The sequence below is a fragment of the Pandoraea eparura genome (assembly GCF_902459725.1).
GTDB lineage: Bacteria > Pseudomonadota > Gammaproteobacteria > Burkholderiales > Burkholderiaceae > Pandoraea > Pandoraea eparura.
In genome coordinates this window covers 57,672-115,342 of the sequence record NZ_CABPSH010000011.1, presented here as the reverse complement: position 1 = coordinate 115,342, position 57,671 = coordinate 57,672, and the positions used below count along the sequence as shown (strand labels likewise).

41 protein-coding genes, 2 pseudogenes and 1 riboswitch (1 of these 44 only partly in view) are annotated in these 57,671 nt (G+C 65.1%); of the genes and pseudogenes, 26 read left to right on the top strand and 17 right to left on the bottom strand.

Features of this window, described 5'->3' with window-relative positions:
* Nucleotides 1-234: 234 nt before the first annotated feature.
* Nucleotides 235-2,475, top strand: a complete 2,241-nt coding sequence (locus PEP31012_RS19200) for an NADP-dependent isocitrate dehydrogenase (protein ID WP_150590895.1) — start codon at nt 235-237, stop codon at nt 2,473-2,475.
* A 166-nt stretch (nt 2,476-2,641) separates the two neighbouring features.
* On the opposite strand, the gene PEP31012_RS19195 is transcribed toward PEP31012_RS19200, so the two are convergent.
* Nucleotides 2,642-3,292 carry a TetR/AcrR family transcriptional regulator gene (locus PEP31012_RS19195; protein WP_246171383.1) on the bottom strand — a complete coding sequence of 217 codons (651 nt, stop codon included), beginning with the start codon at nt 3,290-3,292 and terminating at the stop codon, nt 2,642-2,644.
* Between the two features lie 157 nt (nt 3,293-3,449).
* Here PEP31012_RS19195 and PEP31012_RS19190 point away from each other — a divergent pair, with 157 nt between their 5' ends.
* The 3 genes from PEP31012_RS19190 to PEP31012_RS19180 all read left to right on the top strand — a co-directional run bounded on the left by PEP31012_RS19190 (nt 3,450) and on the right by PEP31012_RS19180 (nt 7,786).
* On the top strand, nt 3,450-4,289 hold the full coding sequence (locus PEP31012_RS19190) for a metal-dependent hydrolase (protein ID WP_150590894.1): 840 nt from the start codon (nt 3,450-3,452) through the stop codon (nt 4,287-4,289).
* 1,073 nt (nt 4,290-5,362) lie between these two features.
* The gene (locus PEP31012_RS19185; protein WP_150590893.1) at nt 5,363-6,403 is read left to right on the top strand and encodes a porin; all 1,041 of its coding nucleotides are present in this window, start codon (nt 5,363-5,365) and stop codon (nt 6,401-6,403) included.
* Nucleotides 6,404-6,493: 90 nt separating this feature from the next.
* The gene (locus PEP31012_RS19180; protein ID WP_150590892.1) at nt 6,494-7,786 is read left to right on the top strand and encodes an NCS2 family permease; all 1,293 of its coding nucleotides are present in this window, start codon (nt 6,494-6,496) and stop codon (nt 7,784-7,786) included.
* A gap of 72 nt (nt 7,787-7,858) precedes the next feature.
* Here the strand turns inward: PEP31012_RS19180 and PEP31012_RS19175 are convergent, their stop codons facing one another.
* Nucleotides 7,859-8,584: a GNAT family N-acetyltransferase gene (locus PEP31012_RS19175; RefSeq protein ID WP_150590891.1), complete on the bottom strand. Its 726-nt coding sequence runs from the start codon at nt 8,582-8,584 to the stop codon at nt 7,859-7,861.
* A 284-nt stretch (nt 8,585-8,868) separates the two neighbouring features.
* Here PEP31012_RS19175 and pdxR point away from each other — a divergent pair, with 284 nt between their 5' ends.
* Nucleotides 8,869-10,488 carry a MocR-like pyridoxine biosynthesis transcription factor PdxR gene (pdxR, locus tag PEP31012_RS19170; RefSeq protein ID WP_246171382.1) on the top strand — a complete coding sequence of 540 codons (1,620 nt, stop codon included), beginning with the start codon at nt 8,869-8,871 and terminating at the stop codon, nt 10,486-10,488.
* Nucleotides 10,489-10,506: 18 nt separating this feature from the next.
* On the opposite strand, the gene PEP31012_RS19165 is transcribed toward pdxR, so the two are convergent.
* Nucleotides 10,507-11,733, bottom strand: coding sequence for an MFS transporter (locus PEP31012_RS19165; protein WP_150590890.1), 1,227 nt, complete (start codon nt 11,731-11,733; stop codon nt 10,507-10,509).
* 295 nt (nt 11,734-12,028) lie between these two features.
* Nucleotides 12,029-17,002, bottom strand: a complete 4,974-nt coding sequence (locus PEP31012_RS19160) for an NAD-glutamate dehydrogenase (protein ID WP_150590889.1) — start codon at nt 17,000-17,002, stop codon at nt 12,029-12,031.
* A gap of 276 nt (nt 17,003-17,278) precedes the next feature.
* Between PEP31012_RS19160 and dbpA the strand changes: the two genes are divergently transcribed.
* On the top strand, nt 17,279-18,691 hold the full coding sequence (dbpA, locus tag PEP31012_RS19155; RefSeq protein ID WP_150590888.1) for an ATP-dependent RNA helicase DbpA: 1,413 nt from the start codon (nt 17,279-17,281) through the stop codon (nt 18,689-18,691).
* 75 nt (nt 18,692-18,766) lie between these two features.
* Nucleotides 18,767-19,378 (top strand): hypothetical protein, encoded by a 612-nt coding sequence (locus tag PEP31012_RS19150; protein WP_150590887.1) that lies wholly within the window; start codon nt 18,767-18,769, stop codon nt 19,376-19,378.
* A gap of 15 nt (nt 19,379-19,393) precedes the next feature.
* Here the strand turns inward: PEP31012_RS19150 and PEP31012_RS19145 are convergent, their stop codons facing one another.
* A complete protein-coding gene (locus tag PEP31012_RS19145; protein WP_150590886.1) occupies nt 19,394-20,353 on the bottom strand; it encodes a LysR family transcriptional regulator in 960 nt (319 codons plus the stop codon).
* A 206-nt stretch (nt 20,354-20,559) separates the two neighbouring features.
* On the opposite strand from PEP31012_RS19145, the gene PEP31012_RS19140 reads away from it, so the two are divergent.
* From PEP31012_RS19140 to PEP31012_RS19110, 6 genes are all read left to right on the top strand, one after another.
* Entirely contained in the window at nt 20,560-21,831 is a 1,272-nt protein-coding gene (locus tag PEP31012_RS19140; protein WP_150590885.1) for a D-amino acid dehydrogenase, read from the top strand.
* A 208-nt stretch (nt 21,832-22,039) separates the two neighbouring features.
* Complete coding sequence (locus tag PEP31012_RS19135) at nt 22,040-22,942, top strand: transporter substrate-binding domain-containing protein (RefSeq protein WP_150590884.1); 903 nt, start codon at nt 22,040-22,042, stop codon at nt 22,940-22,942.
* A 96-nt stretch (nt 22,943-23,038) separates the two neighbouring features.
* A complete protein-coding gene (gene cuyB, locus PEP31012_RS19130) occupies nt 23,039-23,767 on the top strand; it encodes a cysteate racemase (RefSeq protein WP_174978311.1) in 729 nt (242 codons plus the stop codon).
* 377 nt (nt 23,768-24,144) lie between these two features.
* Nucleotides 24,145-25,884, top strand: coding sequence for a putative bifunctional diguanylate cyclase/phosphodiesterase (locus PEP31012_RS19125; protein ID WP_174978310.1), 1,740 nt, complete (start codon nt 24,145-24,147; stop codon nt 25,882-25,884).
* Nucleotides 25,885-25,902: 18 nt separating this feature from the next.
* Nucleotides 25,903-27,420 (top strand): HDOD domain-containing protein, encoded by a 1,518-nt coding sequence (locus PEP31012_RS19120; protein WP_150590881.1) that lies wholly within the window; start codon nt 25,903-25,905, stop codon nt 27,418-27,420.
* 597 nt (nt 27,421-28,017) lie between these two features.
* Entirely contained in the window at nt 28,018-29,388 is a 1,371-nt protein-coding gene (locus PEP31012_RS19110; protein ID WP_150590880.1) for a nucleobase:cation symporter-2 family protein, read from the top strand.
* A 59-nt stretch (nt 29,389-29,447) separates the two neighbouring features.
* Here PEP31012_RS19110 and PEP31012_RS19105 read toward each other — a convergent pair whose 3' ends face one another.
* From PEP31012_RS19105 to imuA, 5 genes and pseudogenes are all read right to left on the bottom strand, one after another.
* On the bottom strand, nt 29,448-29,759 hold the full coding sequence (locus PEP31012_RS19105) for a HigA family addiction module antitoxin (RefSeq protein ID WP_150590879.1): 312 nt from the start codon (nt 29,757-29,759) through the stop codon (nt 29,448-29,450).
* Between the two features lie 64 nt (nt 29,760-29,823).
* Nucleotides 29,824-30,101 (bottom strand): annotated as a pseudogene (locus PEP31012_RS19100) (type II toxin-antitoxin system RelE/ParE family toxin).
* A 129-nt stretch (nt 30,102-30,230) separates the two neighbouring features.
* Nucleotides 30,231-33,521 carry an error-prone DNA polymerase gene (locus tag PEP31012_RS19095; RefSeq protein WP_150590878.1) on the bottom strand — a complete coding sequence of 1,097 codons (3,291 nt, stop codon included), beginning with the start codon at nt 33,519-33,521 and terminating at the stop codon, nt 30,231-30,233.
* Nucleotides 33,522-33,541: 20 nt separating this feature from the next.
* On the bottom strand, nt 33,542-35,080 hold the full coding sequence (locus PEP31012_RS19090; protein ID WP_174978309.1) for a Y-family DNA polymerase: 1,539 nt from the start codon (nt 35,078-35,080) through the stop codon (nt 33,542-33,544).
* Entirely contained in the window at nt 35,010-35,903 is an 894-nt protein-coding gene (gene imuA, locus PEP31012_RS19085; RefSeq protein WP_174978308.1) for a translesion DNA synthesis-associated protein ImuA, read from the bottom strand. Before imuA ends, PEP31012_RS19090 begins: the two co-directional genes overlap by 71 nt.
* Before the next feature lie 148 nt (nt 35,904-36,051).
* On the opposite strand from imuA, the gene PEP31012_RS19080 reads away from it, so the two are divergent.
* A complete protein-coding gene (locus tag PEP31012_RS19080; protein WP_150590875.1) occupies nt 36,052-37,362 on the top strand; it encodes an Nramp family divalent metal transporter in 1,311 nt (436 codons plus the stop codon).
* A 58-nt stretch (nt 37,363-37,420) separates the two neighbouring features.
* On the opposite strand, the gene PEP31012_RS19075 is transcribed toward PEP31012_RS19080, so the two are convergent.
* Complete coding sequence (locus tag PEP31012_RS19075; protein ID WP_150590874.1) at nt 37,421-37,897, bottom strand: nuclear transport factor 2 family protein; 477 nt, start codon at nt 37,895-37,897, stop codon at nt 37,421-37,423.
* A gap of 295 nt (nt 37,898-38,192) precedes the next feature.
* On the opposite strand from PEP31012_RS19075, the gene PEP31012_RS19070 reads away from it, so the two are divergent.
* The 4 genes from PEP31012_RS19070 to PEP31012_RS19055 all read left to right on the top strand — a co-directional run bounded on the left by PEP31012_RS19070 (nt 38,193) and on the right by PEP31012_RS19055 (nt 40,695).
* Nucleotides 38,193-38,834: a CsgG/HfaB family protein gene (locus PEP31012_RS19070; protein ID WP_150590930.1), complete on the top strand. Its 642-nt coding sequence runs from the start codon at nt 38,193-38,195 to the stop codon at nt 38,832-38,834.
* 140 nt (nt 38,835-38,974) lie between these two features.
* On the top strand, nt 38,975-39,346 hold the full coding sequence (locus tag PEP31012_RS19065) for a DUF4810 domain-containing protein (protein WP_150590873.1): 372 nt from the start codon (nt 38,975-38,977) through the stop codon (nt 39,344-39,346).
* Nucleotides 39,343-40,008: a DUF799 domain-containing protein gene (locus PEP31012_RS19060; RefSeq protein ID WP_150590872.1), complete on the top strand. Its 666-nt coding sequence runs from the start codon at nt 39,343-39,345 to the stop codon at nt 40,006-40,008. Before PEP31012_RS19065 ends, PEP31012_RS19060 begins: the two co-directional genes overlap by 4 nt.
* Before the next feature lie 222 nt (nt 40,009-40,230).
* Nucleotides 40,231-40,695: a DUF995 domain-containing protein gene (locus tag PEP31012_RS19055; protein WP_150590871.1), complete on the top strand. Its 465-nt coding sequence runs from the start codon at nt 40,231-40,233 to the stop codon at nt 40,693-40,695.
* 230 nt (nt 40,696-40,925) lie between these two features.
* Here PEP31012_RS19055 and PEP31012_RS19050 read toward each other — a convergent pair whose 3' ends face one another.
* The 4 genes and pseudogenes from PEP31012_RS19050 to PEP31012_RS19035 all read right to left on the bottom strand — a co-directional run bounded on the left by PEP31012_RS19050 (nt 40,926) and on the right by PEP31012_RS19035 (nt 45,697).
* Complete coding sequence (locus PEP31012_RS19050) at nt 40,926-41,066, bottom strand: DUF3563 family protein (RefSeq protein ID WP_017234185.1); 141 nt, start codon at nt 41,064-41,066, stop codon at nt 40,926-40,928.
* 562 nt (nt 41,067-41,628) lie between these two features.
* Nucleotides 41,629-42,036: pseudogene (gene cueR, locus PEP31012_RS19045) on the bottom strand (Cu(I)-responsive transcriptional regulator); the annotation flags it as partial.
* Between the two features lie 7 nt (nt 42,037-42,043).
* The gene (locus PEP31012_RS19040) at nt 42,044-42,850 is read right to left on the bottom strand and encodes an endonuclease/exonuclease/phosphatase family protein (RefSeq protein ID WP_150590869.1); all 807 of its coding nucleotides are present in this window, start codon (nt 42,848-42,850) and stop codon (nt 42,044-42,046) included.
* Between the two features lie 174 nt (nt 42,851-43,024).
* Complete coding sequence (locus PEP31012_RS19035; protein ID WP_150590868.1) at nt 43,025-45,697, bottom strand: heavy metal translocating P-type ATPase; 2,673 nt, start codon at nt 45,695-45,697, stop codon at nt 43,025-43,027.
* Nucleotides 45,698-45,967: 270 nt separating this feature from the next.
* Here PEP31012_RS19035 and PEP31012_RS19030 point away from each other — a divergent pair, with 270 nt between their 5' ends.
* Nucleotides 45,968-46,168, top strand: a complete 201-nt coding sequence (locus tag PEP31012_RS19030; RefSeq protein ID WP_150590867.1) for a heavy-metal-associated domain-containing protein — start codon at nt 45,968-45,970, stop codon at nt 46,166-46,168.
* Nucleotides 46,169-46,396: 228 nt separating this feature from the next.
* Nucleotides 46,397-46,576, top strand: a riboswitch (FMN riboswitch).
* A 97-nt stretch (nt 46,577-46,673) separates the two neighbouring features.
* Nucleotides 46,674-47,426 (top strand): 3,4-dihydroxy-2-butanone-4-phosphate synthase, encoded by a 753-nt coding sequence (gene ribB / locus PEP31012_RS19025; protein ID WP_150590866.1) that lies wholly within the window; start codon nt 46,674-46,676, stop codon nt 47,424-47,426.
* Nucleotides 47,427-47,711: 285 nt separating this feature from the next.
* Here ribB and PEP31012_RS19020 read toward each other — a convergent pair whose 3' ends face one another.
* The gene (locus PEP31012_RS19020; RefSeq protein WP_150590865.1) at nt 47,712-49,493 is read right to left on the bottom strand and encodes a cation:proton antiporter; all 1,782 of its coding nucleotides are present in this window, start codon (nt 49,491-49,493) and stop codon (nt 47,712-47,714) included.
* A 501-nt stretch (nt 49,494-49,994) separates the two neighbouring features.
* On the opposite strand from PEP31012_RS19020, the gene PEP31012_RS19015 reads away from it, so the two are divergent.
* From PEP31012_RS19015 to PEP31012_RS19000, 4 genes are all read left to right on the top strand, one after another.
* Nucleotides 49,995-50,681, top strand: a complete 687-nt coding sequence (locus PEP31012_RS19015; RefSeq protein WP_150590864.1) for a DUF2848 domain-containing protein — start codon at nt 49,995-49,997, stop codon at nt 50,679-50,681.
* Between the two features lie 181 nt (nt 50,682-50,862).
* Entirely contained in the window at nt 50,863-51,528 is a 666-nt protein-coding gene (locus PEP31012_RS19010; RefSeq protein WP_150590929.1) for a GntR family transcriptional regulator, read from the top strand.
* A 2-nt stretch (nt 51,529-51,530) separates the two neighbouring features.
* Nucleotides 51,531-52,916 carry an amidase gene (locus PEP31012_RS19005; RefSeq protein ID WP_150590863.1) on the top strand — a complete coding sequence of 462 codons (1,386 nt, stop codon included), beginning with the start codon at nt 51,531-51,533 and terminating at the stop codon, nt 52,914-52,916.
* Between the two features lie 234 nt (nt 52,917-53,150).
* Nucleotides 53,151-53,663, top strand: coding sequence for a disulfide bond formation protein B (locus tag PEP31012_RS19000; protein WP_150590862.1), 513 nt, complete (start codon nt 53,151-53,153; stop codon nt 53,661-53,663).
* Nucleotides 53,664-53,779: 116 nt separating this feature from the next.
* Here PEP31012_RS19000 and PEP31012_RS18995 read toward each other — a convergent pair whose 3' ends face one another.
* Nucleotides 53,780-54,745, bottom strand: a complete 966-nt coding sequence (locus tag PEP31012_RS18995; RefSeq protein ID WP_150590861.1) for a LysR substrate-binding domain-containing protein — start codon at nt 54,743-54,745, stop codon at nt 53,780-53,782.
* Nucleotides 54,746-54,934: 189 nt separating this feature from the next.
* Between PEP31012_RS18995 and xdhA the strand changes: the two genes are divergently transcribed.
* Together xdhA and xdhB are read left to right on the top strand one after the other, a co-directional pair.
* Complete coding sequence (gene xdhA / locus PEP31012_RS18990; protein WP_150590860.1) at nt 54,935-56,407, top strand: xanthine dehydrogenase small subunit; 1,473 nt, start codon at nt 54,935-54,937, stop codon at nt 56,405-56,407.
* A 12-nt stretch (nt 56,408-56,419) separates the two neighbouring features.
* A protein-coding gene (xdhB, locus tag PEP31012_RS18985) for a xanthine dehydrogenase molybdopterin binding subunit (RefSeq protein ID WP_150590859.1) crosses the window boundary here: on the top strand, nt 56,420-57,671 show its 5' portion. It continues 1,097 nt past the right edge of the window; the window shows 1,252 of its 2,349 coding nt (coding positions 1-1,252); the start codon lies at nt 56,420-56,422; its stop codon lies beyond the right edge, outside the window.

The following is a 57,671-nucleotide window of genomic DNA, read 5'->3' as shown; positions in this document are numbered from 1 at the left end:
CATTGTCGCGCGGCTTTCAGGTAGCGGCGCCCCACCCTGCGGGCATTTCCACGAATTCATGGGACCTTCAGTGCCAGTCTTATATAAGACTCGAGCATTCACATTACGAAAAGGCATTTCAGTTTTGCCCCCGACCCGTGTCACAATCGGAAAAATTCGTCATGGCTAGCGGACTGTTACCCCAGTCGGCGGCGTTCCCCCACCTTTCCCTGATTCTTGAATCCGAGACCAGCGATGAGTACGCAGCAACCCAGCATCATTTACACCCTGACCGACGAAGCCCCGCTTCTGGCCACCAGCGCGTTCCTCCCGATCATCCGCACGTTCGCCGCACCGGCAGGCGTGTCGATCGAGACCAGCGACATCTCGGTCGCGGGCCGAATCCTTGGCGAATTCCCCGAATTCCTGACGGAAGACCAGCGCGTGCCGGATAACCTCGCCGAGCTGGGCCGTCTGACGCAAGATCCGGATACGAACATCATCAAGCTGCCGAACATCAGCGCATCGGTGTTCCAGCTCCAGAGCGCGATCAAGGAACTGCAATCGAAGGGCTACAAGGTGCCGGACTATCCGGAAGACCCGAAGACCGACGAAGAGAAGGCCATCCAGAAGCGCTACTCGAAGTGCCTCGGCTCGGCCGTGAACCCGGTGCTGCGTGAAGGCAACTCGGATCGTCGCGCCCCGCTCGCCGTCAAGAACTACGCCAAGAAGCACCCGCACAGCATGGGCGAGTGGAGCATGGCATCGCGCACGCACGTGGCGCACATGAAGCATGGCGACTTCTACCACGGCGAAAAGTCGATGACGCTCGACCGCGCCCGTGACGTCAAGATGGAACTCGTCACCAAGAGCGGCAAGACGATCGTGCTCAAGCCGAAGGTCTCGCTGCTCGACGGCGAAATCATCGACAGCATGTTCATGAGCAAGAAGGCGCTGTGCGACTTCTACGAAGAGCAGATGGAAGACGCGCGCAAGACCGGCGTGATGTTCTCGCTGCACGTGAAGGCCACCATGATGAAGGTCTCGCACCCGATCGTGTTCGGCCACGCCGTGAAGATCTTCTACAAGGACGCCTTCGAGAAGCACGGCAAGCTGTTCGACGAACTGGGCGTGAACGTCAACAACGGTCTCGTGAACCTGTACGAGAAGATCGAGTCGCTGCCGAGCTCGCAGCGCGAAGAGATCATTCGCGATCTGCACGCGTGCCACGAGCACCGTCCGGAACTGGCGATGGTCGACTCGGCCAAGGGCATCTCGAACCTGCACGCGCCGAACGACGTGATCGTCGACGCCTCGATGCCGGCCATGATCCGCATCGGCGGCAAGATGTGGGGCGCCGATGGCCGTCCGAAGGACACCAAGGCCGTGATTCCGGAGAGCACCTTCGCGCGCATCTATCAGGAAATCATCAACTTCTGCAAAACCAACGGCAACTTCGACCCGACCACCATGGGGACGGTGCCGAATGTCGGCCTGATGGCGCAGAAGGCTGAAGAATACGGTTCGCACGACAAGACGTTCGAAATCGCCGAAGACGGCGTGGCGAACATCGTCGACATCGCGACGGGCGAAGTGCTGCTCTCGCAGAACGTGGAAGCCGGCGACATCTGGCGTATGTGCCAGGTCAAGGATGCGCCGATCCGCGACTGGGTGAAGCTCGCCGTGAACCGCGTGCGCAACTCGGGCATGCCGGCCGTGTTCTGGCTCGACCCGTACCGTCCGCACGAAGCCGAACTGATCAAGAAGGTCGAAACGTACCTGAAAGATTACGACACCAGCGGCCTCGACATCCAGATCATGTCGCAAGTGCGCGCCATGCGTTACACGCTCGAGCGCGTGATCCGCGGTCTGGACACCATCTCGGTGACCGGCAACATTCTGCGCGACTACCTGACCGACCTGTTCCCGATCATGGAACTGGGCACCAGCGCCAAGATGCTGTCGATCGTGCCGCTCATGGCCGGTGGCGGCATGTACGAGACGGGTGCCGGCGGCTCGGCACCGAAGCACGTCAAGCAACTGGTGGAAGAGAACCACCTGCGTTGGGATTCGTTGGGTGAATTCCTGGCGCTGGCCGTTTCGCTGGAAGACCTGGGCATCAAGACGGGCAACGAGCGCGCCAAGATTCTCGCCAAGACGCTTGATGCAGCGACGGGCAAGCTGCTCGACAACAACAAGGGTCCGTCGCCGAAGACCGGCCAGTTGGACAATCGCGGCAGCCAGTTCTATCTGGCGATGTACTGGGCGCAGGAATTGGCCGGGCAGACGGACGACGCCGATCTGGCCAAGCACTTCGCGCCGCTCGCCAAGCAACTGACCGAGAACGAGAAGGCCATCGTGGGCGAACTCTCCGACGTGCAGGGCAAGCCGACGGACATCGGCGGCTACTACAAGCCGGACTTCGCGAAGCTCGAGCAGGTCATGCGTCCGAGCAAGACCTTCAACGCTGCGCTGGAAAGCATCGCGAAGGCCTAATGACGCCATAACGGCGACTTAGGTTGAACGACACGGGCGGTCTGCGAGGATCGCCCGGTAGCACCCACAAAAAAGCCGGCAGAAGCCGGCTTTTTTGTTGTCTGCTTCATCTTCAAATCCGGGCACTTCCGGGCAGCGCCGCCCGGAGTTCGACGCCCGTGGGGCCTTAGCCGTCCGCGCGCAACAGCCCCCAGCACAACCGGTAAAGCTCGTCCTCGAACTCGGGAGTGCCAAGCAAGGGGGAATCTTCGAGCGCGGCTGAGCGCAGGGTGCCCATGACGGCGCGCGTGAGCACGAAGACGGTGGCGGCGGTGGGCGGGCGCATTTCGGGCGCGTCGCGTCGCGACATGGCGACGGCGATATGTTCCGCTGCCTCACGCATGGCTTGCATGATGTTCTCGTGGTGATCGAGCTGCCACGCCATCTTGATGAGCGAACGCTTCACGCGTCCGCCTGCGCCGAAGGCTTCGATGAGCACGCGCAGTCGCTCGCGAATCACCCGTTCCGGGTCGGCGCCCTCTTCCGCCGCACGGGCGATGCGCTCGTTGAGTTCGTCCATCACCCGGCGCCGCTCGCGCGCAATCATCGCCAGCAGAATCGCTTCCTTGGTCGGGAAGTATTGGTACAGGGTACCGATGGAGAACCCGGCCTTGCGGGCGATGCGATTGGTCGTGAGCGCGGCTTCGCCTTCTTCGTCGAGAACCTGAGCGGTGGCTTCGAAAATGGTCTCGACGGTGTGTTGTGCGCGTGCCTGCATCGGCCGCTTTCGCATGGCGGACGGGGCATTCTGGGTCGCGGGCGGCTTGGGGGTGGCCATATCGAAAAACCTGAGCGGGAAGCGAGTTGCGGCAAGATGCCGGAAAAATGAATAATGCTCACATTCGCGGTGAAGTTCAAGCGATGGTGACGAAACGCTTCCTGTGCGCCACCTCGGCACTGCGACTCCCTCAACATCGCCTGAGCGGCAAGACACCATGAGCCATGACCTTTCTGCCCTGACCGTACGCAAGCTGACTGTCGATCTGGCCGGTGGCTTCGCGCGTCACTGGCACAGCGGCGATGCGTACCGCACCATGTATTACAACGCGCTGTCGATGAGCTTTCCGGTCGGCGAGCAATCGTTCATTGATTCGGTGCGCGACACGATGGATCGTCTGCCTGCGGATCCAAGGTATGACACGCTGCGTGCCGACATTGCCCAGTTCATTGGACAGGAGGCGACGCATCGGCATCTGCATGGTCAGTACAACGCGCAATTGACGAAGCAGGGGCTGGTGAATCACTGGGAGAACTGGGCGACAACGCGCATTCAGTGGGCACGTCGCCGCAAACTCTCTCCGATGTACATGCTGGCCGTGACGGCCGCGTACGAGCACTGCACCGCGGTATTCGGCGACGGCGCCCTTCGTTATGACCGCTGGCTCGCGAAGGCCGAACCGAAGATGCGCCTGATGTGGCGCTGGCACGCGGCCGAAGAAACGGAGCACAAGGCGGTGGCGTTCGATCTCTATCGCGCGCTCGGCGGCAGTGAGCGCCAACGCGTTCTCACGTATCTCTACGTGCTTTTCATGTTCGCACTGGAGAGTCACGCGCAGACGATCAATAACCTGTGGCACGACGGCACACTCTTCAAGCCCCGTACGTGGTGGGGATTCGCCACGATGTTCTTCGGGCGCGACGGCGTCGTCTGGTGCAGCACCGGGCCGATGCTTAAGTACCTCGCGCCGTCGTTTCATCCGAACCGTCATGGCGATCCTGCGCTCGCCGAAAAGTGGCTTGCGATGCATCAAGACAACTGGCGGGCGGTTCGCTGACTTGCGCTAGAGTCTCGTTTTTCCTGCTGCTCGGCGCCTACCCCTCTCAACCGCCTGCGGTCGGCCGCCGGGCCGGCACCCGTTTTCGTCGCTCCACGAAATTCGCTTTGGAAAACGGGTACCGGCCCGACGTCTCGAAACGCGTCAACGCATCGTCGCACCCTCCCCCACTCCCCGCCTCACCGCACTCCCCCGCCTCATCGTCACGATGACACCGTCTTCTCCTGCGCACAGGCTCTCGCCGACCGTCCCCACGTGCTTCGCATCTGCTGGTGACGATCGTCGAGAGCCTCGTCATCCCCCAAGCGCTTCCCCACGCCCGGTATCGCGACGTCATCGTGAAATTTGTCAGGCAATGGTCGGTTGCATTCCAAAACACTTCGTTATGCCCGTCATCGTGAGGTCACCGACGTGAGGTGTTTATCGCCTTGATTGGGCCCATTCCGAAACACTCGGTCACGCCCGGAATTGCGACGTCGCCGCGAAATGTTTCAGGCCCCGGTTGACCCCATTGTGTTGCAGCGTTGTCGGTAGCCATGGCCTTTGTGGACCGGGCGGTGAGAGGTACTGATGAGATGTCGAGGGTCTCGCCGCCCGTCACCAGCAGATGCGAAGCACGTGGGGATGGGCGGCGAGGCCCTGTGCGCATGAATAGGCGGTGTCATCGTGACGCTGCGGTTGGCCATTGTGGCGGGGTGGGTGCTTGGGGCGGGTGCGACGATGGGTTGGCGTGTTTCGAGACGTCGGGCCGGTACCCGTTTTCCAAAGCGAATTTCGTGGAGCGACGAAAACGGGTGCCGGCCCGGCGGCCGACCGCAGGAGGATGCGAGGGGTAGGCCCAAGATCCGCGTACGCGCCAAAAATGTGCCCCTAATAACGGAATACCGAGTATCAACGCCGAGTGATATGCCACAAGCAGCATCTTGATAATAATGATCACGCCTCAAAGCAGCACCGATACCCGCGCAACGCGAAGTCAGTGTGTCAATGACTCAGGCGTGCCCCCTTGCACCGTTCGGTGGAAAGTGAAGTTCAGAGGCACGCATAAATCAAAACGAGACGGAGACACAGTCATGAGCAAGGCAGCAGGTTGGCTGCGGGGCGCGCTCGCCCTCGCGGTTTGCGGTGCCGCGGGCGTCGCCCACGCGCAATCGAATGTATCGCTTTACGGTCAGGTTGACGCCTGGGTCGGCGCCGCCAAAACACCCGGTGGAGCGCGCGCCTGGACGCAAGGCGGCGGCGGGATGTCCACGTCGTACTGGGGCATGAAAGGCACGGAAGATCTCGGCAACGGCCTCAAGGCGATCTTCACGCTGGAGGACTTCTTCCTACCACAAAGCGGACGCTACGGACGCTTCACCGGCGACAGCTTTTTCTCCCGCAATGCCTACGTCGGCCTGCAGTCGAATACGCTCGGTACGGTCACGATGGGCCGCCTCACCACGTCGTATTTCGTCTCGACGATTCTGTTCAACCCGTTCGTCGATTCCTATACGTTCAGCCCGATGGTCTATCACACGTTCCTCGGCCTCGCGGGCCAGGGCATCGTCGGTGATTCGGGATGGAACAACGCCGTGATGTACGCCACGCCAGATTACAAGGGACTCGGGGCAAGCGTCTCCTATGCCTTCGGCAACAAGGCCGGGGAAACGGGACAGAACAAGTGGAGCGCCGCCGCAATGTATTTCCACGGCCCGCTCGCCGCCTCGCTCGCCTATCAGCAGGTGAAGTTCGATGCGACGCCCGACGATCAGGCCGGCATCACCGGCTTTCGCAATCAGCAAGCCCTCCAGGCCGGTTTGACCTACGATTTTCACGTGGTCAAGCTCTATGGCCAATATCAGTACATCAAGAACACGATTACCGGCGGCAATCTGACGTCGAACGGCGCGCAATTCGGACTTTCGGTGCCGCTCGGCGCAGGCAGTGCGATCGCGTCGTACGCCTATACGAAGAATTCGGGACAGAATGACATTAGCCGAAATACCTGGGCCGTCGGTTACGACTACAACTTCTCGAAACGTACCGATCTTTACGTGGCCTACCTGAACGACAAGGTGTCCGGGCTGGAAGCCGGAAATACTTTTGGGGTGGGCATGCGCACCAAGTTCTGACAAACTCCGCAGCACGGGCTCGCGCACAGTAAAATGCGCGCGCCCCGCCGCACACGGACAACGGCATAACAAAGGCACAAGGAGAGCACGTTGCTGACTAAATTCTTCAAACTCCAGGAGCATGGCTCCAATGTACGAACGGAAATGGTGGCAGGTCTCACGACCTTCCTGACCATGTCGTACATCATCTTCGTCAACCCCAATATTCTCGGCACGACGGGCATGGACAAGAGCGCCGTGTTCGTGGCGACCTGTCTCGCAGCCGCCATCGGCTCGGTGGTGATGGCCTTCATCGCCAACTATCCAATCGGCATGGCCCCCGGCATGGGGCTGAACGCCTTCTTCGCCTTCACAGTCGTCGGCGCAATGGGCTACACATGGCAGCAAGCCCTGGGGGCCGTCTTCATCTCAGGCTGCCTGTTCATCATCCTGACGGTGACCGGCATACGCTCCTGGCTGATTGCCGGGGTACCAAAATCGTTGCGATGCGCGATTGCCGCCGGTATCGGTCTGTTCCTCGCCATCATCGCGCTCGGTAACGCCGGCGTGGTCGTCGCCAACCCGGCAACGAAAATCGGTCTGGGCGATCTCCACGCCCCGCAAGCCCTGCTCGCGATTTTCGGCTTCTTCCTGATTGCCGTGCTCGACGCCCTGCGCGTTCGCGGCGCTATCCTGATCGGCATTCTGGTCGTGACGATTCTCTCGATGGTACTGGGCCTGAATCAGTTCCAGGGCGTTTTCGCCATGCCGCCAAGCCTCGCCCCGACGTTCCTCAAGCTCGACATCCCGGGCGCACTGCACGCTGGCTTCGTTCACGTCATTCTGGCCTTCGTGCTGGTGGAAGTGTTCGACGCAACGGGCACGCTGATGGGCGTGGCCAAGCGCGCCGGACTGCTCGAAGGCACGCATTACAAGGGCCTCGGCCGCGCGCTCTTCGCCGATTCGATCGCGATTTTCTTCGGCTCGCTGCTGGGGACGAGCAGCACGACGGCCTACGTGGAAAGCGCCTCGGGCGTGCAGGCGGGCGGACGCACCGGCCTCACCGCGCTCACGATTGCCGCGCTGTTCATCCTCGCCCTCTTCATCGCGCCGCTGGCCGGCTCGGTCCCCGCCTACGCGGCCGCACCGGCACTGCTCTATGTGGCCGGGTTGATGCTGCGCGAACTGCTCGACGTGGAATGGGATGACATCACGGAAGCCACCCCGGCCGCCCTGACCGCCCTCGCCATGCCGTTCACGTACTCGATCGCCACCGGCCTCGCCTTCGGCTTCATCTCGTATGCCGTGCTCAAACTGTTCACGGGCCGCGCGAAGGATGTCCACCCCGCCGCCTGGGTGATCGCCGTCCTCTTCGTGCTGAAGTACGTGTTCTTCCCGAGCTGATCGAGACGATGTCCCGATAGCACAACGGCCCGCCGGAGTATCCCCGGCGGGCCGTTTGCTTCTACCCGAGGCTCACGCCCTCGCCGCCGAAATCAATTCGGCAAGCCCCGTGCGATGGCGGCCCTGTGCGTCGAAGTTCTCCGGCGAAAGCCATTGCTCGAACCCCCGGCTGATGGCCGGCCATTCGCCATTCGTGATCGAGAACCACGCCGTGTCGCGGCTACGACCCCGGTAGACGATCGCCTGACGGAATATGCCCTCGAACGTGAACCCGTAACGCGCCGCCGCCCGCCGCGACGGGGCATTGAGCGCATCGCATTTCCACTCGTATCGGCGATACCCCAACTCGTCGAACGCGCGACGCATCAGCAAGTATTGCGCCTCCGTGCCAGCACGCGTGCGCTTGAGCAACGGCGAGTACGCCACGTGCCCGACTTCAATCACCCCATTCGCCGCGTCGATGCGCATGAGCGCCAACGTCCCCACCGCCCGCCCGGTCTCCCGATCGACAATTGCGTAATGCAACGGGTCGCTGGACGCCGCCATCCTGGTCGCGTACGTGTAGTAGCTGTCGAAATCCGGAAACGGGCCGGCGCTCATGTATGTCCAGTCGCGACCGTCCGCAGCACTGGCGTATGCCTCGTAGAGGTCCTTCGCATGACGCTCCACGTCGATCGGCTCGATCCGGCAGTAGCGCCCCTCGATCGGCGCACGAGGCGGCTGCGCTCTCGGCTTCCAGTCCGGCAGCGCTGCACCGATGGGCTGGTCGTATTCGTTGAAATTCGGGGCGTCAGTCATCTCGCTCGTCTCCGGAAGTTGGCGCAACACGCAAGTCATGACGTCTAAAGTATCGCTTCAGTGGTACGATGAGAAGCACCACACTTTGAGAATCTCATGGTGCCACGGACTCACTCAACCGATCGGCAAGTCAGACCGGCGCCACGTCCCGCGACTCAGCCAGTGACCCAACTCGCAGCGGGACGGAGCGCCGGTCAGGCCACACAAGCCGTCGGTCATCCATGAACACCGCTTCCCCTCCTTTCCCCCCCCTTTCCCCTTTCCCCTTCTCCACGTCTGCCGCCATGCCAGTTTCCCCGAAATCCCGTTCCGGCACGCTCGATCCTGCGCCGCAGAACGTCGCCGCCCTGTTCGACAGCCCGCTGGCGACCGGACTGGGGCGCGCAGGTACCTCGCTTCAGAAACAACTCCTCTCTCGCCTCAAACACGCCATTCTCGAAGGCCGTCTGCCGGCCGGCACCCGACTGCCCGCCTCTCGCACGCTCGCGGAAGATCTCGCCATTTCGCGCAACACGGTCTCGATCGTCTACGACCAACTGGCGGCCGAAGGCTTTATCGTGCCCCACCGGCTCGGCACGCGCGTCGCCCAACTCTCCCTCGATCCACACGTCGCCGCCAAAGCCGCAAGGACCGCCAGCGCTGCGACGTCGAGGGCCAAAGACCCGGTGGCAACGCCCCCCAACGCACCGGACGATCCCCCAACACCCCTCGCGTCACGCCGCATCCAACGCTTGCCGGCAACACGCCACGCCGCCCGCGCCGACGAGACGCCCCTGCCATTTACGCCCGGGGTTCCGGCACTCACCCGCTTTCCCACCAGTACCTGGCGGCGCACGCTCGAACGTGTGATGCGAGAAGCCCAACCTCGCCACTATCACTACGGCGATCCCCTTGGTGAGCCCGCGCTGCGAGACGCCATCGCCGCCCACTTGCGCATTTCGCGCGGGGTGCGTTGCGATGCCGCGCAAGTCGTCATCACGGAAGGCGCGCACGAGGCACTGATTCTCTGCGTGCGCCTTCTCACCGACCCCGGCGATACGGTGTGGATGGAAGACCCCGGCTATCGCGGCGCGAAGGCCGCTTTCCATTCAAGCGATGTTCGCCTCCAGGCACTGCGTGTCGACGACGAGGGGGTCGTGATTCCGGATGGCGAGTGGGATCGCTCGCCGCCGCGACTGGTGTATGTCACGCCGTCGCATCAATATCCGCTCGGCAGTGTGCTGTCAGCCTCGCGCCGCCTCGACCTGATCGCGCAGGCGCGGCGCCATGGCGCCTGGATTCTGGAAGACGATTACGACAGCGAGTTTCGCCATCAAGGCGAGCCGATCGCCGCAATGCAGGGGATGGTGCCAGATGCGCCGGTGGTCTACGTGGGGACGTTCAGCAAGACGATGTTTCCCGCACTGCGTCTGGGCTTCCTGATTCTGCCGACGACGCTGGCCACGCAAGCCCGCGACGCGCTCGACGAACTGCTGCGCGGCGGTCATCGCTTCGAACAACTGGCACTGGCGGAATTCATCCGCAGCGGCCAGTTTGCGCGGCATCTCGGTCGCATGCGACGACTGTATCGGGAACGCCAGACGGCGTTGCGCAACGCGCTATCGGCCCATTTCGACCCGGCATACGCGGTGATCGGCGAGCGCTGCGGCCTGCACCTGACAGTGCGGCTAGACCCTGCATTCCCGGACAAGGCGATCGTGGCCGCGGCACAGCGCGAAGGCATCGGCCCGCGCGCCCTGTCGAGCTTTGCACTCGATCCACAACCCAGGGATAACGGTCTGGTCATCGGCTACGGCGATACGGACGCGGCGCGCATCCCCGGCCTGATCAAGCGGCTCGCCGCGATTGTCGCGGCGCAGAAGGTGGAGAAAGCTGAAAAGGGAATTTCGCTGGCGACGGATTGAACCCGTCGCCGCGCGGGATTACACCGTCTGCACGACTTTCTTGCCCGCGTCGCGCGCCTGCTCGGCACGCGCCATCCACAGCGTGAGCAGGACGGCCGCCACCGCCGCCACCGACGCACACAGGTAGACCTCGGCATAGCCATAGGCACCGACGATCAGGCCCGCCACCGGTCCGGTCACACCGAGCGCCACGTCGAGGAACACGGAGTACGCCCCCAGCGCCGCGCCACGGTTTTGTGCCGGCACCAGATTGACGGCCGCCACGCCCAAGGACGGGAACACGAGCGAGAACCCGGCCCCCGAGAGCGCCGCACCGACCAACGCCGTGAAGCCCGTCGGCGCAATCCCGAGCACGATCAGGCCGAGCGCCTCGAGCATGAAGGACGTCATGGCCACGCGGTAGCCGCCAAAGCGGGCGATGCTGCTGCCGAAGAGCAGTCGTACGCCCATGAAGCACACGCCGAACGCGGTCAGCGCCAGCGCCGCGTTGTCCCAGTGATGGCTCGCGTAGTAAAGGGTGATGAACGTGGAGATGGCACCAAAACCGATAGAGCCGAGCGCGAGTCCCATGCCGAACGGCAACACGCGGCCAAGCACGGCGCGGAACGCGAGACGCTCGCCGTGAATGACCGGCGTCGCACGCTTCATGCGCGCGAGCAGCAGGCCCACGACGCCCGCCAGCGCGATCGCCCCACCCAGCACTTCAATGCCATACGCGTTGTCGAGTGCCACGCCGAGCGGCGCGCCCAACGCCAGTGCACCGTAGGTCGCCACGCCGTTCCACGAGATGACGCGCGCCGTATGCGACGGCCCCACCTGGCCAATGCCCCACATGATCGCGCCCGTCGACACCCAGCTCTCACCGAAGCCGAGCACGAGACGCCCAAGAATCAGCGTGAGAAGCGCCAGCCACGGCACGCCGGAAAACACGCCGCCCAAGGCCACCAGCAACCCGGACGCGCCACAGGCCACCAGCCCGCACAACACGGTACGTTTCGGCCCCCAGGCGTCGGCGGTGCGCCCGGCGTACGGGCGCGAGAGCAGCGTCGCAAGGTACTGCACGCTGATCGCCAGCCCGGCAATGACCGAGCTGTACGCGAGATCGACATGCACGAACGACGGCAACACCGCGAGCGGCAATCCGATCGTCAGATAGCAGAGGAACGTGAAGAACACGGTGGAGACGATCTGCAACGTCGTGGCGAACTGCGGGTTCGCGGGGCGGGTGTCGTTGGCGTTGGGCATTGCGCAGGAGTTCAGGAATCGACGAAACCCCAGGACACGCCGCCCCGCGCGACGGGCAAGCATACGCGCGGGACAATGCAATCCTAGGGTTTTCCCGGATCATACGCGGTTTCCCGTCTTTTGTGTAAACGCTTAAAAATAATCTCAAGACGGTTTTCCACGATGGCCCATCGCGCGTCACGCCTGCCTCGCCCGCGCCCTCACGGACCTCACGGACCTCACGGACCTCACGGACCTCACGGACCTCACGGACCTCACTGACCTCACGGCCAGTGGGACGTAAGTCCCGCACCACTCAGCGGCCCACTTCGGCCAGCGCTTTCAGGCTCACGGACAACATGGCGAGGTCGGCGTTGCCTGCCGCCATCTGGTCGGCCAGCACGCGGTGGTAGCGCACCAGCGCCTCCGCATGCAACGCCTCCCAATGGGCGACACGGCTGCTCGCCGGACTTTGGTCGGCGTCGTCGCCAGTATTACCCGCCGCCTCGCCATCCGTCAGCACGCTTGCCGTCAGACGCCGCCGCAGCACCGACAATTCTTCCAGCAACGTGGCACGCGCCAGTCGCTGCCAGTGCGTCAGCATCGGCAGGCCGAGCACCCCGGCCTGCAGCCAGCCGTAGCCCAGTGGCGCGTCGAGGGCAAAGTACACCTGCGCCGCCAGCGACGGCTCGCACCCGCTGGTGCTCGCGACCTCGGCAATGTCGAGCAACGCCACCCGCGCGCCGACGCCCGCCGCGGTCTGGGCAAGCGACGGCGGCACGCCCGCGTCGATCATGGTCTGGCATCTCGCCCGCGCGTCGTCGGCCGCCGCGCCGCTGACCAATGTGTCCACCGTCGGCAGGATGGGCGCGAGCACGCCGCGCAGTCGCTCGACGGTCTCCGGTATGTTAGTCAGGCGGCGCCGCAGGAACCACAAGGTGGCCTGCTCATGCCATTGCGCCAGCGCGGCAAAGAGCGACGCCTGCGTCTCGTGCGAGACGCGCGCGTCAAGCGCATCGATCTCGCCCCACAGCGTGTCGAGGTCGTACGCGCCACGCGCCGCCAGACTCGCCCGCACGACATCGGCCGGCTCGGCCCCGGTTTCCTCGCTGAGCCGATGCACGAACGTCACCCCCGCCCGGTTGACGAGCGCATTGGCCTGCATCGTCGCGAGGATCTCGCGCTTGAGCGGATGACGCCCCATCGCGGCCCCGCATCGACTCGCCAGCGGCGTCGGGAAATACGACGGCAGTTCGTCGGCAACGACGTCGGCGTCGGGCAGATCGCTCGCCAGCAACAGGTCGTAGAGCCACATCTTGCTGTAAGCCATGAGCACCGCACGCTCGGGCGACGTCAGCCCCGTGCCGGCGGCGCGCCGTGCATCGAGCGTTTCGTCGTCAGGCAGGAACTCGATGGCGCGCGAAAGCCGCTGCGCCCGCTCCAGGTACCGCATGAAGCGCGCCTCGTCGTCGAGCGACGCCACCGCCCGCAGCCGCCCCAGCGAGAGCGCCTGCGTTTGCAGATAGTTGTCGCGCAGCACGAGCGTGCCGACTTCCTCGGTCATTTCCGCAAGCAACATGTTGCGCTGCTTGAGTGTCATTTCGCCATCCGTCACCACCAGGCCCAACAGAATCTTGATGTTGACCTCGTGATCGGAACAATCGACACCCGCCGAATTGTCGATGGCGTCGGTGTTGATGCGCCCGCCATGCTGCGCATACTCGATGCGCCCGAGCTGCGTCAGTCCGAGATTGCCGCCCTCGGCCACGACCTTGCAGCGCAGTTCCGCGCCGTTCACGCGCAAGACGTCGTTGGCCCGGTCGCCGACCTGCGCATGCGTCTCGGTACTCGCTTTCACATAGGTGCCGATGCCACCGTTGTAAAGCAGGTCGACCGGCGCTTTCAACAAGGCGCGCAACAGATCGCTCGGCGCCATTTCCGTGGCGTCGGTGCCGATCAGCTCCCTCACCTGCGCCGAGAGCGCGATAGCCTTGGCCGTGCGCGGGAACACGCCGCCGCCCGGCGAAATCAGCCGCGTGTCGTAGTCGGCCCAGCTCGAACGCGGCAGTTGGAACATGCGCTCTCGCTCGGCAAACGACGTGGCCGCATCGGGCGTCGGGTCGAGGAAGATGTGCCGATGGTCGAACGCCGCCACGAGCCGGATGTGTTTTGAGAGCAACATGCCGTTGCCGAAAACATCGCCCGACATATCGCCGATGCCCACCACCGTGAAGTCCTGCGTCTGTGTATCGACGCCCATCTCGCTGAAGTGACGCTTGACGGACTCCCACGCGCCGCGCGCGGTGATGGCCATCTTCTTGTGGTCGTAACCGACCGAGCCGCCGGACGCAAAGGCATCGCCAAGCCAGAACCCGTACTCCGCCGAAATGCCATTGGCGTAATCGGAAAAGGTCGCCGTGCCCTTGTCGGCCGCGACGACGAGATAGGGATCATCGCCGTCGATCCGCACGGTCTGCGACGGCGGCACCAGTTGCCCGTCGACGTAGTTGTCGGTCAGGTCGAGCAGCCCGCGCAGGAACGTCTGGTAGCACGCCACGCCCTCGGCCAGATAGGCATCCCGGTCGCCCGGCGATGGCGGCTGCTTCACCACAAAGCCGCCCTTCGAGCCGACCGGTACGATGACGGTGTTCTTGACCATCTGCGCCTTGACGAGACCAAGCACCTCGGTGCGGAAGTCCTCGCGGCGATCCGACCAGCGCAAGCCGCCTCGCGCCACGCGTCCCCCGCGCAGGTGTACCCCCTCCACGCGTGGCGAGTACACCCAGATCTCGAACATCGGCTTCGGCTCGGGCAAGCCCGGCACCTTCGACGGATCGAACTTGAACGAAAGGTAGGGCTTTTGCGTCACGCCGTCCTTGGCGGTCTGGAAGTAGTTGGTGCGCAAGGTCGCTTCGAGTACGCCAAGAAACTGACGCAGGATACGATCCTCGTCGAGATTGGGAACGTCTTCGAGCGCCGCGTGAATTTGCGCCCGCAGCCGGTCCGCCTGCGACGCGCGCGCCTCCGCGCCCAACGCCGGGTCGAAGCGAGCGAGGAATAACCGCACGAGCATGCCCGATATCGACGCATTGCCGGTCAGCGCATTCTCGATGTACGCGTTGCTGAAGGTCGACCCCACCTGGCGGATGTACTTCGCGTACGCGCGCAGAATGCGAACTTCGCGCCACGTCAGGCCAGCGCTCAGGACCAACCGGTTGAGGTCGTCGTTCTCGACGTCGCCCGCCCAGATACGCGCGAACGCCTCCTCGAAGCGCACGCGGGCGTGTTCGAGGTCGACCTCCGCGCCATCGAGGCTCGTCATGCCGACGTCGTGCATCCAGACGACACCGGTGTCGGCCGGCTCGATCCGGTAAGGACGCTCGTCGTTCACGCGCACCCCGAGGTGCTCGAGCATCGGCAGACTGCGCGAGAGCGCAATGGGCTCCCCCGCCTGATAGATCTTGAAGCGCAGCGTGCCGGGGGCGGCCTCCAGCGGCCGGTAGAGCTGCATGGCCAACGGCGTGGCGCCGCAAGACTGGGCGGGCACCGCCTGTCCGGCACTGAGCAGCGGCTCGATCAACTCGACGTCGCGCACGGCCATGCGGGCCGCATAGTCTTCCCGATACCCCGCAGGGAACGCCTGCGCGTACCGCCGCAGCAAGCGAGTGCCGCGTTCTTCGCCAAACTGCTCGCGCAACGCATCGGACAGATCGTCCTGCCAGCGTCGGGTCGCCTCGACGATGCGCGCTTCGAGTTCGTTCACATCGACATCCGGCACGTTGCCCGGCTCGGTGCGCACGGTGATGTGAATGCGCGCGAGCATTGACTCGGAGAGCTGCGGCGTAAATTCGACGCTGGTCCCGTGATAGGCCGTTTGCAACAGGTTTTGCACGCGCACGCGCAGATCGGTGTTGAACTTCTCGCGCGGCACGAACACGAGGCACGACACGAAGCGATCGAAGCGGTCGCGCCGCACGAACAGCCGCGTGCGCTGGCGTTCCTGCAATCGCAGGATACCTAGCGCAATGTTGGCCAGGGGATCGACGTCGATCTGGAACAGCTCGTCGCGCGGGTATTGTTCGAGGATCGTGGCGAGCGTCTTGGCCAGATGCCCGTTCGGCAGGAAGCCGGTGCGGCCGATCACTTCGCCAACCTTGCGTCGCACGAGCGGAATCTCTTCGGCCGGCACCATGTAGACGTTCGACGTGTAAAGCCCGAGGAAGCGCCGCTCGCCGCACACGCGCCCCTGAGCATCGAAGCACTTGACGCCCACGTAATCGAGATAGCCGGGACGATGCACGCTCGCCCGCGAATTGGCCTTTGTCAGAAAGATCGGCGTACTCGTTTGGGCTACGCCGATGGCGCCGGGCGACAGCCTCGTCTCGTCGGGGGTGCTGGCGTCGCGACGGGCCTCGCGCAACACGCCAAGACCGGTACCCACCACGCCTTGCAGGTAGTGCTCGCCGTCGCGCACGACCAGCGCGTAGTCGCGATAGCCGAGGAACGTGAAGTGACGGGCCAGCATCCAGTCGAGAAACGCCTGCGCCTCCTCGATTTCCGCACGCTCCGGTGGGGTCACGCTCGTTTGCTCGGCACGCTGCCGAAGCGACTCGATGGCCGCATGGCCGGCCGCCTGCATTGCGCGCCAGTCCTCGACCGCCGCGCGCACGTCGCCAAGCACGCGCTGCAGACCGTCGGCCAGCGCCTGGAGACGATCCGGCTCGGAAAATCGGTCGACTTCGATGTGGATATACGATTCGAAACGACTGCCCTCGGCGGTAGCCTCGTCGCCGTTGGCGGTGGTGGTGGTGGTGGTGGCAATACGCTCTCCTGCGGACACCGCCTGGCCAAGACCGCCGCCCGGCGCCACGGCCACGCGCTTGCCGGCGGCGTCGCGCTGGATACGGTAGACCGGGTGAAACGCAGAATGCAGCGCGAGCCCCTGCCGGTTGATCTCCATCGTCACCGAATCGACGAGAAACGGCATGTCGTCGTTGACGATTTCGATGACCGTATGGCTGCAATGCCAGCCGTGCTGATCGAGCGTGGGGTTGTAGATGCGGATGCGCGGCTCGCCGCTGACGAACTTCTGGCCGAGTTGCCAGTGCGCCATCGCCGCGCCATACAGGTCGGCAACGCTGCGCGAGACGACGTCCTCGGCATCGGCCAGACCATAGTAATGCCGCACGAAGGGCTCGAACAGCGCGGCCACGTCGGGCGCGCGCTCACCGGCCATCGCGATGACTTCCGCCATATGTTGACGGACTTTCTCTTCCGGATTCACAGGCATGGGCAACCTCTGCGGGAATGGACGAGACATCGACAAGCTAAGCCATGCTACGCCCGGCGGCCCCGGACTGGCAACGGCGTGATCCCTAAGCCGACGAGCGCGCCGGCGACAGCGACAACAGCAACGGCAACGGCAGCGCCGGCGTAAGCGACAGCGACACGGCAGCGACGACGGCAGCGGTGGTGGCGGTAGCGGCAGCAGCGCCGTCGGCACCGCTCGGGGCGGCGCCGCTCCCGGCTGGTCCTGGTTGGCCCGACCGGCCCGGTATAATTGCGCATGAACTCAAAAGCCACCGATTCGCGCACCGACAGCGCCCCCTTTTCGAGCCTGCCGCTCTCGCCTGCCATGCAGGAGAACCTCGCACGGCTCGGTTACGTCTCGATGACGCCCATCCAGCAGGCGTCGCTCCCCGATATGCTCGCCGGGCACGACCTCATTGCCCAGGCCAAGACCGGCAGCGGCAAGACTGCCGCGTTCTCGCTCGGCCTGCTCCAGCGGGTCGACGCCCGCGATTTCGCGGTGCAGGCCGCCGTGCTCTGCCCCACGCGCGAACTCGCAGAGCAAGTGGCGCAGGAGGTGCGACGCGTCGCGCGCGCCGAGGACAACATCAAGATCCTCACGCTGTGCGGCGGTGCACCACTGCGTCCGCAGGCGGAAAGCCTTGCCCACGGTGCGCACGTGGTCGTCGGCACACCGGGCCGCATCATGGATCACCTGGAGCGCGGCACGCTTTCGCTGGCCGGGGTCAAGACGCTGGTGCTCGACGAAGCCGACCGCATGCTCGACATGGGCTTTTTCGACGACATCGCCACGGTCGCGCGCCAAACGCCCGCCTCACGCCAGACGCTGCTCTTCTCCGCCACGTACCCGGAAGGCATCGCCAAGCTCGCACAACGCCTGCTGCGCTCGCCGCGCGAAATTCGTCTGGCGGAGAAGCATGACGCCAGCAAGATTCGCCAGCGCTTCTATGAAGTGCGCGACGACGAACGCCTGCACGCCGTGGGACAGTTGCTCGATCATTTCCGGCCGGTCAGCACCATCGCGTTCTGCAATACCCGCGCCCAATGCCGCGACCTGACCGACGTGCTGCGCGCCGAAGGCTTTCACGCGCTGATGCTGCACGGTGAGCTCGAACAACGCGAGCGCGATCAGGTGCTGATTCAGTTCGCCAACCGCAGTTGCTCGGTACTGGTCGCGACCGACGTGGCCGCCCGCGGGTTGGACATCGCGCAACTCGAAGCCGTGATCAACGTCGATGTGACGCCCGACCCGGAGGTCTACGTGCACCGCATTGGCCGCACGGGCCGGGCCGACGAAGACGGCTGGGCCTTCAGCCTGGCAAGCATGGACGAGATGGGCCGCGTGGGTAACCTCGAAGCCGCCCTGGGCCATGAAGTGCCGTGGCACAAGCTCGCGGAACTCACGCCGTCGGGCGGCGCACACCTGATGCCGCCGATGGTCACGATCCAGATGTTCGGCGGGAAGAAGGACAAGATCCGTCCGGGCGACGTGCTCGGCGCCCTCACCGGCGAAGCCGGCTTTGCCGCGACCCAGATCGGCAAGATCAATGTGCTGGATAACTTCACGTATATTGCAGTGGAGCGCGACATCGCCCCCGTGGCGTTGCGCAAATTGACCGACGGCCGCGTCAAGGGCCGCAAGGTCAAGGTAAGATTCCTGCAGGATTAACGGCGGTTCAATCCCCGACATCCACCGCACTTATCGGATCGTCCCCGGCGCGCCACGCGCGGCAAGGAGGCTGCAATGAGGTCACTGCGTACCCTGTGGTTCTCTCCTGTCGCGCGCCGTGCGCGACGCTCGGCCCTCGCCGTCCTGGTCACTGGCTGGCTGGCGGCGTGCAGCACCCAGGGCGTGCCACCCAACCCAGTTCTCACCGAAGACACGCTCGACGAGTATGCGATCGTCATCGTCGGCCTCGACACGCCGCTGCAAAGCACCTGGGGTCCGTGGAATTACTCGGACTTCTCGCAGACAGTGAACGGCATCGTCGGCGGCAAGGTCACGCGAACCCTCAACAGCAATCCGCCGACGCACGGCTTCGTGGCCATGCGCGTCTCGCCGCTCATGCGCAACGAGCGCTTCGGTCCGATGGAATTCACACCGGCCGACAAGAGTTATCGCTTTCGTTATTGCAAGGGCCGCAAGGTGCCGACGGTGCAGGTTCAGCGTGGCGATGTGGTCTACGCGGGCACCCTCATGCTCGACAGCCACGACGGCAAGCTCTGGCTGCGCACCGTGTTCGACATGGCGGGCGCGCGGCGCTTCGTGCAGGCGAACTATCCGTCGCTGGCCGGCAAGCTCCAGGCGCAACCGTTTACCTATTTCGAAGTGAAAAGCGAACCCGGCTGCCGCTGAGCCCAACCGGCACGCTTACTGTTCGTCGACGTCCTCGCCCGGCGCCAGCACGATCTCCCGGCCTTCGCACAGCGACGCGGCCCGCGTGCTGAGTTCGTCGGCCACATCCGCCAGATGCCGACGCAGCGTATCGGCAAGCACCGACTCGGGTTCATGCGACGGCCGCAACATCTCGACCGGGAATTCGATGGCCGGCGCGACGCGATACAGCCGCTGCGCCTGCACACGGGCACTGGCCGCCGTGAATTGATCGAGCAGCGCGTAGCCCAGACCGTGCTCGACGAGCGCCGCCGCGAGCGAATACGTTTGCACCATCACTTCGGCGTCCTGCAACAACGCCGTCTGCTCCAGACGCTCGTTGATCAGGGCACCGAGCGGCGTGTCGTCGTGCAGCTTGATGAGATCGCGCCCGGCGAGCGAGTCGGCGCTGGCCGGGCCGCGGCGCGAGAGCTTCGGCCACGCCGCGGGCACCGCCAGCACAATGTTCCCCTGCGCCACCGGGCGGCTCACGATACCGGCCGCCATCGGCGGGGCCGACACGATGCCCACGTCGACCGACGACGTGAGGATTGCCGTGATCATCTCGGTGGTGTGGTGCGTGATGAGTTCGAAGACCACATCGGGATGCGCGCGACGCATGCGCTCGATGGCCGCTGGCAGCAAACTCTGCGCGAGACTCGGCGTCGCGGCGATGCGCAGATGGCCCACGCCATGCTGACGCAGATTGCGCGACGTGGTGCGCAGCCGTTCCAGATCGCTGAAGATGCGCTCGACATCGGGGTAGAGGCGACGCGCTTCGGCCGTCGGCACGAGCCGGCCCTTGACGCGATCAAAAAGCTTGAAGCCGAGTTGCTGTTCGGCGTGCTGCAACACGCGCGAGACGACCGGTTGCGAGACGTTGAGCAATTGCGCGGCGCCGCTGGCCGAGCCCGTCAGTACCACCGCGCGAAACGTCTCGATATGCCGCAATTTCATGCCTGACTTGGTCCCCGTATCGCCGAACTCGGATCGGCGGCAGTGCCGACCCTATAGCCAAAAGACATATGCTGCCTCAAATCCGCATAGGTTACCGAATTTTCTCGCCCTACACTGCGTAGCAAAGGTTGTGTAGAAGAACTGCCGCGAGGTCCTCGCCCTCCCGCCGACTATTTTTCTGGCCTTGCATTCCCAGGTGTTTTTCGTTGTCATTCATCGCTATGCATATTGGAGTCATCGGGGCGGGCATCGTCGGCCTCACCAGCGCGTATCAGTTGCTTCGTGCGGGCCACGCGGTTACGGTCATCGACGCCGGACACGGGCCGGGTCTGGCGACCAGTTTCGCCAACGGTGGCCAACTGAGCTACGGGTACGTGTCGCCGCTGGCGGCCCCCGGCGTCCTCTCGCAACTGCCTTCGCTGCTGTTTTCGCGCACGGGGCCACTGAGGATCAAGCCGTCGTTCGATCCGGACTTCTGGCGCTGGTCGATCGAATTCGTCAAGCATTGCAATGCGCAGGCGAACGCCAGCTCCACGTTGCGTTTGCTCTCGCTCGGCCTGCACAGCCGTGCGGTGATGCAGGAATTTCTGGCGCGGGAATCGGTGTCGTTCGATTACCGCCTGAGTGGCAAGCTCGTGGTGTACCGCGACGCGCACAAGCTTGCCGCCGCCGAGCGCTCGCTCGAGCTGGCCAATGACCTCGGCTACCCGCAGCGACGTGTGGACGCCGCGACATGCGCCACGCTGGAGCCTGCCCTGGCGAAGATCGCCGGCGAGCTGGCCGGCGGGATTCACACACCGGGCGAAGGCACGGGGGACTGCCAGTCGTTGTGCCGGGAACTGGCGCGGCTCGTCGGCGCACACGCCGACGGCAAGCTGCTGTATGAGCGCGAAGTGACCGGCTTCGACGTGCGCGGCGGCACAGTGCACTCGGTTCGCACACGCATGGGCGACGTGGCGGTCGATGCCTGCGTCGTTGCCAACGGCCTGGCCGCCATGCCGTTGCTGCGCAAGGTCGGCGAGTCGGTGTCGCTGTATCCGCTCAAGGGCTACAGCCTGACGTATCGCGACGCCCCGGCCGACGCGCGCCCGCAGGTGTCGGTGACGGATGCCGACAACAAGGTCGTCTACGCCAGCCTCGGCGAGCATCTGCGCGTGGCGGGCATGGCCGATCTGGTGGGTTACGACTACCGCATCGCGGCCCGGCGCATCCAGGCACTGCGCACGCTCTCGGCGGGGCTGTTCCCCGCGTTGGGCGGCGCGCATGCGCCACTGGAATGGACCGGCATGCGGCCGGCCACGCCGCACGGCCGCCCGATTCTCCAGCGTGCGAACACGCTGGGCAATCTGTGGCTGAACGTTGGCCATGGCGGGTTGGGCTTCACCCTGTCGATGGGCGCGGCGCGCGTGATCGCCGACGCCATCGACGGCAAGCGTCCCGCCGTCGATCTGGCAGGGTTTGCCCGGCTGGCCGCATGAGTCGCGGTGATTGAACATAGCCGGCCCCCCCGGGCCGATGGTCGTCATGGCGCCCCATGACGCGGCGCGACGCCGGGTGTTACGGCGCGTCACTTGCGCGGGGACCGACGCGATGACGTGACGGGTTGTGGTTGTATCAGTGTTTTTGGCAGTTGACATACCAACGGCGCGGACCACCGTGCCATTCACTTCCGATAGGACAGAGACCATGAAGAAGCTGTTTGCTCCCCTGCTGCTCGTCAGCGCTGCCGCCGCCCTGTTCGCGCACACCGCGAGTGCACAGGAACTGACCGGCACGCTCAAGAAGATCAAAGACACCGGCGTGATCGCTCTCGGGGTGCGCGAGTCGTCGATTCCGTTCTCGTACACGGACAACTCGGGCAAGACGATCGGCTACTCGCAGGACATCGCGCTCAAGATCGTCGACGCCGTCAAGAAAGACCTGAACCTGCCGAACCTGAAGGTCACGGAGACGCCGATCACGTCGCAGAACCGTATCGCGCTGATGCAGAACGGCACGATCGATCTGGAATGCGGCTCGACCACGCACACGTTCGAGCGCGCGAAGCAAGTGGGCTTCTCGCACAACATCTTCCTGTACTCGATCAAGATGATTGCCAAGACGGGCTCGGGCATCACCGACCTGAACAGCTTGAAGGGCAAGACGATCGCGACGACCGCCGGCACGACCGCCGACCGGATTCTCTCGGGCAAGAAGGCCGAGATCGGTTTCAACCTGATTCAGACGAAGGAGCACTCGGACGGCTTCCTGACCGTCAAGCAAGGCCGCGCCGTCGCCTTCGTGATGGATGAGCCGCTGCTCTACGGCCAGCGCGCCGCCCTGTCGAGCGACGAAGCCAAGGGCTACGAAGTCGTCGGCCCGAACCTCCAGTTCGAAAACTATGCGTGCATGCTGCGCCGCGATGATCCGGCGTTCACGAAGGTCGTGGACACGGTCATCGGCAACATGGAGAAGTCCGGCGAGATGGAGAAGCTGTACAACAAGTGGTTCACGCAACCGGTTCCGCCGAAGAACCAGAACATGAACTACCCGATGACGGCAGAAATGCGCACCATGTTCAAGGATCCGATCACCAAGGCTTACGACTGATCCTGTCGGACGCCGCGGTGCGCAGGGGCCACGGCCCCTGCGCACCGCGCGATCCCGACGCTTGCTGTTCCCGTGTTACCGCTGATGGCCATCACCATGAATTCGCACGCCACGCTAGGCATCCTTGGCGGTATGGGCCCCGCCGCCGGCATCGACCTCTGCCGCAAGATCGTCGATCAACATCCGGCCCACCGCGATCAGGATCACATCCCGTTCATTCTCTACTCGGTTCCCCAGATTCCCGACCGCACCGAGGCGCTACTGCGCGATGGCGCATCGCCGCTCGACGGCATGCTCGACGGCGTTCACGCCCTGGAACAGTCCGGCGTCGGCTGCATCGCCATTGCCTGCAACACGGCCCACGCCTGGCTTGATGCACTGCGTCATCGCACCCGGCTGCCCGTGCTCGACGTGGTCGAAGCCGTCGCGGGCGAGCTGTCCCAATGCGTCGCGCCCGGCGCCCCCATCGGCCTGATGGCCACCGAAGGCACCCATCACGCCAACGTGTACCGGCCACGGCTCGAAGCGCTGGGCTATCGTTTCGTTCAGGTTGCCGAACCGCTGGCGCACCAGGCGCTTGTGAACGAAGGCATCCGGCTCACGAAGGCCGGGGAGAGTCGCCGCGGCGGCGAGGCGCTCGCCATGGCGATGGAGCCGCTGCTGGCGGCCGGCGCGCAACGCGTCATTCTTGGGTGCACCGAAATTCCGGTAGCGCTGGCCACCTGTGAAACACCGCTGGGTCGCTTCGGCCTGGACGCCTCGGCCGCCCTCGCGCGTGCCTGTATCGCCTGGTCGCTCGCCCACGAGACGCCCGCGCAGGCTTGATCCCCCTTTGCCGTCCGCCCGCGGGAAAGTCGCGCGGGCGGGTACCCCGATGTGCAGACGTGCCAAATGACGGGCGATTCCGGGGAAATATCCGCCGTATGCCAGTTGCCATGCAGGCATAACCCCCCATTGTCTTGTCAGAAAAAAGCCTACGCGGGAAAACGTGTGGAAAGCGGCATGAATCGGGGATTCCCGCTACCAAAATCGCTGGCGTCTTTCGTTATAATGGCCCACAATCCATCGGACACCTGCCGGACCAAGGTTCGGCCATGAGCGCCTTTGCCTGAACGGGGAAACACATGGGCCGCAGCGCGCTCGACGTGATGCATGCACAGACAACAACAATGAGTTCAGATCGACTCCCCGCCGGCGTCCCCTTGGTCGAACCCTCGACCCTGGCAACGGCAATTGCCGAGGCCCATGCCGCGGCGCCGGCCCCGGCATTGTCCCGGGCGCTGATCGAGCTGACCGGCGGACTCTCGGCGCATGTGACAGCCGACGGCCGTTTCCTTTTCATTGCCGAAGCTTCCCTGCGCCTGCTCGAGTATTCCCGCGAGTATGTCGACCACGCCACGCTCTTCGAGCTGACCGGCATCGAAGATGTGCCGGTGCTGCAGGACGCTTTCTCCGCTGCCCAGATGCTCGGTCCCCAGCAGTGCACGGTTCGCCTGCTGCGCGGTCTGACCGACCGCGTCTGGATGCGTCTGCGCATTGCCCAGTTCACCCCCCGTATCGCCGGTGCGAGCGCCACGTTCGTCGTGCACGGTGAGGACATCACCGCCTTCAAGGAAAACGAAGCGCGCCTGTCGGATCTGGCCGTGCGCGATGCGGTGACTGGGTTGGGGAATCGTCAGTACATTCACCAATGCATCGTCGACGCCATCCAGCACGCCCGTGACGGCGGGCCGAACTTTGCCGTCGCTCTGCTCGATCTGGACGGTTTCAAGAAGGTCAACGACTCGCTTGGCCACGACGTGGGCGATCAACTGCTGCGCGACGCCGGCCAACGCCTGGTCGCGCAGATCCGTGAGACGGACATGGCCGCGCGCATGGGCGGCGACGAGTTCGTGCTCGTGCTGCCCGGCTGCGACGACGAACAGGCACTCGGCGGCATCATGAAGCGCCTGCTCTCGGCCGTGCAGCAACCGTTCCAGGTCGGCGACCAGTTGCTGCATCTCACCACAAGCATCGGCGTGTCGTTTTATCCCCGGCATGGCGACTCGTCGGGCCTGCTCATCAAGCACGCCGACACCGCCATGTATTGCGCCAAGGATCGCGGCCGTAACGGCCTGTTCGTCTATACGGACGATCTGGGCGACCTGCATCGCAAGGCGTTCTCGCTTGAATCGGCGATGTTCGAGGCGATTCACAACGGCGAATTCAGCCTGCATTACCAGCCGATCTGCGATCCGATTTCACTGAACGTGAAGGGTGTCGAGGCACTCATGCGCTGGCATCCGACGCTCGGCCCGGTCTCGCCCGCCGAATTCATTCCGCTGGCCGAAGCCAATGGCCTGATCAACCTGCTGGGCGGCTGGGCGTTACGCGCGGCCTGCATGCAACTCGCGCGCTGGGATCGCACCCGGCTCGACGGGCTGTACATGTCGGTCAATGTCTCGGCGCAGCAATTTCACCATCCGTCGTTCCCGAGTCTGGTTTGGCAAGCGATTGCCGATTCCGGGGTGGAGGGACACCGGCTGGTGCTCGAAATTACCGAGAGCGTGCTCATGCGCGACCCCGAGCAGGCCAATCTGGTGCTGCGCGAGTTGCAAACGCTGGGCGTGCGCTTTTCTGTCGACGATTTCGGCGCAGGGTACTCGAGCCTGGGATACCTCAAGCGGTTCCCGCTCTCCGCGCTCAAGATCGACCGCAGCTTCGTGAAAGACATGCCTACGTCATCGAACGACCGTACGATTGTGACCGCCGTCCTGGGACTGGCGCGCGAGCTGGGGCTGTCGGCGGTCGCCGAAGGTGTCGAGACGGAAGAACAGCGGCAGATGCTGATCGAGCGCGGCTGCCATTCGATCCAAGGCTGGCTGGTGTCGAAAGCCTTGCCTGCGGGAGAACTGGAGGCGGCCTTTGCGAGCGGGCGTCTCAACGTGGAAGCCGGCCATTGACCGGATAACCCCGCTACCATGAGCCTTACCAAAGAAAAAACGCTCGAACTACTGTGGCAGCGCCTGGCCGAGCGCGGCGAGTTTCCGTCGCTGCAGCGCTCCGTCACCGGCATCGTGAGCGCCATGCAAAGCGAGAACACGAGCACCGCCGATCTCGCGGCGTCGGTACTCTCCGATTTCGCCCTCACGCAGAAAGTGATCCGACTGGCCAATTCCGCCATGTATGCGCCATTCGGCTGCAACGTGACGACGGTCTCGCGCGCGATCATGATTCTGGGCGTCGACACGATTGGTCACCTCGCCCTGAGCCTGAAGCTGCTCGAGGGCTTCAGCGAAGTCGCCGCACGGCGCGACGACATGGCCCGCGAACTCGCCCGCGCGACGCTCGCCGGGGCGTTCGCCCGCGACATCACGGCCAAGAACGGCATTCGCGACGGCGAAGAAGCCGTGGTCTGTACCTTGCTCCACCATGTCGCACGGCTGCTCGTGACTTATTGCTTTCCGGCTGAATGGGGCGAAATCCAGGCCCTCGCCGCCGAGCAAGGCATCAGCGACAGCGACGCCTGCGAACAGGTGCTGGCCATCTCGTTTCCCGAGTTGGCCGAAGCAGCGGCGCGCAAGTGGGGCTTGCCGGAGTCGATCGCGACGAGCATGCGTCCGATCGACCTCGAAGGCGATGCCCCGCTCTCACACGCCGACTGGCTGTGTGCCGTGGCGAACATGTCCAACGAGATGGTGACGGAACTCACGCGCGGGGCCGACCCCGAGCGCCTGGCCGAGCTGGCGGAGCGCTATGCCGACCGTCTCGCCCTGGACGTGAGAGACGTGGTGTCCGTGGGCGAGGAAATGGCGCGCGACACGAGCCACCAGGAATTCATTGCGATCAGCACCGGGGCGTCGAGCGCGCGCCTGCCACCGGCGGGCAAGCCGCTGGACTCGGCGCGGCGTCTGGCGGACGGCCTATCGGAAGTGCGGGCTGCCACCGGCGAGACCGACGCCGTCGGCCTGCTCAACCTGACGCTCGAAGCGATCATGCAGTCGCTGGGCTTCGCCAACTGCGCGGCCTTCGTACGCGTGCCGGCGAACAAGTCGTTCGAGATGCGCTTCGGCATCGGTCGCGACGTGCAGCCCGCGCTCGGCCTGTCGTTCCCCGAAGCCTTCGAGCCCGATGTCTTTCATCTGGCACTGACCAACGGTCGTGCGATCCTGATCGACAACGCCCGTGAGCCGCGAATCGTGCCGCGCATTCCGCTGTGGCACCGTGAGCATTTCTCGAACGTGAAGTCGTTCTTCCTGCTGCCGGTTCGCCAACGCAACCAGACCGTGGCGCTGCTTTACGGCGACTGGGGCGGCGCACTGTGTGCGGGAGGCATCGGCGCCAAGGAGCTGGAATTCCTCCAGCACATGGGCAACGAGATCTCCAGCAAGCTCGAGAGCATGGCGCAGCAGAATGTCGGCGCGGGCCATGTCGGCAATGGCACCAACACCAGCGACATGCTCACCCGCAAGGTCTCCGGCACGACCGGCGGACGCTGAGTCGATCGACCTCTCGGCATTAAGGCGTTTCCGCGTCTTGGCGTCTTGGCGTCTTGGCGTCTTGGCGTCTTGGCGTCTTGGCGTCTCGGCTTCTCTGCATCTCTGCATCTCGGCATCTCGGCATCTCGGCATCTCGGCATCTCGGCATCTCGGCGTCTCGGTGTCTCGGTGTCTCGGTGTCTCGGTGTCTCGGTGTCTCGGTGTCTCGGTGTCCAGGTGTCTCCGCGATTCATATGCCAGCCACAATCTTTAGTATTGCGGATTCGATATGATCCTCAGCAACTGGCCGACGCCCGCCGCGTGACGCTGGACGATTCGCACACGCCCCATCGCTCCCCACCCGGCTTCATCGACCGCGACCCGCGGCGCTTCCCCCTTATGGCATAAGGCTTTCCAGCCCGTCGACCGCTGCCGCGCCGACAGGCGTACTCTGTCACGATGCCTCAGTTTTTCTCCGTGACGGCGCGCCGACGGCCGATCACGACGCCCGCTCGACCGGCCGCGCGGCTTTTTGACGGCACTCGCTGCGGCCCGATAAAAAATTTACGCTCGGTTCCACCCTGTCAATCAATTCGTACCGTCGGACCAGGAGAAGACATGACGCAATCTGCTGCTGCACCGGTGCATCCGGTCGACGAGCGCCTGCCGCTCCCCAAGTTGTTCACGCTGGGCCTGCAACACGTGCTGGTGATGTATGCGGGGGCGGTGGCGGTGCCGCTGATCATTGGCGGCGCGCTCAGGATGTCGGTTGATCAGGTTGCGTTCCTGATCAACGCCGATCTGTTCGCCTGCGGGATCGCGACCCTGATCCAGACGCTCGGCCTGTGGATCTTCGGCCTGCGTCTGCCCATCATGATGGGGGTGACGTTTACCGCCGTCACACCGATGATCGCCATCGGCACGAATCCCGATCTCGGATTGCTCGACATCTATGGCGCAACCATTGCCTCGGGCCTGATCGGCATACTGATCGCGCCGCTCATTGGCAAGCTGCTGCGGCTCTTCCCACCCGTGGTGACCGGCACCGTCATCACGGTGATCGGCATCTCGCTCATGGGCGTGGGCATCAACTGGGCGGCGGGCGGTTTCGGCAATCCCGACTACGGCAATCCGCTCTATCTGGGCGTGTCGTTCGCCGTGCTGCTGTGCATTCTGTTCATCACCAAGTACGTTCGCGGTTTCTTTGCGAACATTGCGGTGCTGCTGGGCATTCTGTTCGGCACGATCGTGGCGATGGCGCTTGGCAAGGTGTCGTTTGCGGGCGTGTCCGACGCGCCGTGGTTCGGCTTCGTCGTGCCGTTCCATTTCGGTGTGCCGCACTTTGACCCGATTGCCATCGCGACGATGACGCTGGTCATGCTCGTGACCTTCATCGAATCGACCGGCATGTTCCTGGCGGTGGGCGACATCGTCGGCCGGCCAGTCGACAGGAAGACGCTGGTGCGCGGCTTGCGCGTCGACGGGCTGGGCACGATGATCGGCGGCATTTTCAACACGTTCCCGTACACCTCGTTTTCGCAGAACGTTGGGCTGGTGGGTGTGACCGGTGTGAAGAGTCGCTGGGTGTGCGCGATGGGCGGCTTGATCCTGATCGTGCTGGGCTTGTTTCCGAAGGTGGCGCACGTGGTGGCGTCGGTGCCGCAGTTCGTGCTGGGGGGTGCGGGCATCGTGATGTTCGGCATGGTGACGGCCACGGGGGTGAAGATTCTCTCGACGGTGGATCTCTCGAAGAATCGCTACAACCTGTACATCATCGCGATCAGTATTGGTGTGGGGATGATTCCGGTGGCGTCGGACAAGTTCTTCATGAAACTGCCGCACGCGCTTGCCCCGTTCTTCCACAGCGGCATTCTGCTCGCGTCGATCAGCGCGGTGCTGCTCAATGCGCACTTCAACGGCTTGCGCAGCGAAGCCGAAGCGAGCGCCCTCGCACAAGCGGCCGGCAAACAGGCCGACACCGCGCATTGAGCACCGGCGAGACGTCTGTCGGCGCGTGACAGCGCCGGCTGACGTGTCGTGGGGGCGCTTCACGCGGCGGCGAGAAGCCCCCGGGCACGGCGCTTGATGTCGCGCAGCACGTCGGCCATGTTGGCGCGGGCGATCTCGGCATCGTACTGGTTTTGCAGATTGAGCCAGCTCTGCGCATCCACGCCGAAGAACGCCCCCAGACGCAGCGCCGTATCCACGGTAATCGCGCGCTTGCCCAGAACGATTTCGTTGATGCGGCGAGGCGGCACATCGATGGCCTTCGCCAGCGCATATTGAGAAAGCCCCATCGGGCCCAGCCAGTCCTGCGCCAGAATCTCGCCCGGCGTCGCCAGGGGTACTTGTCGGGTCATCTTCGGCCTCCGTCGACCTGTAGCAGAATCCGCAGAATTATCGGAACGCGCCCCCCCCATCCGATCAGTGGTAATCCACGATCTCGACGTCAGAGGCGTTGCCTGCGTCGTAGCGAAAACAAAGCGCCACTGATCGTTGATACGAATGCTGTACTGCCCCAGGCGATTTCCTTGCAGCGCCTCGAGCCGGTTACCCGGTGGTGCGCGCAAGAAAGCGAGTGTCGCGGCGGCATGTAATTGCTGAAGCTTGCGAATGGCAGCCGCTTCGACCGCGCGCCAGCGCTTCACCCGGCATCCGTTGAACAACAACGCTGTCTCTCTGCATTTGAAATCTTCAATCACAACTAATAACGCAATGCGTTATTAACGCATAGCGCCAATGGTAAAGCGAGGCGCCAGTCACGTCAATGATGAGGGGCGAGGTCCACGCATGGCGGGGGGCCGGAGACACCCCATCCTATCGAAGACTCCTTAGTGAAAATTCCGACTCGAGATCGTGAGTTCGCCGAGCATCGACGAGAGATCGACCAGTCGATGGGCTACCAGATGGGTCACACGCTCCTCGCGTTGCCATACCCCTTCCACCCCCAGCAAGGACGACGCCAGCAACGCCTTGCGCTGCGACTCGACCAGATCGGGCCAGACGATCACGTTGATGACGCCCGTTTCGTCTTCCAGCGAAACGAAAACCGTGCCATTGGCCGTGCCCGGACGCTGCCGCCCCGTCACGATACCCGCCGTGCGCACCCGGCGCCCGTGTACGCCCTCGGTCTGCAATTCCTTCGCCGTTCGCACCCGCATCCGGGTGAGCGTCTCGCGCAACAGCAGCAGCGGGTGACGCCGCAGCGTCAGCCCCGTGCTCGCGTAATCGGCCACGATGTCCTGCCCCTCGGGCATCGGCGGCAGTGCCACCTGCTCGTCGGCACTGCCCGGCGCCGCGTCGCGCAAGACCGTCGCCCCGAGCAGCGGCGTGGGCGGCTGCCATGCGGCGACCGTCCAGCGCGCCTGCCGCCGGCCGCCAAGCAACGCCGACAGCGCGTCGGCGGCCGCCAGGGCGTCGAGATCCCGACGCGACAACGCGGCCCGCGCCGTCAGGTCGTCGATGTCGGTCAACGGCCGCTGACGACGCGCACGCTCGATCGCCCGCGCCCCGTCGTCGGACAGGCCCTTGACCAGCGACAGCCCCAGTCGCACCGCTGGCCGGCGGGCGTTGCCATAGCGCCCGATGCGCGCCTCGGGACGCGACTCGACATCGCTCACGCAAACGTCGACCGGCCGCACCTCGACACGATGCCGCCGGGCATCCTGCACCAACTGCGACGCCGAATAGAATCCCATCGGCAAACTGTTGAGCAACCCGCACAGGAACATCTCCGGCGCATGGCATTTGAGCCACGCACTCGCATAGGCGAGCAGCGCGAAGCTTGCCGCATGGCTCTCCGGAAAACCGTACTCGCCAAAGCCCTCGATCTGGCGGCAGATGGCCTCGGCAAACTCGCGCGGATAGCCGTTTTTCAGCATCCCGTCGACGATGCGGGTCTGGAATTTCTCGAGCCCGCCCTTGCGCTTCCAGGCCGCCATCGAACGACGCAACTGATCGGCGTCGCCGGCCGAGAAATCGGCGGCGATCATCGCGATCTGCATCACCTGTTCCTGAAAAATCGGCACGCCCAGCGTGCGCTCGAGCGCGGCCTTGATCTCCTCGCGCGGATAGACCACCGCCTCCTTGCCCTGCTTGCGACGCAGATACGGATGCACCATCCCGCCCTGAATCGGCCCCGGGCGCACAATCGCCACCTCGATCACCAGGTCGTAGAACCTGTCCGGCTTCAGACGCGGCAACATGCTCATCTGCGCACGCGATTCGATCTGGAAGACACCGACGGTATCGGCGCGACGAATCATGCCGTATGTCGCCGGATCGTCGCGCGGGATGTCCGCCAGCGAGATCGGCTCGCCACGCCATTCCCCCAGCAGATCGAGCGTGCGGCGCAACGCGCTCAGCATGCCAAGCGCCAGCACGTCGACCTTGAGCAGCTTGAGCGTCTCGATATCGTCCTTGTCCCACTGAATGACGTAACGCTTGTCCATTGCCGCCGGCGCAATCGGCACCAGTCGCGAGAGCTTGTCGCGCGAAATCACGAAGCCGCCCACGTGCTGCGACAAATGCCGGGGAAAGCCAATCAGCCGCGCGACCAGATCGGCCCATAACCGCGTGGTCGGCGCGTCGGGCGACAACCCCTGCGCCGCCATGCGCGCGAGCAGATTCTCGCGACCGTCCCACCACTGCTGACTCTGTGCGACCTGCTCGACAATCGACAGATCGATGCCCAGCGCCCGCCCCGTGTCGCGCACCGCACTGCGCATGCGATACGAAATCACCGTCGCGGCCAGCGCCGCCCGGTCGTTGCCGTACTTGTCGTAGATGTACTGGATCACCTCTTCGCGACGCTGATGCTCGAAGTCCACATCGATATCGGGTGGCTCGTTGCGCTCCTTCGACAGAAACCGCCCGAACAGCACCTGCACCTCGTCGGGATTGACGGCCGTGATCCCCAGGCAATAGCACACCGCCGAGTTGGCCGCCGACCCACGCCCCTGACACAGAATGTTCTGGCTGCGGGCAAAACGCACGATGTCGTAGACCGTCAGAAAATACGGCTCATACTCCAGCTCCCGGATCAGCGCCAGTTCGCTCTTGAGGAGCTGACGCACCTTCTGCGGCACCCCGTTCGGATAGCGCTGCGCCGCCCCGGCCTCGACTTCCTGATGCAAATACGTCACCGGCGTATGCCCGGCGGGCACCAGCTCCTCTGGATACTCGTAACGCAGACTGCGCAGATCGAAATGACAACGCGACGCGATGGCGATCGTTTGCGCCAGAGCGTCCGGTGGATAGAGCCATGCGAGCCGCAGTCGCGTACGCAAATGCTGCTCTGCATTGGCGGCAAGCGCCAACCCGCAAGCCTGCACCGGCTTGCCCAGCCCAATGGCGGTCAGGGTGTCCTGCAGCGGCTTGCGCGAGCGCACGTGCATGAGGACATGGCCGGTGGCGACGAGCGGCACGTTGCACTCGGCGGAGATCGCGCGCAGCCGGGCCAGATGCGCGTCGTCGTCGGCTCGGTGACGGCGTTCGAGCGCAAGCCACACGCGCCCTTCGCCGAACGTCTGCGCCGCCCAGCGGGTTTGGGCCAGCGTGCACTCGGGACTCGCCCCGGCCTCCGGCACCAGGACCATCAGGCATCCTGGCAGACCACGCAGATGCGCCTGTCCGGCGCCCGGCGCGCTGAAGTCTCGCGCATGCAGCCGATAACCGCGCTTTGGGCCGCGCATGCGACCGAGTGTAATCATCTCGGAGAGATTGCCGTAGCCTTCGCGATGCTGCGCAAGCGCGACCAGATGCACGCGGCCCAGCGCGGATGCCGTGTCCTCGGGCGTCAGACGAAACTCACTGCCCACGATCAACGACACCGACGGATGCTGCACCGCCTCGGCCAGCGCGCGAACGACACCGGCCAGCGAACACTCGTCGGTAATCGCCAGCGCGGTGTAGCCCAGGTGCGCGGCCCGCGCGATCAGTTCCTCCGGATGCGACGCCCCGCGCTGAAACGAGAAATTCGACAGGCAGTGCAGTTCGGCATAGGCCGGCAGACTGCCGTCGTCGGCGGCACGCGGATCGGCGCCGGCGGCATCGGCTCGCGCGTCATTGGCGGCCAGCCCTTCGGTCGGGCCTTGCCACGGCAGGAAGTCGTCGATATTCATCACACACGGGCCCGCCGGACTCAACCGAACAGGCCATGCAAGTACCAGGCGGCATCCGCCCCATTCACGGGCCGCTCACGAAACACCCACAGCAATGCCCCCGTGGTATCGGCCACAATGAAGTAGTCGCGCGTGACGGTGCCCGGCTCCCACCAGCCGGCTTCGATACGCTCAGGACCACTCACCAGTTGCAATGGCCCCCGCCGCCACGGACGCTCCTCGCGCACACCAAGGCGCTGCGGCGCATCGAGCAGCCACACCGGACGCGGCGGCAACGAGCCCTCGCCATCGGGCAGATGGCGCCCCGCGCTGGACGTCGTGCCGGACGTCGTGCCGTGGGAGGCATGGGCGGGACTGCCAGGCGCCCCATACGGCAGGCTGACGAACGCCGCCTCGGGCCGATGATCGCCGCGCACCTGCAGACGCCGCACCTGTTCGTCGCCCAGCCGCGCTGCCACACGCTCCATCAGTTGCACAAAATCCTGCCGGGCGCGTCCCGGCTCCGGCAGGAGCGAGCCGCTTTGCGGCACATGGTGAGCCGTCTGCGTGACATCGAGCCGCAACGTCAGCACCGGGGCCACCAGCGGCGAGCGGGCCAGCCGCTCCTTGCACAACGACAGCAAGTGCGCGGGCGCCGCACTCGCTTCGGCAAGGCGGATGTCGAAACGCGTCGGTGCCAGCGTTTGCCGCCCAAGCGGCTCGTGCTCGAGCACCAGCGTGAGCGCGCGCGTGGCCAGTTGCCCGGCGGCAAGCCATCCCGTGAGCTGGACGAGCAGACGGCGCAGCCCGAAGAGCAGCACATCCACGTCATGCGTGAGCGACGGCAGCGGCAGCACCGCCTCGAAATGCGGCGGCGCGCGATACCAGACCGGCGCTTCCGGCGTCTGGCCATAGGCCCGGGAAAGCGCGGCGGGCAATGCCGCGCCGCAGCGGCGCCTCACGCCCGCGGCAGGCAGCGCGCGCAGTTCGCCCAACGTCGCACAACCGATTTGCGCGAGCCAGTCGAGCCACGGCTGCGCCTCGGGCAGCCAGACCACCGAGAGGGGATCGAGGGCGGGCGGCAACGCCATCGGCGTAGGTGGCAACTGCCGCTCGCAGGGAATGCCCGCACGCGCGAGCAACGCCGCCGCGCTGGCCGTGACGGCAATGCCCAACGACGCCCGGTGCCCGAGCGCCTCGGCACTTTCGAGCACCTGCGCTGCCAGCGATGCCAGGCCGCCAAACAGGCGCAGGCTCGGTGCGACGTCGATCAGCACGCTTTGCGGCGCGGCGATGGCAACGTCAGGGCCGAAGCGCAACAAGGCCAGTGCCAGCGCTTCAAGCGCGACCGTCTCGGCGGCTTCGTCGCGATCGTGAAATCGTGCCTGCGGCAATAACGCCAGCACACCACCACGGCGCATGCCGGGTTGCACCCCGGCCGCCTGCGCCGCCTCGCTCGCCTGCCAGACACGCGACTGCGCCAGCACGACCGTCGTGTCGGTCGGCGCGTCAGCCGGTGTGAGCGGAGAGACGATCTCGAGCGCCAGATACGGCAGATGCAGGGCGATCCAGCAGGCCATGCGAGACTCCGGAAGCAGAAACCAAAGACACCGTCGACGGGGCGGACGAAGGTGCCGGACCAGACCGGACAGGCACCGGCCGCGCATCGTCAGCCCCCGTCACCGGTTGCGGGACAGGCGCATACGGCGCGGGCAAGGTCAGCCAAAGCGGTTCGAGACGGGGCGGCCCGCGACGCTTGTGAAACTGCACACCGAGACGGCTCCCCTGCCCGACGACAAGCCCCAGCCGCAACGGTGCTGCCGAGGCGGTCGCGACGGCGGCGGGTCCGCGCACCACCCAGGCCAGCGTCTCGCCGCCACCGGCCGCCACCTGGAGCCGCCGGATCTGCTCCGGCGTCGCGGCCGGAAGCCAGGTGAGCACCGCCCCGCAGCACGCGCTTTTGAGGGCCTGCTCGGCACACCAGAGCATGTCGCGATCCTCCGCCCTCATGCGCTGCCCGCCTTGCCCACCGCGCCCGCCGCGCGCCCGAGGCGCCTGACGTGCCGAATGCCCCGAATGCACCGGACGCATCACCACACTGAGCCAGCGCAGATCGATCCCCCATCCCGCCAGCGCCGGAGCATACGGCAGCATCGGCGGCGCAATCACCATCACTGGCTGGCCCGCCTGCGTAAGATCGCGTAATGCCGGGGCCAGCAACCGCCATTCACCAATCCCGGGCCGCTCGCTCAGCAACTCCGTCACCGCGCCATGCGGCCACCCGTCGCCGGGCAGCTCGGCGTCGAGCGCGGCAAAGCCGGTGGTGTGGCCAGCACGGTGGCAATGCGCCAGTTCACTGGCGCGCCACAGCCCGGCAGGCAAGGCGGAAAGCGGCAGGGTCATCGCGCACCCAAATACTGTATGAATGTACAGTATAACAGTTCCTCTGCCATTGACAGAATATCCGCGCCCCTGCCGGTCGTCGTGATCGCGCTTGCGGGCAGACGCCAGCCCGGCTACCGTGGGCGTCATCGACCGATCTCCTTTGCTCATGCCGCTGCCGACCACCGCCACTGCGCCCTTCTGTCCTTCCGAAGTCAAAGGCAGCATCGTCGTCGACGCGCGCGAACCGCGCTGGATCAAGCTCAAGCGTTTTGCCGGCCCGGGCCTGCTCGTCGCCATCGGTTATATGGACCCCGGCAACTGGGCGACGGACATCCAGGCCGGGTCGCAATTCGGCTATGCGCTGCTCTGGGTGGTCGCGCTCTCGAGCCTTGCCGCCATCTTTCTCCAGATGCTCGCGGCCCGGCTGGGACTGGTCGCCGGGCGCGACCTCGCGCAGGCGAGCTACGAGCGCTACGGGTGGGCGGGGCGACTCGTCCAGTGGATCACCGCCGAGATCTCGATCGTCGCCTGCGATATCGCCGAAGTCCTGGGCTGTGCGCTCGCCTTCAAGCTGTTGCTGGGGGTGCCGCTCGCCTGGGGCATCGTCCTCACCGCGTTCGACACGATGATCGTGCTCGGCCTGCAGGGCAAAGGCTTCCGCCAGATCGAAGCCATCGTCTTCGGCTTGATCGGCACGATGGCGCTGTGCTTCGTCGCCCAAGTGGCCATGGTGCCGCCCGACTGGCACGCGGTGGCCGCCGGTCTCGTGCCCGGCGCGCCCAGCCACGACCGGCACGATGCTCTCGTGCTGGCACTCGGCATCGTCGGCGCCACGATCATGCCGCACAACCTGTACCTGCATTCGTCGGTGGTGCAGACGCGGCGGGTGGTCGGTGGCAAACGCGGCGACGTGCGCGACACCCTTGCGCTGGTGCGCCTCGACACATGGGTCTCGCTCGCGCTCGCCATGTGCGTGAATGCGGCCATTCTGATACTGGCGGGTTCGGTATTTCACACCAGCGGCCAGACCAACGTCACCGATATCGAGCAGGCGTATCGGCTCATCACGCCGATTGCGGGCAGCGCCGCGGCCTTCCTGTTCGGCATCGCCCTGCTCGCGTCGGGACAAAGTTCCACACTCACCGGGACCATCGCCGGGCAGGTCATCATGGACGGCTTTCTGCACGCCCGGATCCCCTGCTATCAGCGACGTCTGATCACGCGCGGGCTGGCGCTCGTGCCCGCGCTGATCGGCGTGCTTTGGCTCGGCGATGGCGCCGTGGGCAAGCTGCTGGTGTGGAGTCAGGTGCTGCTCAGCCTGCAACTGCCGTTCGCCATGTGGCCGCTCATCCGCTCGGTGAGCGACCCGCGCGTGATGAACGGCAACACGCTCGGGCGTCCCGCACAGGTGCTCGCATGGGGCCTCTTCGCGGTCATCACCGCCACCAACCTGCTGCTCATCGTCGGGTTGGACTGAGGGGGCGCAAACGGCGACGCGACGCGCATCAGCGTCACCGTCGCCATGCCCGTCGGCTTTACAGCCCGAGCTCGGTCAACCCCGGATGATCGTCGGGACGCCGTCCCTGCGGCCAATGGAACAGGCGCTCGCCTTCGGTGATACGCGAGTCGTTGATGCTGGCGTGGCGCTCGGCCATGAGCCCTTGCGCGTCGAACGCCCAGTTTTCGTTGCCATACGAACGGAACCAATTGCCCGAATCGTCTCGCCATTCGTAAGCGAACCGCACCGCGATGCGGTTCTCGGTAAATGCCCAGAGCTCCTTGATCAGTCGATAGTCGAGTTCGCGTTGCCATTTGCGTGTCAGGAATTCGACGATCTGCTCGCGGCCACGCGGAAATTCGGCACGATTGCGCCAGCGGCTGTCGACCGTATAAGCCAACGCAACCCGCGCGGGGTCGCGCGAATTCCAGCCGTCCTCGGCCATACGAACCTTCTGAATTGCAGTCTCGCGCGTGAATGGCGGAAACGGCGGGCGGGCTTCACTGTCGGCCATGACAACACTCCTATCGAAAATATGAGGGGCAAACCGTGCGAGTGTATCGCCAAGCCGCGCTCGCCGCTTGGCGCAGGGGCGTACACACCTACCGAAGCGCACCAACACGCCCATGACGCATGCTAAGATCAGCACCCCTTACCAAACCTTACGCAGATAAGTCGGCAATATCGGTAAGCGGATCGGATACCCGTCACAGGTCGATGCCATCGTGCCTCGCCCGCCGGGTCAAAACACATACAGGGGTTTCACCGTGCAGAAAAGCAAGTCCAGCATTGCGCTGCTCAGCGCCGTCATGCTCGCCGCCGGCGTGCTCGGCGGTTGCGCCACCGAAAGCTCGCGCACCTTGCAAGTCGCCAAGGTCGAAAGTGCCAGCCGTCCCTACGTCGGGGTACGCACGCCAATCGCCGTCGGCAAGTTCGACAACCGGTCCGCGTACATGCGTGGCGTTTTTTCCGATAATGTCGACCGCCTCGGTAGTCAGGCCAAGACCATCCTGATCACCCATCTGCAGCAGACCAACCGCTTCAACGTGCTCGACCGCGACAACATGGCCGAGATTCGTCAGGAAGCCAACATCAAGAAGACCCAGCAAACGCTCAAGGGCGCCGACTACGTGATCACCGGCGACGTCGTCGAGTTCGGCCGCAAGGAAGTGGGCGACAAGCAACTCTTCGGCATTCTCGGCCGGGGCCGCGAGCAGATCGCCTATGCCAAGGTCAACCTCAACGTGGTCGACATCGCCACGTCGGAAGTCGTTTTCTCGAGCGGCGGTGCGGGAGAGTTCGCGCTGTCCAATCGTGAAGTGATCGGCTTCGGCGGCACCGCCGGCTACGACTCGACGCTCAACGGCAAGGTCCTCGACCTGGCCATGCGCGAAGCCGTCAACAACCTGGTCGCAGGCATCGAAAGCGGTGCCTGGAAACCCGGCAAGTAAGCCGGCAAGTAAGCCCGCCACTCCTTAGTCGCCGCATGCTGCGGCGCGTCGTTCATGACGCGCCCCGACCTAGCACGTCACGTGCAGGCGGGCGCGATGTCTGCGCGCGCCGCCGCCTGCCTGTCAGGATCTCTATCGCCATGAATCGCAAGTTCTCGTCCGGCCGTGCCGCCGCGCTGGCCATCCTCGGTGGCGCGCTGCTCACAGGCTGCGCCACGCCGCCCAAGCCCCTGTACGACTGGGAAAGCTACCAGCCGCAAGTCTACGAATACTTCAAGGGAGAATCGAAAGAAGCGCAGATCATCGCGCTCGAGCGCGATCTCGAGAAGATCAAGGCGGCCAATCGCGCCGTGCCGCCGGGCTATCACGCCCACCTCGGCCTGCTCTACGCATCGGTGGGCAAGTCCGACAGGATGGTCGAGGAATTCCAGACCGAGAAGCAGTTGTTCCCCGAGTCGGCCGGTTACATCGACTTTCTCCTCAAGCACAAGACCTCGGAGGCCAAGCAATGATCGTTCGACTCTGTCAATGGCTGACGGTAGCGGTACTGGCCACCGTCATGACCGGCTGTGCGGTGCATCAGGCCAGGCCGTACGACTACACCGCGTTCAAGGAAAGCCGCCCGAAGTCGATTCTGGTGTTGCCACCGCTGAACGAATCGCCGGACATCGATGCCACATACAGCGTACTCTCGCAGGTCACGGTGCCGTTGGGTGAGGCTGGCTACTACGTGATGCCCGTCGCCCTGGTCGACGAGTCGTTCCGCCAGAACGGCCTGACCGTGGCCGGCGACATCCACCAGGTGAGTCCGGCCAAGCTGCGCGAGATCTTCGGGGCTGATGCCGCGCTCTACATCAAGATCACGCAATACGGCACGAAGTACATGGTGCTCGACAGCGCTACGGTGGTGACCGTCTCGGCCGACCTCATCGATCTGCGCAACGGCGCCAAGCTGTGGAGCGGAATGGCCAGCGCGTCGAGCAACGAGGGGAACAACAACAGTGGCGGCGGTCTGATTGGCATGCTGATCACGGCGGCGGTCAAGCAGATCGTCAACAGCGTGTCGAACGCCGGTTACACGGTCGCGGGCACCGCCAATGCGCGCCTGCTGTCTGCCGGTCACGCCAACGGCCTGCTCTACGGCCCGCGCTCGCCGAAGTACGGTACCGACTGAGGCCACCCCACGTGCCCCGGGGCGGCGGGTCGCCCCGCCCTGGGACAGCACGCCACTGGGCAGACGCCAGCTTGTCACCTATAGTATTAACGCATCACCCGGACCGATAGCGACACCGCGTCTCAATGCGGGATGACAACATCTGACGACACGCACGCCCCGTAGCGACGCGCGTCTCGTCGGCCTGCACGCCACGTCGGCAGGCTTCGTCCGGGAGTCATCATGATCCGCCGCATCACTTCCCCCGCCACGGCATTCCTTGCCACCGGCCTGCTCGCGCTGTCGTCGTTCGCCCATGCAGACCCGATGCATCTGTCCGATATCAAGGACGCCAACGGCCAGCAACTCAGCGTCGACGAACTACGAGCACTCATGCCCGGCGCGCATATCACCAACCTCGCCAACAACGGCAGTACGCGCCGATGGATCAATGACACCAATGGGTCGCTCAACGCCACGAGCGACAACAAGGGCGGCATGGGATCGGGGAGCCGCGCGAATCAGATCGCCCACGCCACCGGCACGTGGTCGGTCAACGACAACGGGTCGTATTGCGTGAACCTCGAGTGGCGCTCGCTCACCGAGAACTGGTGCCGCTTCATGTTCAAGGTCGGCGACAAGTACTACGGCGTGGCCTCGCTCGCCAACGGCGCCGCGCTTGCCACCGAGTTCAGGATCGAGAAGTAGATTCGGCCCGCCGGGACACGCGAAACGGAACCACGTAAACGACAAAGCCCGCCAGGGATGGCGGGCTTGTACGCGTCAACCCCGAAACTTCAGGGATTGGCATCTGGACTCACGGTTGGGCGCCGTCGCACGTCATCACATGAATGACGGGAATCGCCCATGGTGACGATCGACTTGCCTGATTGCGCCAGCGACGACCGTTCGTCCAAAGGGACTTGCTAAAAACTTGCTTAGTAACCGGCGGTTTCGAGCGCGCGGATACGTTGTTCCAGCTCAATGATGTCCTTCGACTCAGCCAGGAACGCTTCGCGACGACGACGCTCAGCAGTTTCAAACCAAGTGTTCACGACTTCAAACAGGGCGGCAACCATGACGTTTCTCCAGTTCATTTAGTGTGCTGCATCGCAGCAGTGCTTCGCATTATATAGGGTTTTCCCGTTAAGGGTTAGCACCTATTTGTGAAAAACACCGAAAATCTGCTAGAGGCTCGCCTCGAATGCACTCAATTCCTAAATTTTCTTTTTTAAATCAATGCGATAAAAGACTGTCGACACGACACAACACCTCGCTGCGGCGCCCTGTCGCAGGGGCGAATCAAAATTCGCGAGACAAAAAAAGCGCCGCTGCTGCGGCGCGCCATAGGGAATGATGCGCGTCAGACCGCCACATTGGTGGCACGACGCCCGAGCTCGACGATGTCAGACCGCCACATTAGCCGCACGACGCCCGAACTCGACGATGTCAGACCGCCACATTGGCCGCACGACGCCCGAACTCGACGATTTACGCCAGCGGGATTTGACGGACCTGCCCCTCGCCGTCACCGACCGAGCCGCCCGCCCCGCTTTCGGTCGCCGTCACCGTGTCGGCCGCGGTGGCCGAGGGCGCCGGACTGCACGGCGTCATCGTACTGGCGGAACGCGCCGCATTGCCCCCCGGATGGCTGGAAAGTTCGGCGGCAGCAATCCCCTCCAGGATCGGGCAGTCGGGACGATCATCGCCATGGCAGTGCGCGGCGAGATGGGAGAGCGTGTCGCGCATGGCCACCAATTCACCGATGCGCTGGTTGAGTTCATCGACATGAGATTGCGCCAACGCCTTCACCTGCGCGCTGGACCGGTCGCGATCCTGCCATAACGCCAGCAATTGACGGATCTGATCGATCCCGAAACCCAGCCGCCTCGCCTGACGAATGAAGCGAAGCAGATGGAGATCCTGCTCGCCATATCGCCGATAACCTGCCTCAGAGCGGGGACTCGGAGGCATCAGGCCGATACTTTCGTAATACCGGATCATCTTGGCCGTCACGCCGCTGGCCTGCGCCGCTTGTCCGATGTTCATGGCTGCCTCACTGGGGGGAACGAGGGTTGAACGACGGGGTGGAGGAACCGTTCATCGTCGTCTCGGCGTCAGACGGCACAAGTCGAGCGCTGATCGGCGAATGATCGGAAATCCGTGACCAGGGACGCCCGTGCAACACCTGCGCCCCTTCAATATGAAAGCCTCGTGCGTAAATGCGGTCAAGTCGTAAAAGCGGCAAGCCGCTCGGAAAACTGCGCGCCGGACGCCCCGCCCGGTTCTGAAACACCTCGGTCAACGCCAGCCTGTCTGCCAGCAACCGATCCGCCTGATTGCTCCAGTCGTTGAAATCGCCCGCGATAATCAGCGGTGCATCCGCGGGAATGGCCTCGGCCACCCGTTCCGTCAACATGTCGAACTGTCGACGACGACCGTGGCCGGCCAACGACAAATGCACGCACAGGCAATGCAACGGCTGCTTCAGACCCGGCACGGCAATCTCGCAGTGAAGCATGCCGCGCTTCTCAAAACTATAGGTCGTGATGTCGTGGTTGTCCGACCTGACAATCGGGTAACGGCTCAGAATCGCATTGCCGTGATGCCCCTGTTCGTAGACGACATTGCGCCCATACGCGTGATCGCGCCACGTGGCGCCGGCCAGAAACTCGTGTTGCGGCTGCACCGGCCAGTTCCGGTGGCGCACCGCATGCCCCTGATGCAGGCCCTGCACTTCCTGCAGGAAGACCAGATCGGGCGCGAGCCCTTCCAACCCGGCACGCAACTCGTGCACGCGCAGACGGTTGAATGCGGAAAAGCCCTTGTGGATGTTGTAACTCGCGATATGGAGACTATTCATGTTCAGCAGCAATCACCCCGCGCCGGAAGGCAGACGATATTACTCAAATGATGCCGTTTTCGACGAATTTCAAGACAGATGACAATCCCAGCGACCCATCGGAGAGTCTCTGCCGATGCGTCGCCCTAATTGGTTCATTATGCGCCGTTCGCCTTGTGCCCGGGCAACCGGCCCTCAGGCGCTGGCGTGACGGGCCTCGCTCTTCCGCGCGGCCACGCCGGTGCCGACGTCTTGTGTTGCTGACGAACGCCAGCGCCGCAGCAGCAGCGCGTTGCTCACCACACTGACGCTGCTGAGGGCCATCGCTGCGCCTGCAATCACCGGGCTCAGCAGCCCGAAGGCCGCCAGCGGAATACCGACCACGTTGTACGCGAAGGCCCAGAAGAGGTTCTGGCGAATCTTCGACCACGTGCGACGCGACACGTCAATGGCATCGGCCACCCGCAGCGGATCGCCGCGCATGAGCGTGATGCCTGCCGTCTGCATGGCCACATCGGTCCCCGAGCCCATGGCGATGCCGACGTCGGCCGCAGCCAGCGCCGGGGCATCGTTAATGCCGTCGCCCACCATCGCTACGACGGCGCCATCGCGCTTGAGTTGTGCAATCACGGCCGCCTTGTGCTCCGGCAGCACGTTGGCGTGCACTTCGTCGAGCCCCAAGGCGTCGGCCACCGCCTTGGCGCTGCCAACGTTGTCGCCCGTCACCATCACGCAACGCACGCCCAGCGCATGCAAGCGGTCGACGGCTGGCCGGGCCGTCGCTTTGAGCGTGTCGCCGAACGCCAGCAGACCGAGCAACCGCGCCGGCACATCGGCACCTGCGCCCTCCTCCACGGTCTCGACCAGCCAGGAGATGGTGCGCCCCTCGGTCGCCAGACGCGCCGCTTCCTGTGCCAACGCCCCTTGCGAGACACCCAGTTCCTCAAGCAACCGCGCGTTCCCCAACTGCAGCATGTGAACGTCGCTCGAGGCGCCTACTTTCGCAACGCCCCCACCGTCCTCAACATCCTCAACTTTCCCAACCCCTCCCACGCCTCCAATACCTCCAATACCTCCAATACCTCCAATACCTCCAACACTTCCAACACTTCCAACGCCTCCAACGCCTCCAACGCCTCCAGCGACCTTAACGTCCTCCACTTCCTCGATACGCGCCCGCATCCCTCGCCCCGGCAGCGCGACGATGTCGAATGCGGTCGGCACCGCCGAGCTCAGCCCAGCCTCCTCGGCAGCCATCGTGACCGCCTTTGCCAGCGGGTGCGAACTGCCCGACTGCACCGCAGCGGCCCACCGCAGCAGGGTATCGGCACGCACGCCCGCCACGGGCAGATAGGCCACGAGCCGCGGCTTGCCTTCGGTCAACGTTCCCGTCTTGTCGAACGCCACAACGCTGATGCGGTGCGCCAGCTCAAGCGCTTCGGCATCCTTGATGAGAATGCCCTGCCGCGCCGCCGCCCCGGTGCCCACCATGATCGCGGCCGGCGTAGCCAGCCCCAGCGCGCACGGACATGCAATGACCAGCACCGCCACCGCATTGAGCAGCGAGGCCTCCAGGCCAATGCCCAGCGCCCAGCCGGCCCCCAGCGTCACGACAGCGACCAGCACCACCACCGGCACGAACACCGCCGCCACCCGGTCGACCGCCCGCTGGATCGGGGCCTTGCCAGCCTGCGCGTCCTCCACCATGCGGATGATGCGGGCCAGCGCCGTATCGGCCCCGACAGCCGTCGTCTCCACCCGCAGCGTACCGGCGCCGTTGATCGAGCCGCCAACGACCGTGTCGCCGCCCGCCTTCTCGATGGGCAACGGTTCTCCGGTCAGCAGCGATTCGTCGAGCTGGCTCGCCCCGTCGCGAATAACGCCGTCGACGGGCACCCGCTCCCCGGCACGCACCACCACCCAGTCGCCCAGCTTCACCTGGCCCAGCGGCACCGTCACCTCGCTCGACGCGCCGTGCGGATCGCGCAACACGCGCGCCGTCTCGGGACGCAAGGCCGCCAGCGCACGGATCGCTTCCACCGTGCGACGCTTGGCCCGCGCTTCCAGCCACTTGCCGAGCAGCACCAGCGTGATGACCACAGCCGCCGCTTCAAAATACAGATGCGCCATGCCGTGCGCCGGCGCGCGCCACCACTCATAGAGACTCAGCCCATAGGCCGCTGACGTGCCCAACGCCACCAGCAAATCCATATTGCCGCTACCGGCACGCACCGCTTTGTAACCCGCCCGATAGAACCGCGCACCGAGCCAGAACTGCACCGGGGTGGCAAGCAGCCATTGCCCCCACGAGGGCAGCATCACATGAATACCGAACGGTTCGAGCAGCATCGGCAGCAGCAGCGGCAGGGACAACGCCGCCGCCACAGCCACCGGCCACCACGCCGGCCCCTCATGGGAGGTGGCCGCCTGCGCCGGATCGGTGAGTGGCGATGCTTCGTATCCCGCCTGCTCCACGGCCGCGATGAGTGCCGCCACGTCGACCACGCCCCGCACCCCGTGCACGGCGGCACGCTCCGTCGCCAGGTTGACGTTGGCCTCGACCACACCGGGCACCTGGCGAAGGGCCTTCTCCACTCGCCCCACGCACGATGCGCAGGTCATGCCGCCAATCGCCAACTCGAACGATTGCTCGGCCACGTGATATCCCGCGTCGTTGACGGCCGTCTCGAGCGCGCCGAGCAGCGCCGCGGGCGCGACGCCGGGCGAGGCTTCCACGGCCGCTGTCTCGGTCGCGAGATTGACGTTGGCGCTGGCTACGCCCGGTACGCGCCGCAACGCCTTCTCAACCCGCGTCACACATGAGGCGCAGGTCATGCCTTCGATACCGACCGACCAGTTCCGAGTCATTTCAAGGTCTCCAGGAGGACTGTCATCATGTGTTGAGCATAGACCTTCCCATCAAGGGAAGGTCAAGCGACCGGCGTCAATGTGTCTCACGCCGCGACATGGCAGTCTCGTCATTGATTACGATAGCGCCCCCGGAACCGCTTGGGTTTGGGCAACATCCGGGCAGTCCGGCGATTCCGCTGAAAATAGTGCTTGAGCTTCCTGCCGTAGGAAGGTCTATCATCGGTTTGTCTGATCACCGTCACCGAAACCGCTTTCAAGGAGTGCAACATGCAAGTGCAAGTCGAAGGGATGAGCTGCGGTCATTGCGTCAAGGCCGTCACGCGTGCGATCACCGAGCGCGATGCCGCCGCCAAGGTCAATGTGGATCTGGACTCGGGACGCGTCGACGTCGAAAGCCGTCTCTCGCCCGCCGAGGTCAGCACCGCCATCGCCGACGCTGGTTACACCGTCAAAGGCATCCACGCCTGACCATCCCCCCCCACGCCGGATGTTGCGCACCGCTCGCGTCGGCGGTCGGGGCGACATCCGCGTGAGTCGTCCTCCCGAGTCGACGTCGAGCCACTCCCCGCCCGTCATTCCCCCATGCGCCACGCAGTCTTCCCTGCAGCGCAGCAGTCCCTTGTGCTACGCTCTCTCTCGCCGACTACGCAACGACGCCACGCGATCCGTGACTGCGAGGTGCGCTGCGAGCGGCATACACGTCTTCAGGGCGGGGTGAAAGTCCCCACCGGCGGTATGTGACGCCACGCAGTGCAAGCTGCGTGTGTCGCGAGCCCGCGAGCGCCTGCCACCGTCGCTTCCGTGACATCGGCAGGGTCAGCAGATCTGGTGCGAGGCCAGAGCCGACGGTCATAGTCCGGATGAGAGAAGATGCGTCGATACCCGCGCGCCATGGGATGCCGTCCCATGGAGGCGTCCGTTCGCATGCCCCGAAAACGTTTTTCGCCCGATTGATTGACGCGAGGAGCGTTTCATGTCCGTTATCCAAAGCACCACCCAAGCCGTTCCGCAAACCACCGCATCGACCACGCACGTGAGCGATGTGCTCCGCACAACCTGTGCCACCGACGATCTGCACGCCTACCCGGCATTCGCCAACCTGGCGCCGGTCGACGTCCGTCTGGCAGCGTCGCTCGACGCCATGCGCGAAGGCCGTCCGGTCATCCTCATGGACGACCTGGACCGCGAGAACGAGGCCGATCTGATCGTCGCCGCCGAGAAAATCACCCCGGCCACCATGGCCATGCTGATCCGCGAATGCAGTGGCATCGTGTGCCTGTGTCTGCCTGACGAGACACTGCGTCGTCTCGATCTGCCGCCGATGGTCGACGAGAATCAGAGCCGTTACGGTACGGCGTTCACTGTGACGATCGAGGCGCGTCAGGGTGTGAGCACCGGCGTGAGCGCCGCCGACCGCGTCACCACGATTCGCGCCGCAATTGCCGACGACGCGCAGCCCGCCGACCTGTCCCGCCCGGGCCATGTATTCCCGCTGCGTGCGCAGCCGGGCGGTGTGCTCACGCGTCGCGGTCACACCGAGGGCTCGGTCGATCTGGCCACGCTTGCCGGCTTGAAACCCGCCGCCGTGCTGTGCGAGTTGATGAATCCGGACGGCACGATGACGCGCGGCGCCGACATCGAGCGCTTCGCCGCGCAGCATGGCCTGCCGATTCTGACCATCGACGAGTTGGCCCACTATCGCCGTAGCCTCGCGCAGGCGGCCTGAGCCAGCGACACAGCCGGCACCGCGGCGAATTCGCGACACCCGCTTCACGGCCACGGCACAAGCCGCCGTGCTGGCGAAATGGAATGTCGACGAAACCGCCGCGCGAAGCAGAAAAGGCCGGTCCGGCGACGACACGGCGAGAGGCTTTACGGTCGCTCCACGCCATGAAAGCCCCAAGCGTCGGATCGATATCCGACGCTTGGGGTCCAGTTCAGTGGCGTTCACCGCCGGCGGGCCTTGATGCCTGCGCGCCATCGTCGGGGCGCCGCGCGGCACGCGCGTCGCTCAATGCGGGGAGCCGCCGCCTTGCTCGCTATCGGACTGGTGTTCCAGCGTCTCCTTGAGCGCGATCTGGAGCTTCGCGTGCATCCGCACGAACCAGCTTCGCATGACGATCGCCAGCACCACCGTGCCCGCCACGATCAGCACGACCATCTCCGTCGACGGCAGGATGCTCGCCGACAACGCCGCCACCAGCAGGATCACCCCGACCATCGCGGCAATCGGCAGAATCTCGGCCACCACGCGGCGTACCTGGTACGTATACCGTCCGGTCAGGCTCGGCGACACTGACAACTCCACGAGCAAGAGCGAGAGTGACTTGAGCTTGCGGTACACCGCGATCAGGAACGGCAGCGACAGCACGAGTGCCACACCCCAAACCACTGCACTTTGCAGGCTCGGGTCGCGCACCCACGGCGACATCAGGTCGGCCAGACGCCGATAGAAGAACGCGCCGCCGAGGAAGATCGTCACGACGAGCGCCAGATTGATCGCCACGCTCATCACGATGCGACGCACGATGCCGACGAGCGCCGCGCCATCTCCCGTCAGATGAATGCTCTGCAGCCACTGCGTGTACTGACGCAGCACGTACGACAGGCGCCCGGGCATCGCGCGACCGAGCCAACCGGTGAACGGGTCGGCGCTCTTGATCAGGTATGGCGTGAGCAGTGTCGTGATGACCGACACAGCCACGGCAATCGGGTAAAGGAAGTCGCTCGTCACCTTGAGCGACAGCCCGAGCGACGCGATGATGAACGAGAACTCGCCGATCTGCGACAGGCCCATGCCCACGCGCATCGACGTCCGTCCGTCCTGGCCCGAGAGGTACGCCCCCAGCCCGCACGACACGATCTTGCCGATCACCACCGCGAGGGTGATGACGAGAATCGGCCAAATGTACGTGACCAGCACGTGCGGATCGAGCAGCAGCCCGATAGTGACGAAGAATACGGCGCTGAACATGTCGCGCAGCGGGGCAATCAGCCGCTCGATGGTGTGCAGCTCACGCGCCTCGGCCATGATCGCACCGATCAGGAACGCGCCGAGCGCCACGCTGTATCCCATCTGGATCACCAGCAGGCAGAAGCCGAAGCACAGACCGAGCACGACCACCAGCAGCATCTCGTCGCTCTTGAATTTCGCCACGTACGCGAGAATGCGCGGCACGAGCAGTATGCCCACCACAAGCGAGACCACCATGAACAGCAACAGCTTGCCCAGCGTGAAGGTAGCCTCGCCGGCATCGACCGAGCCGCTGATGGCGATGCCCGAGAGCAGTGCGATCATGCCGATGGCGAGCACGTCCTCCACGATCAGCACGCCGAAGATGAGCTGGGCGAAACGCTCTCGCTTCATGCCGAGTTCGTCGAGCGCCTTGACGATGATGGTGGTCGACGAGACGGCGAGCATCGCGCCGAGGAAGATCGAGTCCATCGCCTTCCAGCCGAAGAAACGGCCGATCTCGTAGCCGAGCCAGAGCATCAGCACGATCTCGGTGATCGCCGCCACGAATGCCGTCACGCCCACCCGCGCGAGCTTGCGCAAGCTGAACTCCAGCCCCAGCGAGAACATCAGGAACACCACGCCGAGTTCGGCCAGGATACCGATCGTCTTCTCGTCATGGATCAGCGCGAACGGCGGCGTGTACGGGCCGATGATCACGCCCGCCACGATATAGCCGAGCACGACCGGTTGTCGAAACCGGTTGAAGATGACCGTCACGATGCCGGCCAGCAGCATGATGACGGCCAGGTCCTGAATGAAGTCGATGGCGTGATGCATCCGATACGTTCTCCCCGCGGCGCGTTGCGCCGATTTTGGTGTTCTTGACGACACGCCCGGCACGCGCCGCTTCCCTGACGGGCCGCTGCGGTGAGGCAAGACGTGCTGCTTGATGAAGGTGGGAAGCCGGCCGTGTGCCGCCGGCTTGATAGACGTTGCGCTCGTTCGCCCGCTCACGCGGTCGCCACTTGGGGCATTTGCCGTCGGGCCGACGGGCCGTACCTCCCCCGAATCTCCCGAATCCCCCTCGAACGTCCGAAGGATCTCCGGCCCCGTGACCGGTTCGGATCGGCAAATATCTGACGAATGTCCGGCCAACGACTGGCGCCGGATCAATATACGCGATGGGCGAACACGCGCGCAACCCAAGATTGACGGGGCTTTTCATAAAAAATTCCCATCATTCCCCCCCTCCGCGAAATTTTTTGACTTGCGTTTTGTCGCCCTATCTTGTGAAATATCACATAAATATCAAACGAATTTCACAGGAGTGATCCCCTTATGCATTCCCGTCTGTCCTTCACGGTGTCCGGCGACGGCGCCCAGTCATCCGTCGACGTGCCGATCGACACGTTGATCATCGCCGGCTGGGCCGGGCGCGATCGCAACGCCGTCGAGCATCACATTGCCGAGTTGGCCGCGCTGGGCGTGCGCCGTCCGTCGAGCACGCCTTGCTTCTACCGGCTCGCCCCCGCCCTGCTGGCGCAAAGCGACGCCATCGATGTCGTCGGCCAGACAAGCAGCGGCGAAGCCGAATGCGTGCTCGTGCGCCACGGCAACGATCTGCTCGTGAGCGTGGGCTCGGATCACACCGACCGCGAAGTCGAGGCCTATGGCGTGACCGTCTCGAAGCAGGTCTGCGCGAAGCCGGTGGCGCGCAACGCGTGGCGCTTCGCCGATGTCGTCGCGCACTGGGATCAGTTGACACTGCGCTCCTGGGTGACGCGTGACGGTGAACGGCGCCTCTATCAGGAAGGCACGGTAGCCGGCCTGCTCTCGCCGCAGGAACTGATGGAGAAACTCGGACCGGACGGCCTGCCGGCGGGCGCCGCCATGTTCTGTGGCACACTCGCTGCCATTGGCGGCGTGGCCGGCGGCGAGCAGTTCGAGATCGAACTACACGACCCGGTTCTCGGCCGCACGATCCGGCATCGCTACGCCACGCAGGCGCTGGCGATTGCCGACTAAAATCGACTCGCGCCGACCGGAGCCCGCGCAAGCGCGCCCCGACATCGACGCCCGCCGACAGACCCGACCCGCCCCGATGCCCGACAACACCCCCGACAGCCCCGCCGACGACACCCGGCTCGTGCCCCCTCCCCTTGCACCCGCGGCGTCAGCGGCGTCCGCCACCTCCGCGGCGTCGGAGATGACTGCAACGGCCACGCCGCCGTCCGCCACGGATGGCCGCAGCCTGACCGAGCGCGCGTACGACGCGATCAAGCACGACATCATCACGCTGCGTCTGCGCCCGGGCGAGACGCTCAACGAAGCGCAGTTGATGCAGTCGACGGGGCTCGGGCGCACCCCGGTGCATCAGGCGATGCACCGCCTTTCGCTCGAAGGGTGGGTGGTCATCCTGCCGCGCAAGGGGGCGATGGTCGCGCCGGTCTCGCTCAACGATGCGCTCGAGATCATCGACGTGCGCATGATCAACGAGACGTATTGCGCGGCACTGGCCGCGCGCGCCGCCACACCGGACGACCTCGCGGCCATCGAGGCAGTGCTGGCACGGTCTCAGGCGGCCATCGCCGCGCGCGACGTGGCGGCGATGATGCGCATCGACCGCGACTTCCATCTGGCCATCTCGCGTGCCTCGCGCAACCAGACACTCGCCGAGCTGCTGCGCGGCCTGCATGAGCGCTCGCTGCGTTTCTGGTTCCTCGCCCTGTCGACGCCGAGCCACCTCGAAGGCGTCTACGAAGAGCACCTCGAACTGTTTGAGGCGCTCGCCGCACACGATGCCGAGCGCGCCCGCCAGGCCATCGCCCGGCATATCGAAGAATTCCGCACCCATATCCTGAAAGCGATCTGACCATGAGCACCGACGCCATCGATCTGCAACGCCCCCTGTCCGACCTCGCCGCCGCGCTCGACGCCGGGCGCACCACCAGCCGTGCGCTGACCGAGCAGGCGCTCGCGCGCATCCATGATCCGGCGGGTCAGGGCAACGTCGTCTTCACGCAAGTCGACGCGCAAGCCGCACGCAGCGCCGCCGACGGACTCGACGCGCTGCGCCGGGCAGGCGCGCGCCTCTCGCCGCTCATGGGGGTGCCCGTGTCGGTGAAGGATTTGTTCGACGTGGCGGGGCAAGTCACGCGGGCAGGTTCCAAAGCCCTGTCGGACGCCGCCCCGGCCAAGCACGACGCCGTCGCCGTGGCGCGTCTGCGTCAGGCCGGCGCCGTCATCATCGGCCGCACCAACATGACCGAATTCGCCTTTTCCGGCCTCGGCCTGAACCCGCATTACGGCACACCGCGCTCGCCGTGGCAGCGCGAGGCGGGCCATATTGCCGGGGGATCGTCGTCGGGTGCCGCCGCGTCGGTGGCCGATGGCATGGCGGCGGTCGGGCTCGGCACCGATACGGGCGGCTCGATCCGCATTCCGTCGGCCTTCTGCGGCCTGACCGGCTTCAAGCCGACCGCCGCGCGCACGCCGCGCGACGGCGCCCTGCCGCTGTCGACATCACTGGACTCGGTCGGCCCCATCGGCCGCTCGGTGGATTGCTGCGCCTGGGTCGATGCGATTCTCTCGGGCCATGCCGTCGACGAATCCGTGCCGGCACCGCGCGACGTTCGCGGCATGCGCTTGGGCGTGTTGACGAACTTCGTACTGGACGGGGCGGAACCTGCCGCCATCGCCATCTACGAACGCGCCCTCGCCACGCTCGCCAAGGCGGGGGCAACGCTGGTGGAATTCCAGTTCACGCCGTTCGAACGGTTGCCCGCCATCAATCGCTTCGGCTTTTCGCCCATCGAGGCTTATGCGTGGCATCGCAAGCTGCTGACCGAGCGTGCGCAGGACTACGATCCGCGCGTGCTGGTGCGCATCCGCAAGGGTGAGCCGGCCAGCGCCGCCGACTACATCGACCTGCTGAATGCCCGCGACGCGCTCATTGCGGCAGCAACCCCCGTCTGGCAAGGGTTCGACGCGGTGCTGTGCCCGACCGTACCGCTCACGCCACCGGCCATCGCGCCGCTCGAGGCGAGCGACGACACCTTCACGGCCACCAACGCGCTGGTGCTGCGCAACCCCACGGCCATCAACATGATCGACGGCTGCGCGTTCTCGCTACCATGTCAGGCCCCGGGCGAAGCGCCCATCGGCCTGATGGTGAGCGCCGCGGCGGGCGACGACGCACGTCTGTTCCCGGTCGGGCGCGCCATCGAGCACGCCCTGCGCTCGGCGGGCCTGGGCCGGTGAGGCCGGCGGCGCGGGCGGCAGTATCGCTGGCAACGCCCGCGCCGCCCGCTCGGCACCACAGGGCCATGACCGTCGGCGCACCACGCGCAAACGTCTGATTTTCGGGCAAATAGTTCCGTAATTTTTCGACTCACGCAGGCCTCGGGCTGGGGTTACAATGCCTGCCCAAGTGCCTGCCGCCCGGCGTCATGCGGGGTTGCGCGGGATTCGTGATGGCCCACCGCCCGAAGTGAAATGAACGCTCAAATCGACCCGGCCCTGCGCCGCGAACGTCTGCGGTATCTCCTGCTCACCGTCATCTGCCTCGCCCTGTTGGGCGGTGCACTGTACTTCCAGTACGTGCGTCACGAGGATCCGTGTCCGCTGTGCATTCTGGCGCGTTACGCGCTCGTGCTGATCGCGATCTTCGGTCTGGCGGGCGCCGTCTCACGTGGCTGGGCGGGCATTCAGTTCGCGCGCGTGCTTGCCGCCCTGTCGGCGATCGGCGGCATGGCCGCATCGGGATATCTGATCTACGTGCAGGCCAATCCGCTGGTGAGTTGCGGGTACGACGTGGTCGAGGCATTTGTCGACGCCTTGCCGACGTCGCGCCTGCTGCCGCAGGTCTTCCAGGTTCAGGGGATGTGTCAGACGATGTACCCGCCGATCCTCGGTCTGACACTGCCGATGTGGTCGCTCGCCGCGTTTGTCGTGATTTTCCTGTCGCTGGCGTTGCGTCGTCCGCGTCGCGCGATTTCGCTGCGCTGAGCGTCGCCGATTTCACCGGCCGTCTGCCCCCCGGGCAGCGGCCTCATCGCGCCGCGCCTCCCACGCCTCCATTCATGGCGTTGCGCTGTGGCGGTCCCGCCTTCCATCCCCCGCCATCATGGCCGCGCCAGCACGGGCGCCTGCGTCCCGCCGCCGTTCGCGGCATCGAGTTCCGTCGCCACTTCCGCCACTCGCCGGCGCAGCCATGTCACCTCCGGCGCGGCGTGCGTGCGCTCGTGCCAAAGCTGGTAAAAGCGCATGGGCGGAAAGGCAAAGGGCGACGGCAACACCCGAATCGGCAGGTAGCGGGCGTAGTGCTGCGCGAACTGGCGCCCCGTCGTGAACACCAGGTCGGTGCGCATCAGTACATAGGGCACGAGTCCGAAGTACGGCATCGTCATCTGAATATTGCGGCGCAGGCCCTGCTCGGCCAGACACCCGTCGATGAAACTCTGTCGCTCGGCCACGTACGGTGTCGGCGCCAGATGCGGCAATTCCAGATAATGCTTAAGCGAAATGCCCTTGTTCGCCAATGGATGCTGCGCGCCGAGCATGCAAACCACTTCGTCGTCGAACAGCCGGGACATGTGCAGTTGCGGCGGCGGCTCCAGCCAGTTGCCGATCACCACGTCGAGCGAGCCGTTCTCCAGCGCCCCCGCATAGTCGAATGCCGTATTGATCGGCTGCACGTGCAACCGCGCCGAAGGGGCATCGCGGCGCAGCACTTCGGCGATATTGGGCAGGAAAACGGCGTCCAGGTAATCGGGAGCACCGAGGCGGAACGCCCGCGTGGTGGTCTGCGGCGCGAATTCCGTGGCGGGATGGGTAATGCGCTCGATGGCGGCGAGCGCGTCGGTCGCGTAGCCCAGCAGCTCGCGGCCACGCTCGGTCGCCACCATGCCGCTCTTGCCGCGCACCAGGATGGCGTCGCCCGTGATCTCGCGCAGGCGGCGCAGCGAATTGCTGATGGCGGGCTGCGACTGGCCGAGCTTGAGCGCGGCGCGCGAGACGCTCTGTTCGGTGAGCAGCGTGTGCAGCACCCGCAGCAGGTAGGCGTCGATCTGTTCGCGGGGTCTTTGCATGGTCGGGCGCGCTCTGCGAGGCTTGGGGTCGAGCCATAGTTTATGACAATGCCACCTCATCGGGGCGACCGAATAGGCATCATCATGGCCGCGAAATATTTACCCCCGCCGCCAGTGCTATCTTCGGCTCATATCCACGCCGGCCATGTCCCGGCGCGCCCGCAATCCCACTGCACTACACTGAGAACCATGGAGACACAAGCCATCCGCTTCTATTACCGCGGCAAGGTGCACGAGGTCACTGGCGAAGCCACGACCCGTACCGTGCTTCAGTACACGCGCGAAGCCCTGCACTGCACCGGCACCAAGGAAGGGTGCGCCGAGGGCGATTGCGGCGCCTGCACCGTCGTGATCGGCGAACTGGCCGACGATGGCAACGTGGCACTGCGCGCGGTCAACGCCTGCATCCAGTTCCTGCCCACGCTCGACGGCCGTGCGCTCTTCACGGTCGAAGACCTGCGCGCGCCTGATGGCGCGCTGCATCCGGTGCAGCAGGCGCTGGTGGACTGCCACGCCTCGCAATGCGGCTTCTGCACGCCGGGCTTCGTGATGTCGCTGTGGGCCATGTACGTGAACCGCCCAGCAGCAGCCGGTTGCCCGACCCGCCGCGAGATCGACGATGTGCTCTCCGGCAATCTGTGCCGCTGCACCGGGTATCGTCCGATCGTCGACGCCGCCCAGCAGATGTTCGACCTGCCGCGCCATGAGTTCGACCGCGCGGTACTGGCGAAGCGGCTTCAGGCGTTGCAGCGCGACGACACCCTGTCGTACGAACACAACGGCCAGATCTTCCACGCCCCGCGTACGCTGGCCGAACTCGGCCGCCTGCGCGCCGCCCATCCGGACGCGCGCCTTCTGGCCGGCAGCACCGACGTCGGCCTGTGGGTCACCAAACAGTTCCGCGAGCTGAAGCACCTGATCTATGTCGGACAGGTGGCGGAGTTGCGCGAGATTTCCGAGGGTCCGAACGGCCTGTACATCGGTGCGGGCGCCCTGCTCAACGATGCGTTCGATGCGCTCGTCAACCACTATCCGGATTTGGCCGAGCTGCGTCAGCGCTTCGCCTCGTTCCCGATCCGCAACGCCGGAACGCTGGGCGGCAACGTCGCAAACGGTTCGCCTATCGGCGATTCGATGCCCGCGTTGATCGTGCTCGGCACGCGCATCGTGCTGCATCGCGACGGGGTCGTGCGCGAGATGCCGCTCGAAGACTTCTACCTCGCCTATCAGAAGAACGCGCTCGAAGCGGGCGAATTCGTGCAGGGCATCCGCGTGCCGCTGCCGGGAGCCGCCCAGCGCTTTCGCACCTACAAGCTGGCCAAGCGTTTCGATCAGGACATCTCGGCGGTATGCGCCGCCTTCGCCGTCGAACTCGATGGCGAGACCGTGCGCTCGGCGCGGGTGGCCTTCGGCGGCATGGCGGCCACGCCCAAGCGCGGCAGCGCCATCGAAGCGGCTCTGATGGGCCAGCCCTGGACCGACGCCACCGTGCGCGCGGCGATGGCGGCCTTGCCGACCGACTACCAGCCGCTCTCGGACATGCGTGCAACCAGCGCCTACCGGCTGGCCGGCGCGCAGAATCTGCTGTATCGTTTTTTCCTGGAGACGCGCCTCGATGCGCCGCTTGCGGCACACGAAGTCAACGCGTTCGCCCACGGCTAACCGGAGTTGCCCATGAACACGCAAGTTGAAGGCTTCATGACGCAGACCGGTGCCGCGGCAGGCGCCAGCGCACAGGTGGGCCGCTCGCGGCCGCACGAGTCGGCTGAACTCCACGTGGCCGGCGAAGCCACCTACACCGACGATATCCCCGAACTCCAAGGCACACTGCACTGCGCGCTCGGCGCGTCGCCCAAGGCGCATGCACGCGTGCTCTCGCTCGATCTCGACGCCGTGCGTCGGGCGCCGGGCGTGGTCGCGGTATTCACTGCCGCCGACATCCCCGGCGTGAACGATTGCGGTCCGGTCGTTCACGACGACCCGATTCTCGCGGACGGCCTCGTCCAGTACATCGGTCAGCCGATGTTCGCCGTGGTGGCCGAATCGCATGACGCGGCCCGCCGCGCGGCGCGTCTGGCCAAGGGCGAATACGAAGACCTGCCCGCCATCCTCACACCGCAGGCCGCGAAGGCCGCGGGGGCGAGCGTGCTGCCGCCCTATCACCTGCGCCGCGGCGACGCCGATGCCGCGCTGCAAGCCGCACCGAACCGTCTGAGCGGCACGTTCGAATGCAACGGGCAGGAGCAGTTCTATCTCGAAGGACAGATTTCATACGCAATTCCGAAGGAAAACGACGGCATTCACGTCTACTGCTCGACGCAGCACCCGACCGAGATGCAGGCGCTCGTCTCGCACGCACTGGGCTGGCACAGCCACCAGGTGCAGGTCGAATGCCGTCGCATGGGCGGCGGCTTCGGCGGCAAGGAGTCGCAATCGGGGCTGTTTGCCTGTGTCGCCGCGTTGTGCGCCACGCGTTTGAAACGCCCCGTGAAGCTGCGCCTGGATCGTGACGACGATTTCATGATGACCGGCAAGCGCCACGGCTTTTACTTCGAATACGACGTCGGCTTCGACGACGACGGCCGCATCACGGGCGCGAAGGTCGACATGACGCTGCGCGCCGGCTTCTCGGCCGACCTGTCGGGACCCGTCGCCACGCGCGCCATCTGCCACTTCGACAACGCCTACTTCGTGCCCGACGCCGACCTGCGCGCGCTGTGCGGCAAGACGAACACGCAATCGAACACGGCGTTTCGCGGTTTTGGCGGCCCGCAAGGCGCGCTCATCATGGAAGTTGTGCAGGACGCCATCGCACGGCGCCTGGGCAAAGACGCGCTCGACGTGCGTCGCGTGAACTTCTACGGCAAGACCGAGCGCAACGTTACGCCGTACGGGCAGGTGGTCAAGGACAACGTCATTCACGAAC

Bases quoted from the DNA above. Each gene is read 5' to 3' on its own strand.
- PEP31012_RS19200 (WP_150590895.1), top strand. From the start codon at position 235: ATGAGTACGCAGCAACCCAGCATCATTTACACCCTGACCGACGAAGCC.
- PEP31012_RS19195 (WP_246171383.1), bottom strand. From the start codon at position 3,292: ATGGCCACCCCCAAGCCGCCCGCGACCCAGAATGCCCCGTCCGCCATG.
- PEP31012_RS19190 (WP_150590894.1), top strand. From the start codon at position 3,450: ATGAGCCATGACCTTTCTGCCCTGACCGTACGCAAGCTGACTGTCGAT.
- PEP31012_RS19185 (WP_150590893.1), top strand. From the start codon at position 5,363: ATGAGCAAGGCAGCAGGTTGGCTGCGGGGCGCGCTCGCCCTCGCGGTT.
- PEP31012_RS19175 (WP_150590891.1), bottom strand. From the start codon at position 8,584: ATGACTGACGCCCCGAATTTCAACGAATACGACCAGCCCATCGGTGCA.
- pdxR (WP_246171382.1), top strand. From the start codon at position 8,869: ATGCCAGTTTCCCCGAAATCCCGTTCCGGCACGCTCGATCCTGCGCCG.
- PEP31012_RS19165 (WP_150590890.1), bottom strand. From the start codon at position 11,733: ATGCCCAACGCCAACGACACCCGCCCCGCGAACCCGCAGTTCGCCACG.
- PEP31012_RS19160 (WP_150590889.1), bottom strand. From the start codon at position 17,002: ATGCCTGTGAATCCGGAAGAGAAAGTCCGTCAACATATGGCGGAAGTC.
- dbpA (WP_150590888.1), top strand. From the start codon at position 17,279: ATGAACTCAAAAGCCACCGATTCGCGCACCGACAGCGCCCCCTTTTCG.
- PEP31012_RS19150 (WP_150590887.1), top strand. From the start codon at position 18,767: ATGAGGTCACTGCGTACCCTGTGGTTCTCTCCTGTCGCGCGCCGTGCG.
- PEP31012_RS19145 (WP_150590886.1), bottom strand. From the start codon at position 20,353: ATGAAATTGCGGCATATCGAGACGTTTCGCGCGGTGGTACTGACGGGC.
- PEP31012_RS19135 (WP_150590884.1), top strand. From the start codon at position 22,040: ATGAAGAAGCTGTTTGCTCCCCTGCTGCTCGTCAGCGCTGCCGCCGCC.
- cuyB (WP_174978311.1), top strand. From the start codon at position 23,039: ATGAATTCGCACGCCACGCTAGGCATCCTTGGCGGTATGGGCCCCGCC.
- PEP31012_RS19120 (WP_150590881.1), top strand. From the start codon at position 25,903: ATGAGCCTTACCAAAGAAAAAACGCTCGAACTACTGTGGCAGCGCCTG.
- PEP31012_RS19110 (WP_150590880.1), top strand. From the start codon at position 28,018: ATGACGCAATCTGCTGCTGCACCGGTGCATCCGGTCGACGAGCGCCTG.
- PEP31012_RS19105 (WP_150590879.1), bottom strand. From the start codon at position 29,759: ATGACCCGACAAGTACCCCTGGCGACGCCGGGCGAGATTCTGGCGCAG.
- PEP31012_RS19095 (WP_150590878.1), bottom strand. From the start codon at position 33,521: ATGAATATCGACGACTTCCTGCCGTGGCAAGGCCCGACCGAAGGGCTG.
- PEP31012_RS19090 (WP_174978309.1), bottom strand. From the start codon at position 35,080: ATGGCCTGCTGGATCGCCCTGCATCTGCCGTATCTGGCGCTCGAGATC.
- imuA (WP_174978308.1), bottom strand. From the start codon at position 35,903: ATGACCCTGCCGCTTTCCGCCTTGCCTGCCGGGCTGTGGCGCGCCAGT.
- PEP31012_RS19080 (WP_150590875.1), top strand. From the start codon at position 36,052: ATGCCGCTGCCGACCACCGCCACTGCGCCCTTCTGTCCTTCCGAAGTC.
- PEP31012_RS19075 (WP_150590874.1), bottom strand. From the start codon at position 37,897: ATGGCCGACAGTGAAGCCCGCCCGCCGTTTCCGCCATTCACGCGCGAG.
- PEP31012_RS19070 (WP_150590930.1), top strand. From the start codon at position 38,193: ATGCTCGCCGCCGGCGTGCTCGGCGGTTGCGCCACCGAAAGCTCGCGC.
- PEP31012_RS19065 (WP_150590873.1), top strand. From the start codon at position 38,975: ATGAATCGCAAGTTCTCGTCCGGCCGTGCCGCCGCGCTGGCCATCCTC.
- PEP31012_RS19060 (WP_150590872.1), top strand. From the start codon at position 39,343: ATGATCGTTCGACTCTGTCAATGGCTGACGGTAGCGGTACTGGCCACC.
- PEP31012_RS19055 (WP_150590871.1), top strand. From the start codon at position 40,231: ATGATCCGCCGCATCACTTCCCCCGCCACGGCATTCCTTGCCACCGGC.
- PEP31012_RS19050 (WP_017234185.1), bottom strand. From the start codon at position 41,066: ATGGTTGCCGCCCTGTTTGAAGTCGTGAACACTTGGTTTGAAACTGCT.
- PEP31012_RS19040 (WP_150590869.1), bottom strand. From the start codon at position 42,850: ATGAATAGTCTCCATATCGCGAGTTACAACATCCACAAGGGCTTTTCC.
- PEP31012_RS19035 (WP_150590868.1), bottom strand. From the start codon at position 45,697: ATGACTCGGAACTGGTCGGTCGGTATCGAAGGCATGACCTGCGCCTCA.
- PEP31012_RS19030 (WP_150590867.1), top strand. From the start codon at position 45,968: ATGCAAGTGCAAGTCGAAGGGATGAGCTGCGGTCATTGCGTCAAGGCC.
- ribB (WP_150590866.1), top strand. From the start codon at position 46,674: ATGTCCGTTATCCAAAGCACCACCCAAGCCGTTCCGCAAACCACCGCA.
- PEP31012_RS19020 (WP_150590865.1), bottom strand. From the start codon at position 49,493: ATGCATCACGCCATCGACTTCATTCAGGACCTGGCCGTCATCATGCTG.
- PEP31012_RS19015 (WP_150590864.1), top strand. From the start codon at position 49,995: ATGCATTCCCGTCTGTCCTTCACGGTGTCCGGCGACGGCGCCCAGTCA.
- PEP31012_RS19010 (WP_150590929.1), top strand. From the start codon at position 50,863: ATGACTGCAACGGCCACGCCGCCGTCCGCCACGGATGGCCGCAGCCTG.
- PEP31012_RS19005 (WP_150590863.1), top strand. From the start codon at position 51,531: ATGAGCACCGACGCCATCGATCTGCAACGCCCCCTGTCCGACCTCGCC.
- PEP31012_RS19000 (WP_150590862.1), top strand. From the start codon at position 53,151: ATGAACGCTCAAATCGACCCGGCCCTGCGCCGCGAACGTCTGCGGTAT.
- PEP31012_RS18995 (WP_150590861.1), bottom strand. From the start codon at position 54,745: ATGCAAAGACCCCGCGAACAGATCGACGCCTACCTGCTGCGGGTGCTG.
- xdhA (WP_150590860.1), top strand. From the start codon at position 54,935: ATGGAGACACAAGCCATCCGCTTCTATTACCGCGGCAAGGTGCACGAG.